Origin of the sequence: Aeromonas sp. S15(2024) (assembly GCF_041402265.1) — a bacterium.
Classification (GTDB): Bacteria; Pseudomonadota; Gammaproteobacteria; order Enterobacterales; family Aeromonadaceae; genus Aeromonas; species Aeromonas dhakensis.
This window is the reverse complement of record NZ_JBGLQY010000002.1, coordinates 514,341-571,057: the sequence shown is the minus strand read 5'-3', so window position 1 is coordinate 571,057 and position 56,717 is coordinate 514,341. Positions and strand designations below refer to the sequence as shown.

Here is a 56,717-nt window from a genome sequence, read left to right as displayed (position 1 = left end):
ATCCGGCTGGCTTGATTGATACAGACGGCGACCCTCGGGTCGCCGTCTGTTTTTTTGCGCCGCGCACGGCGGGGCATGGGCAGCGCCTGCGCTTTTGGATATAGTCATGGCTCCTGCTGGGAGAGCGCCCATGGCTGCCATCATTGAAGTCGTCGATCTCGTCAAGCACTTCCCCGGCGTCAAGGCGGTGGACGGGCTCAGCTTTGCCATTCCTGCCGGCAGCTGTTTCGGCCTGCTCGGCCCGAACGGGGCGGGCAAGACCACCACCATCGAACTGCTGGAGGGGATCCTCACTCCGGACAGCGGCCAGATCCTGTTCCACGGAGCCCCGCGCGGCCCCGACTACCGCTCCCGCATCGGCATCCAGTTCCAGCACACGGCGCTGCAGGATTTCCTGACGGTGCGCGATACCCTGCGACTGTTTGCCAGTCTCTACCCGGCTCCCTTGCCCCAGGCTCAGCTCATCGAGCTGTGTGCGCTGGGGGAATTCATCGATCGGGACAGCCGCAAGCTCTCCGGCGGTCAGCGGCAACGGCTGCTGCTGGCCTTGGCCCTGCTCGGCGACCCCGAGCTGCTGTTTCTGGACGAGCCCACCACGGGGCTCGATCCCCAGGCCCGCCACCACTTCTGGCAGCGCATCGAGGCGATCAAGGCGCAGGGCAAGACGGTGGTGCTCACCACCCACTATATGGACGAGGCCCAGCAGCTGTGCGATCAGATTGCCATCGTCGATCACGGCCACCTGCTGAGCCTGGATACCCCGGTCGCCCTGCTGGCCCAGCATTTTGACGGCGTGCTGGTGCGCCTGGCGGCTCACCCGGCCCTCGCCAGTTTCGGCTATCCCCTGCGCCCGCTGGGCGAACAGGTGGAGCTGAGCTGCCCTGACGTGGCGGACTTGCTGCCACGGCTGCTGAGCCTGGGCGTGCCGCTGACCGGCATGCAGGTGCGCTCCCCCAATCTGGAGGATCTCTTCCTGCACCTGACCGGCCACAGCCTGCGGAGCGGCGCATGAACGTGGCCCCGTGGCACACCGCAGCGGTATCTGCCTGCATGTCGCCCCAGTCTGCCAGCCCAAGGAGTACCAGATGACGGGATCCCTCAAGCGCATCGGGGCGCTCTTCTATGCCCGCAACCTGGAGTTCGTGCGGGATCGGGCCGCGCTTGTCTGGAACCTGGCCTTTCCGCTGCTGCTGGTGCTGGGGTTCACCCTCATATTCTCCGGCCCGCCCAAGCCGCTGGTGCAGATGGGCGTGGTGGGGGAGCTGCCTGCGGCCTATACCCCGCTGCGCGCCGTGCCGCTGCTCAAGATCATCCCCTATGACGAGGAGGAGAAGGGTCGGCTCAAGGTACGCCACCATCAGCTGGATCTGCTGCTCTCGCCCGGCACGGGCCGTTACTGGATCAACCCGGATGCCCCCCAGGGAGCCATGGCCGAGTATCTGCTGCGCCAGGCCGTGCCGGCGCCGCTTACGCGGGAGACCCTGAGCGGGCGCGCCATTCGCTATGGCGACTGGCTGCTGCCCGGGGTGATCGGCATGAATCTGATGTTCTCCGGCCTGTTCGGGGTGGGCTTCGTCATCGTCCGTTACCGCAAGAACGGGGTGCTCAAGCGGCTTGGGGCCACCCCACTCTCGGCCGCGGAGTTTCTCTGCGCCCAGCTGCTGTCGCGCATCCTGATCACCCTGGTGGTGAGCCTGCTGGTGTTTCTGGTGGCCTACTTTCTGCTCGGGGTGCCGCTGCTCGGCTCGGGCTGGCTGCTGCTGTTGATCGCCCTGCTGGGTGGGGCATCCATGGCCTCCCTCGGCCTGCTGGTGGCGGCCCGCATCCAGAACGAGGAGCTGGCGAGCGGGCTGCTCAACGTCATCAGCATGCCGATGATGTTCCTCTCCGGCGTCTGGTTCTCGCTGGAAGGGGCCCCCGTCTGGCTGCAGCAGCTGGCGGCCTGGCTGCCGCTTAGCCAGATCATCGCGGCGGCCCGTGCCGTCATGCTGGAAGGGGCAGGTTGGGCCGAGGTGGCGGCGCCACTGGGCTGGGTCCTGTTGTTTACGCTCTGCTGCATCACCCTGGGCAGCGCCCTGTTCAAATGGAGTTACAGATGAAGCTATCGATGAAGTCACTGCCGCTGGTTGGCGGAACCCTGCTGGTCCTGCTGCTGAGTCTGCCGGCCAGTGCCGGCGCCATGCGATGCAAGAATGCGCTGATCACCGAAGGGGACAGCACCGCCGAGATGCTGATCAAGTGCGGCGAGCCCATGCTGCGCGAGGAGCTGACCCGCAACGAGGAGAACCAGTTCGGCAACCTGGTGCAGGTGAAGTATGGGGAGCGCTGGACCTACAACTTCGGCAAGAACGAGTTCATGCGCTTCGTCACCGTGCGTAACGGGGTGATCACCGACATCGAGAACGGCCCGCGCGGCAATTGATCCTGCCGACCGGATGCTGCGCGCCGAGTGCGGTGGTGTGGCTCCGGTCTCTTTCCGGCGTTTACGCCCCCGTTCCCACCTTTCATCCCTCTCTTCCGGTTGCCCGGTATTGGTTCATTCTCCCCAATAACGGGCCCTGTTGTTGGCAAAACGCGCCCGATAAATGCGTTGTCAGCGCGTTTTTCTGCCCCAATCCGGTGCGTCCGATTTTTTGCGAAAAATAATCCTCACATTATCGGGGGCTTGGAACCGTAGGCCATTTTGCGAATAAGGGTCTATTTTTAATTCTAAGAGTGCATATCGGCCCGTTGACCTATTTTGTGCTGCTGCACCAAGGTTGGGCCGGCTTGCACCGGTTGACAGGTTTTTGAGCCGCTCGATAAGCTGTGAAAAAGCAGAGAAACGAAGGCATCTTGCCAGGTTCTGGTGCCTATTTGAATCAAACCACAGGGAAGCGTGAGATGAAGCAGATACACAAGGCAGGTATGGTGATGGTGCTGTCGCTGGTGGCAGCCAATGCATGGGCAGACGGCACCCTGGATGCCGTCAAGAAGAAGGGATTCGTGCAGTGCGGGGTGGGGGATGGCCTGCCGGGTTTCTCCAACCCGGACGCCAAGGGCACCTGGACCGGTCTGGACGTGGATGTGTGCCGAGCCGTGGCTGCAGCCGTGCTGGGGGATGCCGGCAAGGTGAAGTATGTCTCCCTCACCGCCAAGGAGCGTTTCACCGCCCTGCAGTCCGGCGAGGTGGATCTGCTGTCGCGCAATACCACCTGGACCCTGACCCGGGACGGGTCGCTGGGTCTGACCTTTGCCGGGGTGAACTACTACGATGGTCAGGGCTTTCTGATCAAGCAGTCCCTCGGGGTGAAGAGCGCCAAGGAGCTCGACGGTGCCGCCGTCTGCATCCAGTCTGGCACCACCACAGAGCTCAACCTGGCTGACTATTTCCGCGCCAATGGCGGCATGAAATATACCCCTGTGGTGTTCGACACCTCGGATCAGACCGTCAAGGGGTTCGAGGCGGGCCGCTGCGACGTGCTGACCTCGGATCAATCCCAGCTCTATGCCCTCAAGATCAAGCTCAGCAAGCCGGCGGAGGCCATGGTGCTGCCTGAGGTGATCTCCAAGGAGCCGCTGGGGCCTGCCGTGCGCCAGGGTGACGATCAGTGGTTCAAGGTGGTGCGCTGGAGCCTGAACGCCATGCTCAACGCCGAGGAGGCCGGGGTCACCAGTGCCAACGTGGACGAGATGCTCAAGTCCACCAACCCGGATATCCGTCGTCTGCTGGGGCTGGAAGAGCCCAAGGGGTCGGTGCTGGGGCTGGATGACAAGTGGGCCTACAACATCGTCAAGCAGGTCGGCAACTATGGCGAATCCTTCGATCGCAACGTCGGTGCCGGCTCCCCCCTCAAGATCGAGCGCGGCATCAATGCGCTCTGGAACAAGGGTGGCCTGATGTACGCGCCGCCCATCCGCTGAGTCGACAACCATCGGGGGGCCGAGGCCCCCCATTTCCCCTGGCTTTGTCGGAGTCATCCTCATGGCGTTACACGCATCAAACCATAGGAAGGAACAGGGCCGCTGGTGGTATGACGCCAAGGTGCGGGCATTGATCTTCCAGTGCCTGGCCATCGCGGTCGTGGTCGGCTTCCTGTTCTACATCATCCACAATGCCCTGACCAATCTGGCCACCCGTGGCATCACCACCGGCTTCGATTTTCTGGGCAACACGGCGGGCTTTGGCATTCTGCAGAGCCTGATCCCCTATGACGAGACCTATACTTTCGGCCGTACCTTTCTGGTGGGGCTGCTCAATACCCTGCTGGTCTCCGTGCTCGGCATCCTGTTTGCCACCCTGCTCGGTTTCATGCTCGGGGTGGCGCGCCTGTCGCGCAACTGGCTGGTGGCCAAGATAGCGACCGTCTACATAGAGACGTTTCGCAACATCCCGCTGCTGCTGCAGATCTTCTTCTGGTACTTCTCGGTGCTGCGCACCCTGCCATCTCCGCGCCAGAGCGTGGATCTGGGGGGGCTCGCCTTCCTCAACGTGCGGGGCTTCTATCTGCCCAAGCCCCTGTTCGAAGAGGGATTCGGCTACGTGCTCTGGGCACTGGTGCTGGCGGTGGTGCTGAGCTGGGGGCTGAGCCGCTGGGCTCGGCGCCGTCAGGCCCTGACTGGCAGGATATTCCCGTTCTGGCGCAGCGTGGCTGCCCTGGTCATTCTGCTACCGGCCGCCGCCTTCCTGCTGGCGGGCAGCCCGCTCAGCTGGAGCGTGCCGGCCCTGCAGGGGTTCAACTTCCGGGGGGGGCTGACGGTCTTGCCCGAGCTCGCGGCCCTGCTGCTGGCGCTGACCATCTACACGGCGGCCTTTATCGCGGAGATAGTGCGCTCCGGCATCCTGGCCATCAGCAAGGGGCAGACGGAGGCGGCCTCCGCCCTCGGGCTCTCACCCGCCAAGACGCTGCGGCTGGTGATCATTCCCCAGGCGATGCGGGTCATCATCCCTCCCTTGACCAGCCAGTATCTGAACCTCACCAAGAACTCCTCGCTGGCCACGGCCATCGGCTATCCGGATCTGGTGTCTGTGTTCATGGGCACCACCCTCAACCAGACCGGGCAGGCCATCGAGGTCATCGCCATGACCATGGGGGTCTATCTCGTCATCAGTATCACCACCTCGCTGCTGATGAACATCTACAACCGCAGAATGACGCTGGTTGAGCGCTAGGGAGTAGTCATGTTTGTGAACGAATTGCAGGAGGCTCTGCCGCCTCCCAGCCATCGCCGGGGCCTGGTCGCCTGGCTCAGGCAGAATCTGTTTCCCAACTGGTGGAACGGCCTGCTGACCCTGGTGCTGGCTTATCTGCTGCTGCCGCTGATCTGGTCTGCCCTGGACTGGGCGCTGTTCTCGGCCACCTGGCAGGGGAGCAGCCGCGAGGCCTGCGGCCAGGGCGGCGCCTGCTGGATCTTCATCGAGAGCCGGCTGGGGCAGTACCTCTATGGCTTCTACCCGGCCGATCAGTACTGGCGCATCAACCTGACCTTCGCCGGCCTGGCGGTGTTGCTGGCCCTGCTCATCTGGCCCAAGACCCCGCGCAAGGGGTTGCTGGCGCTGTTCACCCTGCTGGTATTCCCTGTCATCGCCTTCTTCCTCATCCATGGCGGGGCTGGGCTGGAGGTGGTGGAGACGAACCGCTGGGGCGGGCTGATGCTGACCCTGGTGCTGGCGGTGGTGGGCATAGTGGTGGCACTGCCATTCGGCATCCTGCTGGCACTGGGGCGTCGCTCCCACATGCCGGTCATCTCCAGCCTCTGTACCGTCTATATCGAGTTCTGGCGGGCGGTGCCGCTCATTACTGTGCTCTTCATGGCGTCCGTCATGCTGCCGCTGTTCATGAGTACCGAGGTGGAGCTCGACAAGCTGCTGCGGGCGCTCATCGGCATCATCCTGTTCCAGGCGGCCTATGTGGCCGAGGTGGTGAGAGGCGGGCTGCAGGCGATCCCCAAGGGGCAATACGAGGCGGGGGAGGCCCTGGGGCTCTCCTACTGGAAGGTGATGGGCCTCATCATCATGCCCCAGGCCCTCAAGATCACCATTCCTTCCCTGGTGAACACCTTTATTTCCCTGTTCAAGGACACCAGCCTGGTGCTGATCATCGGGCTGTTCGATCTGCTGGCCATCTCCAAGGTGGCCCTGGCGGATCCGGCCTGGCTGGGGTATTCCACCGAAGCTTATGTCTTTATCGCCATGATCTTCTGGATGTTCTGTTTTGGCATGTCCCGCTACTCCATCTATCTGGAGCGCAAACTCAACACGGGCCACAAGCATTAGGAGTAGTTTCGAGATGAAAACGGACGCTGTCGTCGAACTGAAAGCAGTCAACAAGTGGTACGGTGAGTTTCACGTGCTGCGCAACATCAACCTGCAGGTGGGCAGAGGGGAGAAGATCGTCATCTGCGGACCATCGGGCTCGGGCAAGTCCACCATGATCCGCTGCATCAACCGGCTGGAAGAGCACCAGAGCGGGGACATCCTGGTCAAGGGCACGGCCCTGACATCGGATCTCAAGAACATCGAGGCGGTGCGCCGGGAGGTGGGCATGGTGTTCCAGCACTTCAACCTCTTCCCCCACCTGACCGTGCTGGAGAACTGCTGCCTGGCGCCCATCTGGGTCAAGCAGCTGCCGCGCAGGGAGGCCGAAGAGATCGCCATGAACTTCCTGCGTCGGGTGCGGATCCCGGAGCAGGCCCTGAAGTATCCGGGTCAGCTCTCCGGCGGTCAGCAGCAACGGGTCGCCATCGCCCGCAGTCTCTGCATGAACCCCCAGGTGATGCTGTTTGACGAACCCACCTCGGCGCTGGATCCCGAGATGGTGCGCGAGGTGCTGGACGTCATGGTGGAGCTGGCCCACGAGGGGATGACCATGCTCTGCGTCACCCACGAGATGGGGTTTGCCAAGCAGGTGGCGGATCGGGTGATCTTCATGGACCGGGGGCAGATCATCGAGGAGAACGTGCCGGATCAGTTCTTCGACAACCCTCAGTCGGATCGGACCAAGCTGTTCCTCTCCCAGATCCTGCAACATTGAGCCGCATGGGGGGATGTCGTCCATAAAAAAGCCCGCACTCTGGTGAGCGGCGGGCAAGTAGTAAAAGCATGGACGCAGACTACAAAACAGAAAGGACTATGGAAGTTACCCCAACAGCAGGGTGGTGTGGCGCAGGCCGCGAACCTCCAGATTGATCTGCCGGGCCAGACTCAGGGTCTGACGGCAGGTCAGGCTCTCCAGATTGATCTCGCCGCCGCTGAACTCGAACCGCCCGTGGGTCTCCACCATGAAGCTGCCGTGATGGAAGCTCTTGATGTAGCGGGCAATCTGGCGGGGAGACAAGTTCTTGAACACCTTCATCACAAAACACCTGTTGCGTGGACAGGGCACACTATGGCTTCGTCAGGTGACACGGATGTGACAATTTATGGAGGTTTGTATGAATCCGGTTTGCCGTCGGCGGCCGGCCGGGACGCAATTGAAAAAAGGCTGCCATGACAAGCCGTTACCCCGATATACTGCGGTCACTTGGATGAATCAGAAGGGTCTGCGTGTGGAGTGGGTGGATGTGGTGGATGGAGAGAACCGGGTGATCGGCGTGGCCGAGCGGGCCAAGGTGCGGCGAGAGAACCTCTGCCACCGCGCCAGCTATATCCTGGTGCTCGACGGGGCTGACCGGATCCTGGTGCAGCGGCGTACCCTCAGCAAGGATTTCTGCCCCGGCATGCTGGACGCCTGCGCCGGCGGCGTGGTCACCACGGGCGAGCAGATGGAACCCTCCGCCCGCCGCGAACTGGCCGAGGAGCTGGGCATCGAAGGGGTGCCGCTGCAGGGCTTTGGCACCTTCTATGCCGAAGGGGAGGGTTACCGGGTCTGGGGTGGCCTCTACAGCTGCCACTATCAGGGGCCGCTGCGGCTGCAGGCCGAAGAGGTGAGCGAGGTGTGCTGGATGAGCCAGACAGAGATAGCTGCACGGGCCGCCGAATTCACCCCCGACTCTTTGCTCGCCATCGCCACCTGGCAGGCGCGGCGCTGAGCTGCGTTGCATGCAGAACGGGCAGCCAGTGGCTGCCCGTTCTGTTTCTGGATGGATGGAACCTCATACCAGCCTGAGTCGCCGGTTGGTGCGCCCGCAGGGGCTGGCACCGGCGAGCCAGTGGCCCTGCCACTCGGTCACCAGGCGCAGCAGCGGGTACTCCAGATCGAGCCGGGTCACCACCAGCTGGCCGACGGTGTCGCCGATGACCGGCTCGCCGCTGGCCAGGTCGATGATCTCGACCAGACAGTTCTCGTTGACGATGAACCCCTGGCCGGGCTGGCTCTCGTAGGCGATCACCCCGGCATCCTGCAGCAGCAGGCAGTTGAGCGCGCGGATGCCGTGCACCGCCTGCAGCGGCCGGGTGTCGGGGTGGGACGATTCGCACAGCAGGGCGCAGCGCAGGCTGTCGCTCGGCACCTCGGCCCGCTCTGCCGCCTCCAGCAGATCCAGCAGCACCGCCAGCGGTCCGACGAAGCCGGTCGGTTCAAAGCGCTGCAACGCCTCCAGCTGGCGGCGGGTATCGTGAGGGCCGCAGGGCACCACCGGGCTCCCCAGCTGGCGGGCGCCGTTGTCGAAGATGAAGGCGGTGGGGCCGATGTGATAGTCGTGACCGTTGAGCAGCACCTCCCCGGCCTTGAAACCGGCGGCGAACAGGGCCCGCGCAGCCCCCCACCAGTCGGCCCCGGCATATTCGGGAATGGCCAGCTGGCCGGGGCAGGCAAACACCCGCAGCGCCTGGCTGGCGGGGCGGCCGGTGAGGCCGGCAAAGGGCGGGTGGGCCTGCTGGGCGGCGAACAGCTCGCCGGCATTGAGCAGGGGCAGGCTGGCCAACTCCCCCAGATCCTGCAGGCGGCGCTGGCGGTAGGCGCTGGAGTAACCGGTACAATACTGGCCGACATGGGCAAGCAGGTGGTTGAGCTGATCCAGCTGCTGCTGCTCGCGCAGGGGGGAGGGGCGAATTTCCAGTCCATCGTAATAGTGCTGCATGAAGCCTCCTTGGTCGGCTGATCCTGCTCAAGGTTAGTTCAAATGATCCCGCTAAAGGGGGGCCTGTGTCACAGCTCGGTCGTGGGGTAGACTGGGGCTCCTTCCCTCCACTTAAGGATGAGCACAATGATTGCGACGGGTCAGACCCTGCCTGCGGGCGAATTCACCTTCATCACCCCAGAGGGGAAACAGCAGCGGGATAGCCACAGCCTGTTTGCCGGCAAGCGGGTGGTGCTGTTTGCGGTGCCCGGCGCCTTTACCCCCACCTGCTCCAACGCCCATCTGCCGGGGTACGTGGTGCTGGCCGATCGATTCAAGGCCAAAGGGGTGGATGCCATCTGCTGCCTGTCGGTCAACGACGCCTTCGTGATGAAGGCGTGGCAGGATGCCCAGAACGCCGCTGCCATCACCATGTTGGCGGACGGTGACGGCAGCTGGACCCGGGCCCTGGGGCTGGCCAAGGAGACCGGTGCCTTTGGCGGCGTGCGCGCCCAGCGTTTTGCCCTCATCGCCAATGACGGCGTGGTGGAGCGGCTCTTCGTGGAGGCGCCTGGCAAGTTCGAGGTGTCGGATGCCGAGAGCCTGCTGGCGGCGCTGTGAAAGATTAATCGCCGTTTGATTTCATCTTGAAATAGCAAGGCGGCCCGTTACACTGTTGCCGCGTTTGGATGGAGCCAGGCAAGTTGCCTGGCTCTCGTGTTTGCCGTGGATGAGATAGAAAAATATGACCCTGGCTTTTGTTGCCCTGATTGCCGGACTGGCGTTGCTGGTCTGGAGTGCCGACAAGTTCGTGGACGGTGCCGCCGCCACTGCCCGTTATGCCGGTATGCCGCCGCTGCTCATCGGCATGGTGATCATCGGTTTTGGTACCTCGGCCCCTGAAATGGTGGTCTCCGCGCTGGCGGCTTCCCAGGGCAACCCCGGGCTCGCGCTCGGCAACGCCTATGGCTCCAACATCACCAATATCGCCCTTATTCTCGGCTTGACGGCCCTGATCAGCCCCATCGCCGTGGCTTCCCAGGTGGTGCGCAAGGAGATCCCCATCCTGCTCGGCATCACCCTGCTCTCCGGCGCCCTGTTGCTGGATGGTCGCCTGGATCGCACGGACGCCGCCATCCTCGGCGTGGTGTTCCTGGCGCTGATGGGCTGGTCTATCTGGGCCGGCATGCGCGGCAAGGGGGATGCGCTGGATGCGGAGACCGAGGAGAGCATCGACAGCGAAGGCATGTCCCTCAAGCTGGCCCTGTTCTGGCTGGTGGTCGGGCTGGTGCTACTGATCGGTGCCTCCCGCCTGCTGGTGTGGGGGGCGGTGACCATAGCCCAGGGCTTTGGCATCAGCGATCTGGTGATTGGTCTCACCATCGTCGCCATCGGCACCTCGCTGCCGGAGCTGGCCTCTTCGCTTATCGCCATTCGCAAGAACGAGCATGATCTGGCCCTTGGCAACGTGCTCGGCTCCAACCTGTTCAACACCCTGGCGGTGGTCGGGATCGCGGCCGGCATTCACCCGCTGGACGTGGCACCTGAGGTGCTCTCTCGCGACTGGAGCCTGATGATGGGGTTGACCCTGTTGCTGCTGGTGATGTGCCTGGGCCGCAAGGGGCAGGGGCGCATCAACCGGCTGGAGGGGGGCGTGCTGCTCGCCTGCTTCGTCGCCTACACCGGCTGGCTGCTGACCAGCCAGTTTATCTAGTCGCTTGGGCCTAGGCAAAAAGACGAAGAGGCGGCCCAGGGGCCGTCTCTGTTGTTTATAGTCTGTCGTCACTGCAGGGCTGGGACGGCTTAAGCCTTGGCCAGCCGGCGCTCGATGGCATCCATCAGCATGCCGGTGATGTGCACGTCGAAGGCGGTTTCAATCTCGCGAATACAGGTCGGGCTGGTGACGTTAATCTCGGTCAGCCGATCGCCGATGATGTCGAGGCCGACGAAGATGAGCCCCTTCTCTTTCAGCGTCGGGCCCACCGCGCGGGCGATGGCCCAGTCCGCCTCGCTCAGGGGGCGCGCCTCGCCACGGCCGCCGGCCGCCAGGTTGCCACGGGTCTCCCCTTGGGCCGGGATGCGGGCCAGGCAGTAGGGAACCGGCTCACCGTCCACCACCAGCACCCGCTTGTCGCCATCCTTGATGGCGGGCAGATAGGTCTGCGCCATGCAGTACTGGCTGCCGTGAGCGGTGAGGGTCTCGATGATGACGCCGACGTTGGCGTCATCCTCCTTCATGCGGAAGATGGAGGCGCCGCCCATGCCGTCCAGCGGTTTGAGGATCACGTCCTTGTGCTGGGCGTGGAAGGCGCGCAGCTTGTCGGCGCGGCGGGTCACCAGCGTGGTCGGGGTGTGCTCGGCAAACCAGGCGGTGTAGAGCTTCTCGTTGGCATCGCGCAGGCTCTGGGGCTTGTTGACGATGAGGCAGCCCTCATCCTCGGCCCGCTCCAGCATGTAGGTGGCGTAGATAAATTCGGTGTCGAAGGGGGGATCCTTGCGCATCAGGATCACGTCCAGGCTGGAGAGGGGCTGATCCACCACCTCGCCGAGGCTATACCAGTCGGCATAGTCATATTTGACGGTGAGCGGACGCATGGTGCCGAAGGCGCGACCGGCCTCCATGTAGAGATCCTTCATCTCCAGATAGAACAGCTCGTAGCCGCGCTTTTGCGCCTCTTCGAGCATGGCGAAGCTGGAGTCCTTCTTGATGTTGATGGCCGAGATGGGGTCCATCACGATGCCGAGTTTAATGGTCATCCGCTGTTCCTTCTGTAGAGGAGCCCGCCTTGGCAGGCTCCGGGAGTTAGGCCAGATCGCCGAAGCGGCACTGCAGCGCAGTAATCGCGGTCAGGGCGGCGGTTTCGGTGCGCAGCACCCGCGGCCCCAGCAGCATCTCCTTGAAATCTTCCTGCACGGTACGGGCGATCTCGTCGCTCGACAAGCCCCCTTCCGGGCCGATCAGCAGCCGCACGCCATGCTCGGGGATTGGCAGGGTGTTGATGCTGTAAGGGGCGCGCGGGTGCAGGTTGAGCTTGAGCTCCTGGGTCTCTTCCGCCAGCCAGGCGTCCAGCTCCATCGGCATGCGCACCTCGGGCACGGTATTGCGGCCGCACTGCTCGCAGGCGCTGATCACCACCTTCTGCCACTGTTCGCGTTTTTTCTCCAGCCGATCGGCCGGCAGCTTGACGCCGCAGCGCTCGGAGAAGAGCGGGGTGATGCAGGTGACGCCCAGCTCCACCGATTTCTGGATGGTGAAGTCCATCTTGTCGCCGCGGCTGATCACCTGACCCAGGTGGATGGCCAGCGGTGACTCCACCGAGCGCTGCTCGCAGCTGTCGATGGTCACCTCCACCGACTTCTTGCCCACATTGGCGATGGTGGCGGGGTACTGGTTGCCGTCGCCGTTGAACAGCTCGAGCTGCTGACCCGGCTGCATGCGCAGTACCCGGCCGATGTGGTTGGCGCCGTCTTCCGACAGGGCGAGGGTCTGGCCCGCCTGCAGGGCGGCCGGTTCATAGATACGTGGAATACGCATGGCTGATAGTCAGTCTCTTGCTTGGAAACCCTTCAATATCCTACTGCACGGCGGCGAGCAAGGCTCACGAGACAGAGGGTGAAGGGTTTCATGATAAGAGGGGGCGATCCCCCTCCCAGGTCAAATGGGGTTACTGGCACTGCTTTTCAATAAAGGGGTTGGTATTGCCCTGCAGCTTGCCGATGCGGCGATTGCGCTCGCACTCCCAGCCGTCGGCCGGGTACTGCCTGTCCCAGGCTTCGAACAGTTTACGCTGTTGCGCCGCCAGACGCAGCCCATACTGCTGGCTCATGTAGAGGTAGGCGCGGGCGATCTGGCCCCGTACCGGCCCCTTGGGTGGCTGCACCCGGCGCTCCTTGAAATCCACCAGCATCCGGCACTGGCCGTACTGATCCGGGGTGCCGTTCCAGTCGGAGAAGCGGAAGTTGGCCCGATCGCCGTTCACTTCGCCAACGGCGGGGAAGAGGTTGTGCATGTCCCCCTCCATCTGGTTGAACTCGTCGCTTTTGCCGCAGTTCTTGCGGCCCCCCTGCTGCCAGCACTTGAGCTGGTGGCCGAACTCCCAGGCCGGCACCACATGTTCCCACTCGATGCGGGCGGCACGCTTGGGCTGCTTGCGCGGCTCATAGCCGCAGCTGGCCAGATCCGGGCTCATTTTCTTGCCCTGATAGTCGATGTTGCAGCCGCAGTAGATGGTGGTGACAGCGGGCTGGCTCTGGTAGAGCTTGACCAGATCCTGCTTGGCTTCGCGAAAGGTCTGGGCATGCAGGGGCGTGCTGAGCAGCGGCAAACCGGCCAGCAGGGTCAGGGCGAGGGAAGAGATGAAACGCATGGGATTCCTTGCAAACGGGATGATTGACGAACGATGGCGGGCACCCTACCACAAGGGCGCGACACCGGCTGGCTTACTGCGAGGTGACGACCCGCTCCAGCGGCTGCTTGCAGCGACGGCAGTGATAGCGGGCCTCGCCGCGTACCACCTTGTTGTGGCGGCGCACCGACAGCTGATGCTGCTGGCAGAGGCAGCGATAGGGGATGGTCGGCTGCGCCAGGACCGCCAGATCGAAGCTGTGGGTGGTGCTGGGCTCAAGGCCGAACAGCTCCCGCATCACAGATTGCCACTGGCGGCCGTGGGGCAGCACCCGCGATCTGCCACGCCCTTCGCCCCACAGGGCATAAACCAGCAGGTGGGCCACCTCGTGGGGCACCACCTCGGCCAGAAACGCCTGCTGGTTGGCCTGATAGAGGGCAGGGTTGAAGCGCAGCTCCCAGGTTTGCAGCCGTGCCGATCCCGCCGCCCGACCGCGCATGTTGCAGTGCACTTGCGGGCGGGGAAAGGAGCGGCCAAGGCGCGCTTCGGCCTGCACAAAACAGGCGTCGACGCGGGTGAGCAACTGATCGTGCAGGGCGGGATCGAGGCGGGTAGCGGTGGCGGACATCGGGTTCTCGGCAAATGGCGGACAAGCAAAAGGGGAGCCAGGCTCCCCTTTATACCACAAGCGCGACGCTTACAGGCCGGCGGCGGAACGCAGCAGTTCGGCCTTGTCGGTCTGCTCCCACGGGAACTCGTTGCGACCGAAGTGACCGTAGGCGGCAGTGGCCTGGTAGATCGGGCGCTTGAGATCCAGCATCTGGATCAGGCCGTACGGACGCAGTTCGAAGTGCTCGCGCACCAGCTTGACCAGCAGATCCTCGGCCACCTTGGCAGTGCCGAAGGTTTCGACGCTGATGGAGGTCGGCTCGGCCACGCCGATGGCGTAGGAGACCTGTACTTCGCAGCGATCGGCCAGACCGGCGGCGACGATGTTCTTGGCCACGTAGCGGGCGGCGTAGGCAGCGGAGCGGTCAACCTTGGACGGATCCTTGCCGGAGAAGGCGCCACCACCGTGACGGGCCATGCCGCCGTAGGTGTCGACGATGATCTTGCGACCGGTCAGACCGCAGTCACCCATGGGGCCGCCGATAACGAAACGGCCGGTCGGGTTGATGAAGTACTTGGTGTCCTTGTTGATCCACTCGGCCGGCAGCACCGGCTTGATGATCTCTTCGCGCACTGCTTCAACCAGGTCTTTGTGGCTGATGGATTCGGCGTGCTGGGTAGAGAGCACCACGGCATCCACACCGATGATCTTGCCGGCGTCGTCGTAGGCAAAGGTCAGCTGGCTCTTGGCATCCGGACGCAGCCACGGCAGGGTGCCGTTCTTGCGCACTTCGGCCTGACGCTTCACCAGCAGGTGAGAGTAGGTGATGGGGGCCGGCATCAGTACGTCGGTTTCGTTGGTGGCGTAGCCGAACATCAGGCCCTGGTCGCCCGCGCCCTGCTCCAGCGGATCGCTGCGGTCAACGCCCTGGTTGATGTCCGGGGACTGCTTGCCGATGGCGTTCAGCACGGCGCAGGAGTCGGCATCGAAGCCCATGTCGGAGTGGGTGTAGCCGATCTCGCGCACGGTGTCGCGCACGATCTGCTCGATGTCTACCCAGGCGGTGGTGGTTACTTCACCGGCCACCATGACCATGCCGGTCTTGACCAGGGTCTCGCAGGCAACGCGTGCCTTGGTGTCTTGTTTGAGGATGGCGTCCAGGACCGCATCGGAGATCTGATCCGCAATCTTGTCGGGATGGCCTTCGGAGACCGACTCGGAAGTAAACAGCTTTGCCATGATGGGATTCTCAGCTTGTCTGGGGTTATCGCCGCAGCAATAACCGGGTGATGATAGGATGATTGTAGAGGTATCTACATCTGGACGTCCATTTTAGTTAGCGACCCCCTCGATTGCCAGCACTATTTTGGTTTTGCCGCCCTCTGGCCGAACAAGATCCGTTCTTCACCCCATTTGGGGTAGATAGTGGTTACGACTCAATCGTTTGCCCCGTCAAGAAAAGCGATTGAGCTCCCAAAGCGGCTTTATTCGCCCAGATAATATTTGCACGCCGCGCCCCCTGCTGGGACAATGACGCGCCTTAATCTTGGCCATCAAATGAAGCAATCGCAGGAGATACAGATGCCTTCTCGTAAAGAGCTTGCCAATGCCATTCGCGCATTGAGTATGGATGCCGTTCAAAAAGCCAACTCCGGTCACCCGGGCGCCCCCATGGGAATGGCGGATATCGCCGAAGTATTGTGGCGCAGCCACCTGAAACATAACCCGAACAACCCCAAGTGGGCCGACCGCGACCGTTTCATCCTCTCCAACGGCCACGGCTCCATGCTGCTGTACTCCCTGCTGCACCTCTCCGGTTATGACCTCTCCATCGACGATCTGAAAAACTTCCGCCAGCTGCACTCTCGCACCCCGGGTCACCCGGAGTACGGTTACGCGCCGGGCGTTGAAACCACTACCGGTCCGCTGGGTCAGGGCATCACCAACGCCGTGGGCATGGCGATCGCCGAGAAGGCCATGGCCGAGCAGTTCAACCAGCCGGGTCACGACATCGTTGACCACTACACCTACGCCTTCATGGGCGACGGCTGCCTGATGGAAGGTATCTCCCACGAGGCTTGCTCCCTGGCCGGTACCCTGCAACTGGGCAAACTGATCGCGTTCTGGGATGACAACGGCATCTCCATCGACGGTCACGTGGAAGGCTGGTTCACCGACGACACCGTCAAGCGCTTCGAAGCCTACGGCTGGCACGTCATCCCGGCCGTTGACGGTCACAGCCCGGAAGCGATCAACGCTGCCATCGAAGCCGCCAAGGCCGAGACCGGCAAGCCGACCCTGATCTGCTGCCGCACCATCATCGGTTACGGTTCCCCGAACAAGTCCGGCTCCCACGACTGCCACGGCTCACCGCTGGGCAACGACGAAATCGCCGCCGCTCGTGCCTTCCTGAAGTGGGACCACGCACCGTTCGTTATCCCGGCCGACATCGCTGCCGAGTGGAACGGTCAGGAGAAGGGCGCCAAACTGGAAGCCGACTGGGCTGCCAAGTTCGCCGCCTATGAAGCCGCTCACCCGACCCTGGCTGCCGAGTTCAAGCGCCGTACCGCTGGCGAACTGCCGGCCAACTGGGCCGCCGAATCCGCCAAGATCATCGAAACCCTGCAGGCCAACCCGGCCAAGATCGCCACCCGTAAAGCGTCTCAAAACGCACTGGAAGCGTTTGGCAAGCTGCTGCCGGAATTCATGGGTGGCTCTGCCGACCTGGCACCGTCCAACCTGACCATGTGGTCCGGCTCCAAGTCCCTGACCAACGACGATGCCTCCGGCAACTACATCCACTACGGTGTACGCGAGTTCGGCATGTCCGCCATCATGAACGGTATCGCCCTGCACGGTGGTTTCATCCCCTATGGCGCCACCTTCCTGATGTTCATGGAATACGCCCGCAACGCCCTGCGCATGGCCGCCCTGATGAAGCAGCGCGCCATCTTCGTTTACACCCATGACTCCATCGGTCTGGGTGAAGATGGCCCGACTCACCAGCCGGTCGAGCAGATCGCCTCCCTGCGTCTGACCCCGAACATGAGCACTTGGCGCCCGTGTGACCAGGTTGAATCCGCCATCGCCTGGAAGCACGCCATCGAGCGTACCGACGGCCCGACCTCTCTGATCTTCTCTCGTCAGAACCTGGCCCAGATGGACCGCAGCGTCCAGCAACTGGCCGACACCGCCAAGGGTGGCTATGTGCTGAAGGATTGCGCCGGCAAGCCTGAGCTGATCCTGATCGCCACCGGTTCCGAAGTGGAGCTGGCCGTGGCCGCCTATGAGCAGCTGACTGCCAAGGGCCGTGCCGTGCGCGTGGTCTCCATGCCGGCCACCGACGTGTTCGACGCCCAGTCTGCCGAGTACAAAGAGTCCGTCCTGCCGGCCTCCGTCACCAAGCGTGTGGCCATCGAAGCCGGCATCGCCGACTACTGGTACAAGTACGTCGGTTTCGGCGGCAAGATCATCGGTATGACCACCTTCGGTGAGTCCGCACCGGCCGAGCTGCTGTTCAAGGAATTCGGCTTTACCGTGGAAAATGTGGTTGCGACCGCTGAGTCCCTGTAACAGCTCCTGTAATTCCTGAACGTTGGGCCGCGCAGGCCCAATAGCCGGAAAATAAAACGCCCTCCGTCGCAAGATGGGGGGCGTTTTTATATCATTTAGATTTCATTTGTGGTCTCATATGTACACTATATGCTTATACCAATTACATTAAAGATTCTTTCACCTTCTACGAGGGCTGGATTTCGATATCTCGGCAACCCATCCTTTGATGGTGTGGGATAAACGCGATCAATTTTTCAATGTTTTTGGTATTGCTAGCTGATGATATATAAGTATTTTTTAAAATAGAGGCATTATTAATACTTTATTATTTTATTTGTCAATTTAATATGTCATTCTTGTCTTGTCTGATGGAGTTTATCTGTGAGAGCTTACGCAATATCAGTTATTTTTATTTCAGCATTTCATGTTTATATATCCATATTAAATGATGTGTCACCATTAAACTTGATGTTTTTGATTTTTATTCTCAGTCCATTCCTTCCATTTGTATGGAAAGAAGTATCAAAAATAAGTTTTGATGGCAATAGTGTATCTCTTGAAAGAATAAGAGATAATGTAAATCTAACAATAGAAAGAGCTACACATAAGAAAAATATTAATCCCAAGTCACTTGATGAACTATTTAAAACTGTAGAGTTAAATGACTGGATGACTTTAGTGTTGGCCAGAATGTTGATGAGGCAGGGGTTGGTATGCTTGTATCCTAGTCATGGTTTGGGACCTTCTCCTAGCTTGTCCACGCTTATCTGTATGTGTAGAGATAAGTCATTTATTACAGGAAGTGAAGCTGTTGATTTAGAGAAACTAAGACATATAACGTTTTATGCGGAGTGGTGGGATGGTGATATACCAAATCATGGTGATTGGCAGTGGGCTTTGGAAAACTGCCGAAATATAATTCGTAATCTTTTTGATAAACAACCTATTATATAGCTTGACGCTTTTTACAAACCGAAGATTAACCCACTGGTTCGATTAACGAAGCATAATTGGACGTTCGGGCATCTGTGTCGATGCCATAAAAAGAATATTCCCTCGTGTTACCAAAAAAAGAGACCGGCCATCAGCCGGTCTCTTTTTATTATTCAGGGCATGTCTTATGCCTGCGGTGGGGTGCTTTCGGCGTTGGACATCACAGCATCAATCTGCACCAGGGCGCCGGCGGGCAGTTCGCGCACCGCGATCACGGCGCGGGCCGGCAGGTAGGCCGGGAAGTATTTGGTATAGATGGCATCCACCTCGGCCAGATCCGCGATATCGGCGAGCTGGATATTGACCTTGACGATATCGTCCATCACATGGCCGATGCTCTCCACAATCGCCTTGATATGGCTGAGACATTGGGCGGTCTGCTCCCGCACGCAGCCGGTCAGGATCTTGTCGGTGGCCAGATCAACCGGCAGTTGGCCGGCGATATGGTTGTAGTGAGAGAAGGCGACAGTCTGGGTGTGCAGGGGGCTGCGCGGTGCCTTGTCGGTATTGCGGGCGCGGATCACCAGATTGTGTCTGTCTTCCACCAGCTGTGGCGGGGTGCCGTCACCGTGGGAGATGACCGCATCCATCTGCACCCGGGCGCCCAGCGGCAGGGCGGCGGCCACGATCACGCTGCGAGCCGGCAGGTAGGCGACGGCACGGGCAATGGCGGAGTCCGGGAAGAAGGTGGTGTAGACCTCGTTGACAGCGTCCAGATCGGCCAGGCTGGTCAGATAGACGGTGACCTTGACGATATCGTCAAACGGCACATCGATGCTCTCCAGCACGTGCTTGATGTTGCGCAGGCACTGCTCCGCCTGCTGCTGGATACCGCCGGCGACCAGCTGGCCCGACGCGGCATCGACCGGCAGCTGGGCACCGATATTGTTGTAGTGGGAGAAGGCGACGGTATGGGTCGAGTGCGGATCCTGCGGCGCCTTGTCGCTGTTACGGGAGAGCTTCAGCAGCGGGCAGGGGGCCTGCGGGAAGGTGCCTTCGCCGTTGGAGATGAGCGCGTCCATCTGCACGGCGGCGCCGAGCGGCAGACCGGCCACCGCCAGCACGGTGCGGGTCGGCAGCAGGTGGGGGAAGAATTCGCCATAGACGGCGTTGACCGCGTCGAGATCGGCAATCTCTTTGAGAAACACCGTGATTTTGACCACGTCATCCATCACATGATCGATGCTCTCGACGATGGCCTTGATATTGGTGAGGCACTGTCTGGCCTGCGCCTTGATATCCCCTGCGACAAGTGCGCCCGTTTTCGGGTCGACCGGCAGCTGGGCGGAGATATTGTTGTAGTGGGAGAAGGCCACGCTCTGGGTGCTGGGGCTCAGATCCTGCGGTGCATTGGCGGTATTTCTGGCTGACTTGATGATGGTACCACTCATGGCGATACTCCTTTTTCAATCATTATTGGTGTAGGTACGGGTCACCCTCCCTCATCTTCTGATGGCCGCCTCGGCTCGCCAACGAGCGGGCTCTCCTCTTTATTTCGGCAATAGCCGGCCATTCCCGCCAAATAATGACGGGTGGCAAACATCGCCTCGCATATTGAGTCAAGGTCGCCTGTGCAGGCGATCGGATAACAGAGGTATGGATTGGGTTGGTTATCTCAGACGAGAGGATTCTATGAAGGGTATTCAGGGGATGCAAACCGGGATCGCATTTCTATGAGGTGGCTCAACGCTCTGAAATATAGCCAGAATGGCATTCAATGCACGATAAATGACGGGATAAATGGCTTCATATAGTGCGTTATGGTGGTGAAGGCCGAATGGCGCGGCTTCCCGCCATCATGCTCAGCGATCGGCCCTGTGAATAAAGCGTTAATGATTGGCACTATTTCGCTGTTAATGCAAAAAACTATGCATGGCTATGCATTTCATTGCGTTGAAAGGGGCTGTCATATGCATGGAAAATATGCTAGCCGGGGGCGGTTATTGTGCCCATTCGTCGGCTCCTGACATATCATTCAGCGATCTTGCATGGTTGTCGGCTTATTTGCAGGCAAAGCTCGCCGCGGGCAGCCGTTATTTGCCAGATATTGGCTGCCGTTATTTTCCAGATGGCACCCGTCAGGTTTATGCAATGAAATTGCAGCGTGGGACAAGCGCCATCAGGGGCAAATATCAGGACGGATGTTCCAGCCCAGCCGATATCGAGCGAAGGGTGCAACAAGGGGGGCAGGCTGGTTCAGCGGGTGTGAACCTTGTGCCTGGAGCCCGGACAAGATCGCGCTGCCGCTTTGCCCTGTTCTGGCGGAAAAACCCGGTATCGCCCCATGGGCGGCGTGACTGGGTCTGGTGTTTGAGAGGTTGGCCGCCTGGGTTGCTGGTGCCTTGTTCAGGCGGCGCCTTGGACCAGGTATGGCTCAGGTGGGATAGAGGGCACCCAGTATCGCGGGGCGGCTGGCACAGGCGTATGGGAGGGCAGGTTGCCCTCCTTGTTCAGGCGGCGCCTTGGGCTAGTCCTGGCTCAGGCGGGGTAGAGGGCACCCAGCACGGCGGGGCGGCTGGCGCCGGTGACAGCCGGCAGGTTACCGGGTTGGCGGTGGATAAAGCGCTGTGCCAGCCAGGCAAACGCAGCGCCCTCCATCCAGTCGGGGGCAATCCCCAGCTCGGCCGTGTTGGCGATGCGCCAGTCGGGCAGCAGGCTGGCCAGCTCCGCCAGCAGCGGGGCGTTATGGGCGCCGCCGCCGCAGACATACAGCTCGGGTTGGCTCTGTGCATCAGCCAGTGCGGGCAGCTGGCGGGCGACGCTGTGACAAGTGAGCGCCTGCAGGGTGCGCTGTACATCCGCCGGGGCATGGGCGTGGCCGGTCAGCTCGCCATCGAGCCAGTCGAGGGTGAACATCTCCCGTCCGGTGCTCTTGGGGTGGGGGGCGGCGAAGTAGGGGTGGGCCAAGAGCTGCTCCAGCAACTCGGGGATGAGCTGGCCGCTGGCCGCCCACTGGCCGCCGGCATCGTAACCGGCCCCCTGGGGGTGATGGCGGCGATACCAACCGTCGAGCAGGGTGTTGGCCGGGCCGGTATCAAAGCCATAGACGCCGTCGGCCTGGCCCGGCAGCACCGAGATATTGGCGATGCCGCCGAGGTTGAGCACCACCCGCAGGGCGCCGGGGCGTGCAAAGAAGGCCTGATGGAAGGCGGGCACCAGTGGCGCCCCCTGGCCGCCGAGGGCCATGTCCATGGTGCGAAAATCGGCCACCACGTCGATACCGGTCAGCGCCGCCAGCAGGGCCGCGTTGCCGATCTGCAGGGTAAAGCCGAGCTGGGGACGGTGGCGGATGGTCTGGCCGTGGCTGCCGATGGCGCGAATATCCCTGGGAGTCAGCCCTGCCTTGGCCAGCAGGGCGTGGGTGGCGGCGGCAAATTCGCGGGCGACCAGGTTGTCGGCCACCCCCATGCGATCGATCTCGTTGTCGCCCGGGGTGCTGAGTGCGTGCAGCTCGTGGGCGGTGGGCCAGGGGTGGCTGACGGCCGCCTCGACCCGCAGTTCATCCCCCTCGATCAGCACCAGCACGGCGTCAATGCCATCCATGCTGGTACCGGACATCAAGCCTATATAGCGTTCAGTCATCAGGCTTCCTTACTTGCAGGTCGGGAAAAAGTACTTGAGAGAGAGTGCGGCCTCGATCCCATGCCGAATTCTGGTACCGGACATCAAGCCGATATAACGCTCGCTCATGACTGCTCCTTGTGGGTCAATTGCCGCCGTTGGCCCGCTTGTTCTGGGCCAGCTGCAGCTCCGGGCTGTCCAGCTTGGCGAGCTGGGGCATGGCCTGCGCCTTGAAGTTGGCCAGCGCCCGTCCGCTCAGGGACTCCGCCTGCGGCAGGTTGAGGGTGCGCGGGTTCTTGTGCACGCCGCCCACCACAAATTCATAGTGCAGGTGCGGCCCGGTGACCCGGCCTGTGCCGCCGAGCAGGCCGATGGTCTGGCCCTGCTTCACCCGCTGCCCCTTGTTGACGGTGCGCTTGGAGAGGTGCAGGTACTTGGTCACGTAGTTGCCGGCGTGCTTGATGAAGACGTAGTTGCCGTTGAACTGGTTGTAGCCGGCGGCCACCACGCTGCCGCCACCGGCCGCCATGATGGGGGTGCCCACCGGCGCCACGTAGTCGATGCCGTTGTGGGGGCGTACCTTGCCGGTGACCGGGTGCAGCCGGCGCGGATTGAAGTTGGAGCTGATGTATTTGAAGTTGACCGGCGCACGCAGGAAGCTCTTGCGCATCGCCTTGCCATCCGGGGTGTAGTAGTTGCCATCCTCGTTCAGCACGGCGCGATAGATGGCACCCTGGTTGACGAACTCGGCGGCCAGGATGTCGCCGGAAGCAACCCGCTCGTCATCCTGGAATTTCTCCTCGTAGACCACCCGGAAGCTGTCACCCGGTTGCAGATCCTGGGCAAAGTCGATGTCCCAGCCGAAGATGGCGGCGAGATCCATGATCTGATCCTCGGTCATGCCGGCATTGACGGCGGCGCCCCAGAAGCTGGAGCGGATCTCCCCTTTGGCCACCTGTTCGCGAGTGTCGAGCTCGAGCTTGACCGCCCGGGCGACAAACCCTTCATCCTTGCGGATCACCTTGAGCGCCTGCTCCAGGCTGTGGGGATAGTAGAGGCTGTGCAGCTCGCCACCCTTGGTGAGCTTGAAGGTGAGCTCCTGGCCTGGCTTGAGCAGGCGCAGGGTGTCGGTGCCGTTCAGCTGATCGATGAGGTGCAGATCCGTGGTGCTGAGGCCAAGGCGCTGGAAGATGACCCCCATGTTGTCGCCGCTGCGCACCTTCACCTGCTTGGTGATGTAGCTCGGCTTGGGTGGGGCGACGGGCTTGGCTTCGGCCAGCAGCGCCTCCTCGTCGACCTGCTGCTCGATGGCCAGCTCGTTGCCGTTGTCATCGACCCTTGTGGCGACTGCCTGTTCGCTCGGCCAGGCCGCCAGCATCATCACCATGATGCTCAGGATCAGCACCATCTTGCGGTGCCAGTGGGGGAGAGAGTTGAAGGCGTGCCAAATGACCATGAGAAGCAGACGAAGTTGAGCCGGGAAGAATGTCGGAGTTTACCGCCTTTCCAATTGGCCCGCCATTCCAGTAATATGTCTGGCCCTGTGGAATCGTGATTGGAGAGTCAAAAAATGTCCCAGCTCGAGGTGGCGCTAGCCGAGATCAAGCGCGGAGCGGAAGAAATTCTGGTGGAAGAAGAACTGGTCGCCAAGTTGAAGGAAGGGCGCCCGCTGCGCATCAAGTTGGGGATGGACCCGACGGCTCCCGACATTCATCTGGGTCATACCGTGATCCTCAACAAGCTGAAGACCTTCCAGGATCTGGGCCATGAAGTGATCCTGCTGATCGGGGACTTCACCGCCATGGTGGGTGACCCCTCCGGCAAGAACGCCACCCGTCCGCCGCTCTCCGAAGAGGCCATCAAGCACAACGCCCTCACCTATGCAGAGCAGGCGTTCAAGATCCTCGACCCGGCCAAGACCCGCATCGAGTACAACTCCACCTGGCTGAGCGAGCTGGGCGCGACCGGCATGATCAAGCTGGCGGCCAAGCAGACCGTGGCCCGCATGATGGAGCGCGACGACTTCAAGAAGCGCTACAGCAACGGCCAGTCCATCGCCATTCACGAATTCCTCTATCCGCTGCTGCAAGGCTATGACTCGGTCGCGCTCAAGGCGGACGTCGAGCTGGGCGGTACCGATCAGAAGTTCAACCTGCTGATGGGGCGCGAGCTGCAAAAAGATGCCGGCATGGCGACCCAGTGCGTGCTGATGATGCCGCTCCTGGTGGGCCTGGACGGCGTCAAGAAGATGTCCAAGTCCGCTGCCAACTACATCGGCGTGCACGACGCCCCGGGCGAGATGTTCGGCAAGATCATGTCCATCACCGACGATCTGATGTGGAACTACTACGAACTGCTCTCCTTCCGTCCGCTGGCTGAAATCGAAGAGTTCAAGGCAGGCATTGCCGCCGGCACCCTCAACCCGCGCGACGTGAAGATCTGGCTGGCCAAAGAGATCATCGCCCGTTATCACGACGAGGCGGCGGCCGAAGCGGCCCACGAAGACTTCACCCAGCGCTTCTCCAAGAACGCCATTCCGGACGAAATGCCGGAAGTCGAGCTGGCACTGGAAGGCGAAGGGCTGGCGATTGCCAACCTGCTCAAAGACGCCGATCTGGTGGCCACCACCTCCGAAGCACTGCGGATGATCAAGCAGGGCGCGGTGAAGGTTGACGGCGAGAAGCTGGACGATGGCAAGGCACTCATCGGTGCCGGTACCGCCGTCTACCAGGTCGGCAAGCGCAAGTTTGCCCGGGTGACCGTCAAGTAAGTCGCCACCTCCGGCGCCGCCATAAGAAAGGCCTCCCTTGCGGAGGCCTTTTTGTTGGCTCATTTCTGCTGATAGGGATCAGCCCTCTGTTTTCAGGAAGTTGCGATAGAGCATGTAGAGGTGGGCCGAGCTCCAGCTGAAGTTGCTGGCCCCCTGCATGGCGCCGGTCTCAGGGTTGTAGTTCTCGCGGATGGGGCCGCTGCCCGCCAGCCCCTCGGCATTGCTAAACAGCTTGTTGACGAGCTGCTGGGCATCGTTGCGATAGCCGTAATTCTCCAGCCCCTTCACCCCGAAGTAGAACTGATCCAGCCAGACCCGGCCGCGCCAGTAGATGTCGGGGTCATAGGCCGGGTTGGTCAGCGCCGCCGTGCCGAGCGGCACCCTGGTGTTGAACTCCTGGGCATTGAGCATCACCTCGCGCACCCGCGCCGCCTTCTCCTGGTCCGCCACCTCGGCCCAGAGCGGACTCCACCCTTCCGGGCCGCGGCCGCGGGCGGTCAACAGCTTGCCGACGCAGCCGTTGGCGTCGGGCAGATCCCCCTGGGCTATCTGGCGGTCGTAATAGAAGCCGGAGGCCTCATCGAATAGGCAGCTGTTGATATAGCCAGCCAGCTGGGTCGCCCCTTCGCGATAGCGGCTCGCCTCGTCAGGCTTGCCGAGCAGCTCGGCCATGTCGGCCAGGATGCGTTTCTCCTTGGCGAGGAAGGCGTTGAGCTCCACCGACTCCTGATCGATGGAGAAGCCGATGAGGCTGCCATCGTCCTGATGGTTCTCGAAGAAGAAGACGTTCCAGTCCTGCCGCGCACGGGCCAGGTCGCCGCCATAGGTCTTGTCGGCATAGCGCTTGAGCTGATCCTGCTCGATAAAGCCGAAGCGGGCGGCGTTGTCCATGCCGGACTCCCAGCCGGCGCCGTGCTGGGCGCCGATATCCATGTCGGCGTAGCCGCCAACGCTCAATACCTGCTGGTAGAGCGCCATGCCAGCGCAGCCATACCAGCCATCACCCTCATTGGTACAGCTCGACAGATCCAGCCCGACCGGTGCTCCCGTCGGGTACTGCACCTTGAAGGTGATGTTGCCGAACTCGTCGTTGTGCTCGACGTGGCGGGTGGCGCCATATTCGATGATGCCGTTGCGGTTGTTGTCCCGCGCCCGATACCACCAGTCGTGATAGGCCTGGATCTTCGGATACATCTCGGCGATGAAGGCCTTGTCCTGGGTGGCGCTGTAGATCTCCCAGATGGCCCAGGCGGAGAGAGGCGGCTTGGTGTCGCGCTCGTTCCAGTTGCCGCCATCACCGCCCCGATCGGCGAGCTTGTTGTAGAAGACGGCGTCGATCACCATGCCGGCATCCTGCGGCCGGACCGGGTCATCGGCCTGGATCTGGTAGTCATACATGGCGCGCACGTTGTTCTTGGCTACCTCGGGGTTGAAGTGGGCCATGGCATAGGCGTGCTTCCAGCTGTCCCAGGCCCAGACCCCGTCGAACCAGCGGGCGGTGTTGGAGGGGGTCACCCCGTCGTGCAGGATTGCGCCGGCCGGTGAGCGCCAGTTGCCGTTGAGGGTCTCCATCGCCTTGACCGCGATGCGCCGCTCCGATTCCGGGATCCCCTGATTGGAGAGGCCGCGCGCCAGGTAATCCTCCCAGCGGCGGATGGAGTCGTCGAAATGGCTGGCGGGGTCGGCCAGCAGCGCCTGGCGGCTCTGCTCGAAGCGGTCGGCGTCAGCACTGCTGTGGACATAGCTCTGCAGGGTGTAGATATCCTGCTGGCCCTTGGCGGCCAGGGTGAGGCTGGCCTCGCTCACGTAGCCGAGCCCCTGCTCGTCGAGGGTGGTGCGACTGGGCAGGGTGCGATCGATGCGGTAGCTGGCGCTGCCGCTTTGCATGATGTTCCAGGTGCTGCGCAGTTTGCCGAACTGGAATGCCACGCCGCGCTCGGTCTGGCTGATGGTGCGGGTCCAGGCGGGGTACTGCTCGGCGACCGTCTTGTTGGCATCCCACTGGTTGAGCAGCTCCCCCTGCCAGTTGAGCTTGAGGGTGAGGGGGGCGTCAGTGTGGTTGATGAGGCGGGTGCGAACCAGCGCAGTGCGGGCATCGCCATAGCGCAGCTCCAGCTCCAGGGTGAAGGGTTCGAACTCGAAGCGCTGCACCAGCGCCCCTGGGATGGCGTACAGCGCCTGCTTGCTGGCGCTGGTGAGCGGGAAGGCGCGGCCGCTCTCGTCGCTCAGGGTCAACTTGTCCAATTCGCTGGCGAAGAACAGGCTGTACTCCTCGGCGATGACCATGGGGCCGGTAAAGCCGCCCCATTCGCTGTCGCTGGCGGGCAGCAGGAAGCCGTGCCAGGCGCCGAGATCGAGCAGCGGGTTGTATTTGAGGTTGGAGTAGCTGTCAAAGTCACGGAACTGGAGCGGGGTACCGCTGCGGTCGATCACGTTCTGATACTGGTTCGCCAGGGTGGCGCTGGGGGCGGCCGGGCTGCTGGAGTCATTGCCGTTGCAGGCAGTGAGGCCGAACAGGGCGACGCTCAGGGTGACGGATAGTAAACTTTTACGAAACATCTCTCGCTCCAATGACAGTTTTTGTAGGTTAAGGAAGGTGTTTTTTAGTGCTTGTTTTAGTGAAACCGTTTGCGAGAGCCATTATAGGGCGATTTTGAGGGGATTATTGGCGCTGTGTCACAGTGCCGGAGGGGCAGGTGTGAGCCGGATCACCCGGTTACACGAGGTTACATAGCTTGATATTTTAGTAACTATTTACTTGTCTGGCGGCAGCCAGCGAGAGGGAGGAGGGGCAGGTGCGTAGGTATTGATAGGGGGTCAGGCCGAACTCCTGCTTGAAGCGGGCGGCAAAGCGGCTGGGGGAGTCGTAGCCACAGGCGAGGGCCGTCTCCAGCGGTGCCAGCCCCTGCTGCAGCAGGGTGAGGGCGTGGCTCATGCGCACCTGGGTCAGCAGCTGGCGAAAGCTGCGCCCCTCGGCGGCCAGCTTGCGCGCCATGGAGGCGCGGCTCATGGCGAAGTGCGGTGCCACCCCCTCCAGGGTGTGGTCGGCGCCCGGCTCCACCCCGAGGTAGCGGGCCAGCCGCTCGCCGAGGGTCATGGTGTGGGCGGGAAACAGCAGGTCGAGCCCGCCGGCGGCCTGCAGCTCGGCATAGAAGCCCTGCAGCAGCTGGGCCTGGGTGGCCTCATTGAGCCGCCGATCCGCCATGGAGCAGACCAGCTCGAAACAGAAGGCCAGCGCCGGGCTGACCGCCAGGCGCGGCTCCCTGAGCGGGCCGGTCTGGGCGGCGCTGAGCCATTCGACGGGGGGCGGGGTCAGCAGGGTCAGCGCGCGGGAGCGAAACTTGCCCTGCTCCGGCTGGTTGACGAAGGTGAGCTGGTGGCCGGCCGGGATCAGCAGCCAGCTCGCCTGATCGAACGCCAGACGCTTCTCCTGCCACCACAACTGCTTGTGACCCTGTTCCACCCAGATGATGGTGGGGGCGTAGATGAGCACCCGGTGCAGCGGCTGCTGGCGGATCCCGAGATAGTGGTGCAATTGCAGCAGCGGCGTGCTCATCCGGCGGATTCCTAGGGGGTGACGAAGGTGGCGGTCAGGGTGGCCTTGCCAAGGGCCATGCTGTTGAGCATGTAGCCTACCATGGCGGGCGGAGTGTCTGCCTTCACCTCCAGGGTCTGGGGCAGGGCCCAGGCGGTGAACTGGTAGCGGTGCATGCCGTGGCCGGCGGGCGGGCAGGGGCCGCCGTAACCCTGGCTGCCGAAGTCGGTCTTAAGCTCCAGCCCCTGCTTGAGCTTGCCGGAGGCGTTGCTCGGCAGCTCGCTCTGACTGGCCGGCAGGTTTACCACCAGCCAGTGCCACCAGCCGCTGCCGGTGGGGGCGTCGGGGTCATAGGCGGTGATGGCGACACTCTTGGTGCCGGCAGGCAGGTCCTGCCAGCTCAGCTGGGGCGAGCGGTTCTCCCCCTTGCAGCCAAAGCCGTTGAAGCTGAAGGCCTTGTCCATCAGCTGGCCTTCGTGGATGTCGCTGCTCTTCAGGGTCATGGCACTGGCGGGCAGGGCCGCCACGCACAGCAGGGAGAGCAGGGTGGTACGCTTGGCAATCTTCATGGTGAGGCTCCTCGGTGGATGATGGGATCAGTCTAGCGAAGAGGGGGAGGGGGTGAGTAACCTAACGGCTCAAAGTGGCCATCTTGCCGCCATGATGTGAGTCGTTGTGTTGATTTCTGGTGAGCGCTGAGAAAGTGCGGTGGTGCCCTCGGGCATAAAAAAACCGGCATCATGGATGCCGGTTTTTTACTGTGCTGACAGCTGATCGCGCGACTTAGCGCAGGATCATCTCGTCACGGCCCGGGCCGACGGAAACCATCGGCACCGGTACGCCCAGCAGCTCTTCGATGCGCAGTACGTACTGCTGAGCTGCTTTGGGCAGCTCGGCGAAGGTGCGGCAGCCGGTGATGTCTTCGCTCCAGCTTTCCATCACTTCGTAAACCGGCTTCAGACCGGCAGTTTGCGGCCAGATCGGGTTCTCGGTGTGGGCACCTTCGTAGGCGACGCAGATCTTCAGATCCGGCAGGCCGGTCAGGCAGTCCAGCTTGGTCAGCGCCACTTCGTTGGCAGCCTGCAGCTCGACACCGTTCTTGGTGGCGACGGCGTCGAAGTAGCCGACGTCACGGGGACGACCGGTGGTGGCGCCGAATTCGTTGGCGATCTTGCGGAACTCGTCCTGGTTCTCCATGGCGGTCAGCAGGGTGCCGGTACCGACAGAGGTGCTGAACGCCTTGGCGACGGCGATGACGCGCTCGGGACGCAGACCCGGCAGGCCGCCACCGATGCCGGCATAGGCGCCGGAAACGTGGGAGGAGGTCACCCAGGGGTATTCGCCGTAGATCAGGTCACGGCCGGCGCCCAGCTGGGCTTCGAACAGCAGGGTCTTGCCTTCGGCCTGCAGCGCTTTGAGCGGCATGCTGACGTTGCAGACGGAGTCGATCCAGGGAGCGGACACTTCCAGCAGCCAGTCGGCCATCTCCTGGGCGGTCTGGTTGAATTCGAAGGTCGGGTAGAGGGCCTTGAGCTGCGGCAGTTTCCAGTCGAGGAAGAATTGAATGCGCTCGACCAGTACTTCCGGCTGCTTCAGCCAGCCCACCAGGATCGCTTTCTTCATGACGCGATCGCCGTAGGCGGGGGCGATGCCCTGACGGGTGGAACCGTAGGCGCCGTCGCCCAGGCGCTGCTCTTCCAGGGTATCTTCCATGGCGTGCAGCGGCAGGCAGAGGGTGGCGCGATCAGAGATGGCCAGCTTGGGAGTGACGCCGGAGGCTTTCACTTCGTCCAGCTCGACGGTCAGTTTCTCGGGGCTGATCACCATGCCCGGGCCCAGCACGACCAGGCAATCCGGGTTGAACACACCGCTCGGAACCTGGTGCAGCTTGAAGGTGCCAAGGTCGTTGACGACGGTATGGCCGGCGTTGTTGCCGCCCTGGAAGCGAATGCTGGCGCCGGCTTGGCCTGCCAGATAATCCACGATGCGGCCTTTGCCTTCATCACCCCAGTTGGCACCTACGACTACGATAGACGACATGACTCTTTCTCCTAAGACGTTAGGCGATCATCCTAGGAGGCCGGGGCGGATTAGAAAAATTAATTATCTTTATAATTCCGATAAGAGAGTCATATAATTGCGGCGAATTTATCGGCAAACCGCCCCGCTGCCGTGCCGACGTCCCCCTCAGGGGCCCGTGCGGCCGTGGCGGCACACGAGGACCCCCATGCTGGACATCCACTGGCTGCATACCTTCGTCACCCTGGCCCGGCTGCAGCACTTCGGCCAGACCGCCACCGAACTGCACATGACCCAGCCCAATGTGAGCCTGCACCTCAAGAATCTGGAGCAGGCCACCCGGGTCAAGCTCATCGAGCGCAGCCCGTTTCGGCTGACCCAGGCGGGCGAGCGGCTGCTGCAAAGTGCCGAGCGCGCCATCGCCGAGCTGCAGCTCTGCCAGTCCGATCTCAACGCCCTCAACCAGCTGAGCCAAGGGACGCTGGCCATCGCTGCCAGCGACATCATCTCGCGCCTGTTGCTCATTCAGCCCTTTCAGCGCTTCAAGCAGGAGTTCCCCGGCATCGACCTCACCCTGTTCAACACCACTTCGGATCAGGCGGCGGAGCTGGTCAAGGCGGGCAAGGCGGATCTGGGCTTCGTGATGGCGCAAAAGCGCAGCGAGCCGCTGTTCTATACCGAGTTGCAGCAGGTGACCTGGTGCGCACTGGGCCACGGTCTCGCCCGCTGGCAGGCGCGGGCGCAGGCGGGGGAGAGCGATCCCCTCGACGAGCCGACCCTGATCCTGCTGGGCCACGACACCCGTACCCGGGCGCTTATCGACCCCTCCCTGCCGCTGCTCGGTCTGCCCAGCTGTCGCATCATGGAAGTAGGCAGCGTGGACGCCCAGCTAGACTGGGCCGAGGCGGGCTTCGGGGTGGCCATAGTGCCGGACTTTTCCATTCACCCGCGGCTCAAGCTGACCGCCCCGGTGACCCGGCTCACCGATTTCCCCGGCACCAGCTTGGGGTATGTGGTGCGCCAGAACCAGGTGCTGTCGCGCGCCATCAAGCAACTGCTGCACTGGGTGGAGCAGGAGATCCAGCGCCCGGCACCGTTGCCGGACGCCAGGGCTTGAGCCTACCCAATATCGAAACAAAAAGAGGCCACCCTTGGGTGGCCTCTTTCGTTGTGGCTGTTTGGCGCTCTTACTGGGCAGGCGTGCCCTCTGCGCTCGGTGCGGCCTGTGCCGGTGCTGTCGATGCCGGTTCGGCGGGGGCCGGCGAGGCGGGTTGTGCCCCGCTCACCACGGCAGAGGGGCTTGGCGCGGCCGTGCCGGTCAGCGTGCCGCCCTGTTCCACGGCGGCACCTTCGAGCACGCTACTCGCGCCCGGCTCGGTGGCTGCGGCTGCCGAGGAGGTCGGCAGCAGGGCGCCAGGAGTCTGCCCGGACGAGGTGGCGGGCGTACCTTCCGGGGAGGGGGCGCCCGTCGCGCCGGCAGCTTGCTTCGCGTCCTCACCGGCGGGGTGCGCCACTTCGGTGGGCTGCGCCGCTGAAGTCGCCTGGGCCTCCGAGGTCGCCGGAGCCGGGCTCAGGCTCTCGGGCAGCAGGGTGGGTGGAGCATCCGCCATGCCGGCGTGGCGCGGCACTTCCGCCTCACCCAGCATCCCCTCCAGGGTGAGCTGGGTCAGTGCCGGGTGGAGGCGGGTGAACTGCTTGAGCCGGCCGCTCAGCACGTCGCGCACGGTGCGCACCTCGCTATCCGGCAGGCTGGCCAGTGCCACCAGCTCGGCGGTGACGGCGAAGGTGTTGATCCCGCTGGTCTGGCCCGGATAGAGGTTGGCGCCGATGCGGCCGCGCTGATAGTAGGGGTGCTGCTTGAGCAGCCTGTCTATCTGTTCCCCCTCGATGGGGATGAGGCGCGCCTTGCAGCGGCCGGTGAGATCGCCGATGGCCTGATTGGGGTGGCCCGCCACCACGAAGGCGGCGTCCAGGGTACCGTCACAGAGCCCCTCCAGCCGGTTGTTGGCCGCGGCTGGGATGAGGGGGGCAAAGCTCTTGGCCTGCCAGCCCATGGCCTCGAGCAGCGCCTGGCTGGTGACCCGCTCCCCGGAGCCCGGGTTGCCGAGATCGACCCGCTTGCCTTCGATGTCGGCCAGGGTGTTGATGTTGCTGTTGGCGCTGGCAAGCAGGGTCAGCGACTCCTGATGGAGGCGGTATAGGCTGCGCAGCTGATCGGCGGGGGGCTGGCCCTGGAAGGGGCCCGTGCCGTGAGCGGCGTGATGCAGTACGTCCGACTGCACCAGTGCCAGCTGGATGTTACCCTGCGCCAGCGCCTTCAGGTTGGCGAGGGAACCCGAGGTACTCTGCACCGAGCAGTGCAGGCCGTGGCTGCCGCTCTCTTCATTGAGCAGCCGGCAGATGGCGCCGCCGGTCGGATAGTAGACGCCGTTCAGCGGCCCCGTACCGATGGTGAGATAGGTGGCGGCCTGCAGGGGCAGGGCCAGGGTCGCTGCCAGCCAGGGCAGGGCTCGGCGCAGCCGGATGGGCAGAAGGTGCAAGACGCGTTGGAACATAGTGAACCGGATCATTGGCTGATAAAAAGGATGGGTCAGTCCCATCCCGGTTGGCATCGGGCCGTTGCCCGCAAGAGGGCGGCCGGTGCCGTGTTGGGTGGCCCCTGGCGCCCCGGGATGGCCGGGGTGGGGTGTCGCCAAAATATACCCTATTGCGTGCGGATACGGATCGGGTCGGACAGATTATATTGCGGGGTCGGCCGGCGCCGCCCCGCAGGGGCTCAGCGGCGAGCCAGGATGGCCTTCTCCATGCGGGCCAATGCCTCGACGAGGCGGGCCCGGGTGCAGCCGAAGTTGAGCCGCACGAACTGGCCGTCGCCAAACTGGGCACCCGGGGAGAGCCCCACCCCGGCCTGCTCGAAGAAGGCGATGGGATCGTCCAGCCCCAACGCGCTCACGTCGATCCAGGCGAGGTAGGTGGCCTGATGGCGCGCCAGCTTGATGCCGGGCCAGCGGGCGACCGCCTGCTCGATCAGCGCCAGGTTGGCGGCCAGGTAGTCGAGCTGCTCGCTGAGCCACTGTTCGCCCCCTTCATAGGCCGCCTCGGCGGCCACGAAGCCCAGCAGGTTGACGTCGGCACTGATGCCGCGCATCGCCTGCTGCAGCTTGAGGCGCAGACGGGCATTGGGCACCACCGCGAAGGCGCAGCAGAGCCCGGCGATGTTGAAGGTCTTGCTCGGGGCCATCATCACCGCCGAACGCTCGGCCGCCGCCGGGCTGATGGCGCCGTAGGGGATGTGACGGGCGTCCTTGTCCAGCAGCAGGTCGCAGTGAATTTCATCGGAGCAGATCACCAGGTTGTGGCGCTCGGCGATGGCGTCGATGGCCAGCAGCTCCTCGCGGGTGAAGACGGTGCCGCCCGGGTTTTGCGGGTTGCACAGCAGCAGCAGATCCGCCGCCGGCGCCTGGCGTTCCAGCTCCTCGATATCCAGCACCCAGCGGCCGGCCTCTTCCACCATGGGCACGGTGAGCAGCGGCCGGTCGTTGAAGCCCGGCGCCTGCAGGAAGGGGTAGTAGACCGGCTTGGGGGTGATGATGCCACGCCCGTGCTGGCTCCAGGCCTTGCAGGCCAGGTTAAGACCGGGCACCACGCCGGGCAGAAAGACGAGCCACTCGGGCTGGATGGTCCAGCCATAGCGGCTGGCCAGCCGCGTGATGATGAGTTCGATTAGCCGGGGAGAGGGGCGGGAGTAGCCGAAGATGCCGTGGGCGACCCGCGCAGTGAGGGCCTCGACGACGGCAGGGGGGGAGACGAAGTCGGTGTCGGCGACCCACATGGGCAGCACGTCCTGTCCCTTGTACTTGTCCCATTTCAGGCTCATGGTGCCGCTGCGATCTATTTCCCGGTCAAAATCAAACATGTGAAATCCTTATGCTGGCCAGTGGGCTTTCACTGTACGGGGTCGGCGACGGGGCCGCAAGCCTTGAGGTGGCTCTTGATAATGACATAAAATAAGCGGCGCCATTTCATGCACTTGCCGAATTTTGGCCAGTTTTCTTCCCTCCAATCAGTGGTAATTCTATGCGCTTGTTGACTGCTGCCCGCAACAGGACGGATCCCGTCTCTCTCTCTTTTCTGGCCGTGACCTTCATGACCGGGGTGGCGGTGGCGCTGCAGGTGCCCACCCTGAGCCTGTTCCTGGCCGAGGAGGTGCAGGTGCGCCCCTTCCTGGTGGGGCTCTTCTATACCGTCAACGCGGTGATCGGCATCCTCATCAGCCAGTGGCTCGGCCACCGCTCCGACAACAAGGGGGATCGCAAGCGGCTGATCCTGCGCTGCTGCTTCGCCGGCGTGGTGCTCTCCCTGCTGTTTGCCTGGAACCGGCAATACTGGCTGCTGGTGAGTCTGGGGGTGCTGCTGGCGAGCCTGGCCGCTACCGCCAGCCCCCAGCTGTTCGCGCTGGCGCGTGAATACGCCGACAGCCGCAACAAGCGGGCCGACATGTTCAGCTCGGTGCTGCGGGCCCAGTTCTCGCTGGCCTGGGTGATAGGGCCCCCCATCGCCTTCGCGCTGGCCATCGGCTACGGCTTCGAGGTGATGTACCTCGCCTCCGCAGTGGCCTATCTGCTCTGCGCCTTCGTGGTGTGGCGCTGGCTGCCCTCGCTGCCGCTGCCGGTGATGGACAGCGAGGTGGAACGGGTCAGCAGCTGGCGGGATCCGTCGGTGCGCGCGCTCTTTATCGCCTCCACCCTGATGTGGACCTGCAACAGCATGTACCTCATCAACATGCCGCTCTACATCACTCGCGAGCTGGGGCTGGAGGAGAAGCTGGCCGGGGTACTGATGGGCACGGCGGCGGCTCTCGAGATCCCCTTCATGCTGCTGGCGGGTCACTACACCCAGCGTTTTGGCAAGCGCCCCATGATGCTGCTGGCGGTGTTGGCCGGGGTGGGCTTCTACGTGGGGCTGGTGACCCTGTCAAGCCAGCATGCCCTCATTGCGCTGCAACTGCTCAACGCCATCTTCATCGGCATCGTCGCCGGTATCGGCATGTCCTACTTCCAGGATCTGATGCCGGGCCGCGCCGGGGTGGCGACCACCCTGTTCGCCAACAGCATCCGCACCGGCTCCATCATGGCGGGGGCGATAGCGGGGACTGTGGCGGAGATCTGGAGCTTTCACGGGGTCTTCATGGTGGCCATGGGGCTGGCGCTGCTGGCACTGGCTGCCTGCTGGCGGGTGCCGAACGTCTGAAGCCAAAGGGGTGGGCTTGCCCCGCCTCACTGCCTGATGGCGGCGGGTTAGCGGTCGCTGTCGTCCTGATATTCGTTGCGCAGGCAGCGCAGCAGCAGCTCGGTGGCCGGGCCCAGGGCGTCGGCCGACGGGGTCAGCAGATAGGTATAGAGGTGGCGCTCGTTGCCACCTGCCAGCTCCAGCGCCACCAGCTCGCCGCTCGCCAGCTCCTCCTGCACCAGGTGGCGGGGCAGCCAGGCATAGCCGAGGCCGAGCCTGAGCATGGCGATCACCTCGTGGTAGTGGGTCGCCTTCCAGCCGGTGTCGTCCGCATCGTTCCAGTCCACCGAGCGGTGAATGGGGGGGTGCAGGCTGATCTGGTTGTGGCCGGCCAGCGCCTCGGCGGCGATGGCGCCGCCCTGAGTGGCGAGCGGGTGATCGGCCGCGCAGAGCGGCAGCAGACACACCTCGTCCAGCGGCAGACCGGTGCGATCATGGGGCAGGTGCTCCGAGAGCATCAGATCCCCCACCTGCAGGGCGTTGAAGTGGCAGTGGATTCGCTCGTGCAGATTGACCCGGCAGCCCCGGCTGCGGGGGTAGAAGTGGGCCAGCGCCCGATAGAGCCGCTCGCGCGGCTGCATCACCGATACATAGAGGTTGATCTGCGGCTCCCACTGCCGCTCCAGGTTGTTGGCCAGGTTCTCCAGCTCTTCCACCTGCTGGCTGAGCTGACGGGCACGCTTGAGGAAGATCTCCCCCGCTGGCGTCAGCACCGCCTTGCGCCCTCTCACCTCCAGCAGGGCCACCCCCAGACTCTGCTGCAGCTTGGCTACCGCATGATTGAGGGAGGACTGGCTCTTGTTCAGCGCCTCGGCGGCCTGGGCGTAGCCGCCACAATCCACCACGGCCTGAAAGATCCGCCATTGCTCAAACGTGCTCTTGGGACGAAACATATCTCAACCTGATAAGGGACTGGATGGAACGGGCCTTGCCATATTCGCAATAGGGTGCCGACGGCACCCTATTGAATTTAACCCCATGCCGCGCAGGGTTGGGGTTATTTTGTTGATTTATTTGGGCTGGGCCACAAAGGTCTGGCCGGTTTTGCCCTTGCTGTCCACTCCCATCAGATAGAGATAGAGCGGCATCAGGTCGGCCGGAGTCTTGAGGGTCTGCGGATCTTCGGCCGGGAAGGCGCTGGCCCGCATCTTGGTGCGGGTGCCACCCGGGTTGAGGGTGTTGACCCGCACCGCGGTGTTTTCCAGTTCGTCCGCCAGCACTTCCATCATGCCTTCGATGGCGAACTTGGAGATGGCATAGGTGCCCCAGTAGGCGCGGCCCTTGCGGCCCACGCTGGAGGAGGTATAGACGATGGAGGCATCGCCGTGCTCCTTGGCAGTCTGGCGAATGAGCGGCAGCAGCGCCTGGGTCAGCAGGAATTCGGATTTGACGTTGACCTGCATCACCTCGTCCCACTCCTGCTCCTGGATGTGTTCGAACGGTGACAGGGTGCCGAGCAGGCCGGCGTTGAACAGCACGCCGTCGAGGCGGCCGAACTGCTGGGCGAAGGTCTCGGCCATGCCAAGGTAGTGGCTCTTGGTCGCCCCCTTCAGATCCACCGGCACGATGGCGGGCAGCGGGTGGCCGGCCGCTTCGATCTGGTCGTATACCGCCTCCAGCTTGGCGCTGGTGCGTCCGAGCAGGATCACGGTGGCGCCGTGGGCCGCATAGGTGAGCGCCGCTTCGCGGCCGATGCCGTCACCGGCACCCGTGACCAGAATGACCTTGTCCTTGAGCAGATCCTGGGGGGCCTGATAATCGAACATGACAACTCCTGTTAACAATTCGTGGCTGATGCGCCCGGCAATAGAGGGGCAAGTGTACTGATCCCGCACGGCGTTTGACCAGTATGAGATGGCAAAAATGTGAATAAATCAGAGGGGTTGTGATTGTCGATTGGCATTTATGACGGGTTGACGCAGAGTTTTTGCGCGCACCGGGCAAACTCCCTAGAATGTGAAAAAATCGTCCCCCCGGGGGCACACCAGTGGAGCATCAAGTGGCATTTTTGACCGAATACGGCCTGTTCCTGGCCAAGACCATTACCCTACTGCTCGCCATCGGCGCCGTCATCCTGATGGTGGTAAGCAGCCGTCAGCCCAAATCCCGCAAGGGGGAGCTGGTGGTCACCGATCTCTCCAGCGAGCTGGAGCAGGGGCGTCACCAGTTGCAGGCTGCATTGGCCGGCAAGACGGAGCGCAAGCAGCTGGAGAAGGCGCGCAAGGCCGAGCACAAGGCGCGAGCCAAGAGCGAAGATGCCCGCAGCCGGCTGTTCGTCATCGATTTTCACGGCAGCCTGGATGCCAGGGAGGTGGCCTCCCTGCGTGAAGAGGTGAGCGCCGTGATAGGGGTGGCCCAGCCGGGCGACGAGGTGCTGCTGCGGCTCGAATCCGGTGGCGGTGTGGTGCACGGTTACGGTCTGGCGGCCTCCCAGCTGCAGCGGCTGCGGGATCGTGACATCAAGCTGACCGTGGCCATCGACAAGGTGGCGGCAAGCGGCGGCTACATGATGGCCTGCGTGGCCGATCAGATCCTGGCGGCGCCGTTCGCCATCGTCGGCTCCATCGGGGTGATCGCCCAGTTGCCGAACTTCAACAAGCTGCTGAAAAAGCACGACATCGAATTCGAGATGCACACCGCCGGCCAGTACAAGCGCACCATCACCATGTTCGGCGAGAACGACGACCTGGGGCGCGAGAAGTTTCGCGAGGAGCTGGGCGCTATCCACGAGCGCTTCAAGGCATTCGTGGCCGAGCACAGACCCAACCTCGACATCGACAAGGTCACCACAGGCGAGCACTGGCTGGCGAGCCAGGCCAAGCAGCTCGGGCTGGTGGACAGCCTCTGCACCAGCGACGACTATCTGCTGGCCCAGGCCAGCCAGCACAAGGTGGTCGGCATTCGCTACAGCAAGCCCAAGAGCCTGACCCAGAAGCTCGGCCAGCAGGCTGCCGTGGCGCTGGAGTCCGGTCTGGGTCGCCTGTGGCAGCAGGGACCCTGGCGCTGAGGCACAGTGCAAGGGCGGAAAAAAAGAGCCGGGCACTTGCCCGGCTCTCTTTTTTATAGCGTAGGAGCGCCTTAGCGCTGGAACGGGTAGACGGAGCCCAGTTTCAGGATCTGGGTCAGCTCGTCCAGCGCGGTGCGGGACTCCATGACCAGGGCCGGGTCGCGCAGGTCGTCCAGCGCCAGGCTGTCGCGGTAGTGTTTCTCCACCCAGGCGTCCAGGCGGGCAAACTGGCCGTCGTTGATGAGGCAGGCCGGGTTGACTGCGGCGAGCTCGGTGTCGTTCATGGCGACCCGCAGCCGCAGACAGGCGGGGCCGCCGCCGTTTCTCATGCTCTGCTTCACGTCCATGTAGTGGACGTCCTTGATGGGGGTGCCCAGGGTTACCAGCTTGGCCAGATAGGCTGACACCGCCGGGTTGTCGCGGCACTCGGTGGGGGCGATGATGGCCATCTCGCCGGACGGCAAGGTCAGGATCTGGGTGTTGAACAGATAGGACTTCACCGCATCCTGCACCGACACCTCGGCAGTGGGCACCTCGATAAAGTGCAGCTCGCCGTCACCGAACTTGGTGCGCACCTCGGCCAGCGCCGAGGCGGTGTTGAGGAACGCCTGCTGGTGGAAGAACAGCACGTTCTGGTTGCCCACCGCGATCACGTCGTTGTGGAACACCCCCTGATCGATCACGTCCGGGTTCTGCTGGATGAAGACGGCGCTCTCGTCCCCCAGGCCGTGCAGGCGAGCGATGGCCTGGCTCGCTTCCAGGGTCTGGCGGGCCGGGTAGCGTTTGGGGGCGGGCTGGGAGACGTCGAAGGCGCTGCGGCCATAGACGAACAGCTCGACCCCGGACTCGCCATAGGCGCGGCACAGCCGGGTGTGGTTGGCGGCCCCCTCGTCACCGAAGTGGTCGTTCTCCGGCAGGTGCTGATGGTGATAGAAGTGGCGGTCGTTGTTGAACACGGCGCGCAGGATGCGGCCGGTCACCTCGGGCTCGAGGGAGCGGTGAAACTTGTTGGTCAGGTTGGCGGGGGTGAAGTGGATGCGGCCATCCTGGGTATCGGCACTGGGGGAGACGGTGGCGGCGTTGGCGGTCCACATGCTGGAGGCCGAGTAGCAGGCGGCCAGTACGGCGGGCGCCTGTTTGGCGGCCTGGGCCAGCACGCTTGCATCGTTGCCGGTGAAGCCGAGGCGACGCAGGGTGGCGAGATCCGGCCGTTCCTGCGGGGCCAGTACCCCCTGCACCATGCCGAGGTCGGTCAAGGCCTTCATCTTGCGCAGACCCTGCTTGGCGGCCTCCTTCGGATTAGACGCTTCCTTGGCATTGTTCTGGGAGGCGACGTTGCCATAGGACAAGCCGGCATAGTTGTGGGTCGGGCCGACCAGGCCGTCGAAGTTGACCTCGAAGTGCTTCATTGAGTACATCCTTTCGATTTTTATATGGGTAGCGGTTCCTTCCGCGCACAATGCTGCGGGATGCAGCCATTATAAGGAGATTTTGTCTTTTGTAACAAGCTGATAACGAAACTGGTTTGTTATGTTACAAGAGCGGTTGGTTATGTCGTTTCCAATATAAAAAGAGGGTGGATATAGCATAAAAATAAAAAAGCGGTTGCTTCCCGCGGCTCGGCTTCGCATTAATAAATAAAGAAGCAAGGTGGTTCGGGCTGCTGGGCAAATTTGCTCACAAGATTGCTTTTTCCCGTCAAATCTCTTATACAGCCCCACAAAACCGCACACCAACCCCGTCGGGTGCAATGAGGATAATAGTTACAGCATGGGCAAATCACTGGTCATAGTGGAGTCTCCGGCCAAGGCCAAGACCATCAACAAATATTTGGGCAAGGACTACGTGGTGAAATCCAGCGTTGGTCACGTGCGCGATCTGCCGACCAGCGGCAGCGCCAGCAACGAGCCCAAAAAACCTGTCATTCGCGGCATCAAGCTGAGCGAATCAGAAAAGGCTGCCAAGGAGCGCAATGCCCTGTTCTCACGGATGGGGATCAATCCGACCGCAGGCTGGCAGGCCAACTACCAGATTTTGCCCGGCAAGGAAAAAGTGGTCAGCGAGTTACAGAGTCTGGCCGAGAAGGCTGACACCATCTATCTCGCAACCGACTTGGATAGAGAGGGGGAAGCGATCGCCTGGCACTTGCGCGAGATCATCGGTGGCGACGACAGCCGCTACAAGCGCGTGGTGTTCAACGAGATCACCAAGACCGCCATCCAGGAGGCGTTCGCCCAGCCGTCTGAGCTGAACATTCACCGCGTCAATGCCCAGCAGGCCCGTCGTTTCCTCGACCGGGTGGTGGGCTACATGGTCTCCCCGCTGCTCTGGAAGAAGCTGGCCCGCGGCCTCTCCGCCGGCCGGGTACAGTCCGTCGCGGTGCGCCTCATCGTCGACAAAGAGCGTGAAATCAAGGCGTTCGTGCCGGTGGAGTTCTGGGATCTCAACGCCGACCTGCTGACCGGTGATAACGCCGATCTGCGGATGGAGGTGGTCAGTCGCAACGGCGCCGACTTCAAGCCGGTGACCCAGGCCGAGACCTTCGCCGCCGTGGCCGCCCTGGAAGGGGTCGACTACAAGGTGGTGAACCGGGAAGACAAGCCGACCGGCTCCAAACCATCCGCTCCCTTCATCACCTCCACCCTGCAGCAAGCGGCCTCCACCCGACTGAGCTTCGGGGTCAAGAAGACCATGATGATGGCCCAGCGCCTCTATGAAGCGGGTTACATCACCTATATGCGTACCGACTCAACCAACCTCAGCAAAGAGGCGGTCGAGGCGGTGCGGGAATACATCGGCGAGCAGTATGGCGCGGCCTACCTGCCGGCCGAACCGAACCTGTACGGTGCCAAGGCCAATGCCCAGGAGGCCCACGAGGCGATCCGCCCCTCCAGCGTGCTGGTGACGGCCGAGATGCTGGAAGGGATGGAGCCGGACGCCATGCGGCTCTATGACCTCATCTGGCGTCAGTTTGTCGCCTGTCAGATGACCCCGGCCCAGTACGACTCCTCCACCCTGACCGTCAAGGCGGGCGAGTTCGAGCTCAAGGCGCGCGGTCGCACCCTGCGCTTCGCCGGTTGGACCAAGGCGCTGCCGCCCATGGGCCGCAAGGGTGAAGACAGCCAGCTGCCGGCGGTGACCGTCGGTGAGGTGCTGAAACTGGTCAAGCTGGATCCTCGCCAGCACTTCACCAAGCCGCCCGCGCGCTTCACCGAAGCGGCGCTGGTGCGCGAGCTGGAGAAGCGCGGCATCGGCCGTCCGTCTACCTACGCCTCCATCATCTCCACCATCGTCGACCGTGGTTATGTGCGGGTCGAGAGCCGCCGTTTCTTCGCCGAGAAGATGGGTGAGATCGTCACCGACCGGCTGGTGGAGAACTTCGTCGAGCTGATGAACTACGAGTTCACCGCCAAGATGGAAGACAAGCTCGATGGCATCGCCGAGGGGAGCCTGGAGTGGAAGAAGGTGCTGGACGCCTTCTACGCCGAGTTCACCCAGGAGCTGGAAAAAGCGGATCTGCCGGTGGAAGAGGGGGGCATGCGTGCCAACCAGATGGTGCTGACCGACATCGACTGCCCGGATTGCGGCCGCAAGATGGGCATCCGTACCGCCACCACCGGGGTCTTCCTCGGCTGCTCCGGTTACGCATTGCCGCCCAAAGAGCGCTGCAAGAAGACCATCAACCTGGTCTCCGCCGACGAGTTCGTCTCTGCCACCGATGGTGACGAGGCCGAGACCGAGGCGTTGCGCGCCAAGCACCGCTGCGGCGTGTGCGGCACCGCCATGGATGCCTACATCATCGACGATAGCCGCAAGCTGCACGTCTGCGGCCGCAACCCGGATTGCGATGGCTACGAGATCGAGAAAGGCCAGTTCAAGCTCAAGGGCTACGAAGGGCCGAGCATCGAGTGTGATCGCTGTGGATCCGAGATGCAGCTCAAGAACGGCCGCTTCGGCAAGTACATGGGTTGCACCAACGACACCTGCAAGAACACCCGCAAGATCCTGAAAAACGGTGATATCGCGCCGCCGAAGGAAGACCCGGTGCCGCTGCCGGAGCTCAAGTGCACCCAGTCCGACGCCCACTTCGTGCTGCGTGACGGGGCCGCCGGTCTGTTCCTGGCTGCCAGTAACTTCCCCAAGTCGCGCGAGACTCGTGCGCCGCTGGTGGAAGAGCTCAAGCGCTTCAAGGAGCGCCTGTCGCCCAAGCACCAGTACCTGGCCGATGCCCCGGCGTCAGATCCTGACGGTAACGCCTCCATCGTGCGCTTCAGTCGCAAGACCAAGGAGCAGTACGTGATGACCGAGGTCAATGGCAAGGCGACCGGCTGGACGGCGCACTACGACAATGGCAAGTGGCAGGAGAGCCTGGCCAAGTCGAAGAAGGCGTGATTGCGCGCAGTTCACACTCTGATGAAAGAGGCCCCTCACAGGGGCCTTTTTGTGTTCGGATGGCGGTATACTGAAACCGCTGCAAGGATGGCAGCGCTGGACACGGAGGTTGTGATGGAGATTAACGAGATCCGGCCGGGAATGACCTGTCTGACCCGGGAAGGAACCGCCTATGTGCTGGAAGTAGACAAGCAGAGTCTGCTGGTGCTGCTGCAGCGGGAGTACGAAACCATCCCGGTGCAGGTGCGCAGTGACGAGATCCTGGCCCCCATCACCCGGTGAGGCGGGCCGCCATCGTCAAAAGGGCAGGAGAAACAGCAGCTCGGCGAGGTCGGGCTGCCACTGCCACTCCTTCATCCTGACCCGCCCGCCAATCACGGGCACCCCCTCTTCCTGCAGCAATCCCGCCTGTCTGTCAAAGCCTGCCGACCCCTTGGGCAGCGATATGGTGCCCGCCGCGCCCAGCACCCTGTGCCAGGGCAGTACCTTGTCGGTCTCTCTCAGCACCTTGCCCACCAGCCTGGCCCGGCCTGGCAGCCCCGCCAGATCCGCCACCTGGCCGTAGCTCACCACGCGACCGGCCGGGATCAGGGCGAGGATCGCCTCGATGCGGGCAACCTTGTTCAGCGGGGCTGGGGTCGATTCCGTTCTCATGAAGTTGACTCGTCAAAAACAACAGAAGCGCCATTGTGGCGCTTCTGTCGGGTGACTGGCAAATGTGTCAGCCGAAGGTCTGGCTGAGCCCCTTGAGCTGCCTGGCCCGCTCCAGCAGCTCCTGACTGGAGTCGTCGACCTCCTGCATCTTCTGGCTGTTGGCGTGGGAGTACTCGGAGATCTGGTGGATGCTGCGGCTGATATCCTCCACCACCGTCTGCTGCTGCTCGGCGGCGGCGGCGATCTGGGTGGAGAACTCGGTCACCAGCTCGATCTCCTGCAGCACGGTATGCAGGCTGCTGGAGCCCTGGCGAGTCATCTCGGCGCACTCGCGGGTCTGCTGCAGGTTCTCCTGCATCATCCCCTTCCAGCGACCCAGGGTGTGCTGGATCTGCTGGATGCTGCCCTGGATCTGCTCGGTCGCCTTGTGGGTGCGGGTCGACAGGGTGCGCACCTCGTCGGCCACCACCGCAAAACCGCGCCCCTGTTCGCCAGCCCGGGCCGCCTCGATGGCGGCGTTGAGCGCCAGCAGGTTGGTCTGGTCGGCGATACCCTGGATCTCTCCCATCACGCTGCCGATCCGCTCCGACTCGCTGGCGAGCTCCACCGCCGAGTTGAAGGCGAGCTCCGCCTGTCTGGCGAGCTGTTCGATGCGCTGCTCGGTCTGGGCCAGCTGCTTGTCCGTGTGCTGGCAGCGGCTGCGGGCCTCGCTCACCTGACCGTTGGAGTCCTGGATGTTGCGGGCAATCTCGTGGGCCGTGCTGGCCATCTGGGTCATGGCGGCGGCCATCTGCTGGGTCTGGGCATCCTGCTCGTTGATGTCAAGGCAGGCCTGATGGGAGGCCTGTTTCAGGTTGCTGGCCAGAGCCTGCAGCGGGTTGGTCGCATCGTTGACCCGGCCCAGCACGGTGCGGATGCGGGCCTGCAGCATCTTGATGTGAAAATCGGCAATGGCGCCGGGGCCGTCCCCTGAGTAGACCAGCCGGGTCAGGCTGTCGTATTCGCGGCCCAGCTGCTGCAGATAGAGTGGCAGGGCGATGATCTCGCGCCAGTAGGCACCGCCGATGAGCAGCAGGGGCAGCAGCATCAGCAGGGCGGTCATGGCTCCCTGGCTGGCGAAGGCCCAGCCCATCAGGCCGAGCAGCAGCAGGGCGATGGCCGGTGCGCGCACCCGGGCGAGGGAGGGGAGGCGGCTGCCGGTACCGCGCTCGGCCTTGAGCAGGGCCTGGTAGGCCTGGCCGGCGATGCGCTTGAGCTGGGGATCCGGCTTGCAGCGCACCGACTGGTAGCCGCTGATCCGGTTGCCCTCGTAGATGGGGGTCACATAGGCATCGACCCAGTAGTAGCGGCCATCCTTGCAGCGGTTCTTCACCATGCCGCGCCAGGGCTTGCCCTCCTTGAGGCGGGCCCAGAGATCGGCGAAGGCCGCCTTGGGCATGTCTGGGTGGCGCACCAGGTTGTGGTTGTGGCCGACCAGCTCGTCGACCGAGTAGCCGGCGATGCGGCAGAAGGCGGGGTTGGCGTAGGTGATCACCCCGCGCAGATCCGTGGTGGAGACCAGTTGTTCGTCGGCAGGAAACTCCACTTCGCTGTCCAGGGTATGGACGTCTCTGCGGGCCATAGGAATACGCTCCGATGTTCTTGTTGATAACTTTGTCGTTGTTATTGTGGCAGATCTGGAGATGGCCGCAGGCTCGCGCCAGCAGGCGGCAGACCGGCTTCATAGGGGGCTGAATTTTGCCAACAATGGCGGATGAATGGTAGGGGCAAGTTGATGTTTTGTTGGTTAATCGTAAAAAAAGGCGGCCATCAGGCCGCCAAGGAAAAAAGATAACACTACCTCTGTGGTACCCGGTAACGCACCTGGAGCTGGTCGAGGATCTGCAGCTGGCCCGGCAGACGGGCGGCGAAGTGCTCCCACCCCTTGCGGGCGGGAGCACTCCAGGCCACCTCGGCGGTCGCCAGCATGCGCGGGAACAACATATAGTCGAGACGATCGCGAGAGGTGATCAGTTCCGACCACAAGGGGCTCAGCACCCCCAGGATGTTATCGTTGGCATGGAAATCGGCTGGGGCCGGGTCACACGCGTAGACCTGCGCCAGATTGAGGGTGCCCGCCCAGTAGAGGCCGGGTTCCTGGATGTCCTGACTCCAGGCAAGGTCCAGATAGAGGTGCTGGGCCGGCGCCATCACCACCGGATAGCCCGCAGCGGCCGCGTCGAGCCCGGCCTGGAAGCTGGTCCAGGCGAAGATGGTGGCGTCCCGGCTCACCTTGTCGCCGTGCAGGATCTCCTCCCAGCCCAGCATCCGCTTGCCCTTGCCGGCCAGGTACTGCTGGCAATGGCGCAGCAGGTGGCCCTGCAGCTCGCGGCAATCCTGATAGCCCTGCTGCTTCATCAGCTGCTGGCAGGCGGGGCTGTCGGTCCAGACCCCGCTGGGCACCTCGTCCCCCCCCATGTGCACCAGTGGCCCCGGGAACAGCTCGCACACCTCGTCCATCACGGCTTCCAGGAATTGATAGGTGCCGGGCAGCGCCGGGTTGAGCACGTTGTCGTCAAAATATTGCACCGACAGGTAGCGGGAGCGGTCGGCCTCCTCCACCAGCAGCTCGGGCAGCGCCTTGATGGCGGCGTGGCAGTGACCGGGGATGTCAATTTCCGGAATGATAGTGATGCCGAGCCCGGCAGCATAGGCCACCAGCTCGCGCACCTCGCTCTGGGTGTAGTAACCGCCGTAGGGCTCCGGGCCGCCGCTCAGCTGGGGCCCGACGGCCAGGCCGTGGCCGCGCCAGGCGGCCAGCTCGGTCAGCTGGGGGAAGGCCTTGATCTCGAGGCGCCACCCCTCGTCATCGGTCAGGTGCCAGTGGAAGCGATTGAACTTGTAGAGGCTCATCAGCCTGAGCAGGCGCTTGAGGGTGGCGAGGGAGTGAAAGTGGCGGGCACAGTCCAGAAAGATGCCGCGAAAGCCAAAGCGCGGCGCGTCGCTGAGCTCGATGCAGGGCAGGCTCTCGCCGTGCTGCAGATACCACTGGGCCAGGCTGATGAGGCCATGACGCCAGCCCGCCTCGCCGCCGGCGGCAATCACTATCTCCTCCGGGGTGATGGTGAGCCGGTAGGCCTCCGGGCCCAGGCCGCTTTCAACCAGCCGGATCTCGGCGTCGTGATCCTGCGCCAGCGCGAGCCCGGTCAGTTCGTTGAAGTGGGCCAGCAGCGGGCCGAGCAGGGGACTCGGGCCGCTGACGTGGGCGCGCTCCGCCAGCCGGAAGTTGCCCTCCAGCAGCAACAAGCGATCCGGCTGGGGCACTATGCCGGCGAGGGGCTCCACCTCGGGCAGATCCGGCGCCGCAGTGGCGGATTGCACCAGACCCAGCTCCTCGCCGGTCAGCACCACCGGCATCAGCTGGGGGCCGCTGCTGGCCCGGGGAAGGCTCAGGAAGAAGCCGCGCGGCATGTCGGAGAGGCGCTTGATGGGGGTGCTGCGACAGCAGAAGCGCAGCTCGCTGGCCCCCGTTTGCGGGATCAAGACCTTGTAGCTGCCGCTCTGGCGCTCCAGCTCCCCTCCCTCTACCGAGCCGGGGTCGATGTGACGGGCCAGGCAGAAGTGGAGCTTCCAGGGGGCATCCGGCAGCTGGCTCAGGCTGAAACGAAACCAGACGTCGTCACCATCGCGTCGGTCGACCTGGGTGTGGATCAGGGGTGCGGACATGAAAACTCCTTCGGTTGCACGAGCAGTGGGCCGGCCGCCCTGGTGAAGGCGGCTGGCGATGGTTGAGGGGAGGGCGTGCCGGTGCTGGCCCGGTACGCCCGGTTCAGGAGTGCAGGCATGGCAGCGCCTCCGTTTTGGCAAACAGGATGGCCCCCTCCAGTGCGTCGGCACCGGGGCTGACCAGCTGCAGGTGCGCCAGACGGGGGGCGAGGCGCATGCCGATGCCGCCGAGCAGGGCAATCCGGTCGGCTCCCAGCTGGCGCATCCCTTCCAGCAGGGTGGCCAGCTGCTGGCAGGTCTCCTCCAGCAGCTGGCAGGCGAGCTCGTCGCCGTCGCTGGCGGCATCGAACACCCAGGGGGCGAAGCGGCCGTAGTCGGCGGGGATGGCGCGGGCGGCCCAGCGCACCACCTCGGCCTGATCCCGCTTGAAGTGATCGAGCAAGCGGATGGCCAGGGTGCTGGGGGGCAGGATGCCGTCGTGGCAGAGCAGGGATTGCTGGATGGCGCGCAGCCCCAGCCAGGCGCCGCTGCCGAGATCCGAGATGGGAAAACCGCGGCCGGAGCAGGTGTGCAGCTGGCCGTGGCGATAGATGAGCCCGGCCGAGCCGGTGCCGGCGATGAGGATGGCACCCTCTTCACCGCCAAAGGCGCCCAGGCAGGCGCCGAAGGCGTCGGAGGTGAGTCGCACGCTCGCAAAGGGGAAGGGCATGGTCAGCATGGCGTGATAGCAGTCGGCCAGCTCGGCGGAGGCGAGCGCCAGCCCGACCCCCATCCGTTGCTGGGCATCCACAGTCAGCCCTGCCTCGATACGGGCCTGCTCGATGGCGGCCAGCACGTTGCCGTGGGCGAGCGCGATGCCGAGCTCCAGATTGGAGCCGGCGGCGCGCCCCTCGCCGAGCAGCTTGCCGGCCCGATCCCGAATGCGGGCGCGGGTGTGGGTGCCGCCGCCATCGACCCCGACCCAGTACTCAATCATGTCGACCTCCATTTCCGTGCGCATTCTGCCAAGTGATGGCCAGAGCAAACCAGGCGGCGTGGGGTATCCACTGCTCGCCCCAGCGCCAGTTCTGATCCAGCCGATCCTTGTACGCCTCTGGAATGAATGCGACCTCCGCCTCGTCATCGAAGCCGGCGGTGATGCCGTTGCAGATCCCCCCCAGCGCGTTGGGATAACCGGCGGTGTAGGTGGGGTTGTTGCTGCCATGGCCCGCCAGCATGCAGGCGTTGAAGGGGTTTTTCCCCAGGATCCAGTCGAGCTGGTGCTGGCCGAAGGTGTGCAGCAAGCGGCTCTGGTGGGGCAGCTGGGCCGCGGCGGCAAACGCCATGGCCGCCAGCGAGGCGAGGCGAGCGTTCTCCCCCTGCCACCAGTAACCCGACTCGTTGTGATGGGGCATAAAGAAGCTGACGCGGGGCGCCTCGCCAACCCCTTTCACATACTGGCGGGCGAGGGCAAACGGGTTGCCGGGGCGGGCGCAGAGCGCCAGCTCGGCGGCCAGCGCCTGCTCGATCACCCGCTGCACCGCGCTCTTGCGCTCCCAGTCCGGCTCGATTTCCACGTATTCCAGCAGGGCCAGCACCGGCAGGCCCGCCTCGGCGGCGTGGTAGTAGGGGCGCGAGCCATCCTCGTTGGCCGCCCAATAGTGGCCGAGCTCCGGGTGAGGGTGCTGGCGGGCGCAGAGCTTGCCGGCCCGCACTCTGGCCTCTGCCAGCCACTCTGGGCCCAGGGTGCGGGTCAGCTCGACCGCCGCCAGCAGGGCGCAGTAGTCGTCGATGATGTTTTCGACCCCGTCATCCAGATAGGCCAGGTTGTGCTCACGCAGGTGCAGGTAGCCGCGTCTGGCCGCCTCGGCGTAGCGGCTGGCATCAAAGTCGCCGCTGATGCTTTCGCGGGCGGCGCGGGCCAGGGCGGCGATGGCCATGCCGCCCCCTTGACGGAAACCGGCCTGCCAGTTGGCGGACTTGAGCCCCTGCTGGGTGGCGTAGGCGCACAGCTCGCGCTGCTCGGGATCCTTGCTCCACTTGTCGAACAGGGTCATGTAGAAGAAGCCCGACTCATCCTGCATCCGGCAGAGAAAATCGGCGCCGTGCAGCGCCTCGTCATTGAGCCGCTTGCAGAGGTTGACCCCGTCGATGTCGCGGCGCGGGGCCAAGAGCTCCCGGCACTTGAGCAGGGCCCAGACCACCATGGGGGTCTGCTGGGGGTTGAGGTAGTTGGCGTAGGAGAGGTGGCTCAGGTATTTGCTCATGTCGCCGCTGGCATCGAACCAGCCGCCGTGCACGTCCCGGCGCAGGTCGGTGCCAAACAGACGGGCGCTGCGGTCGGCCCGATCGAAGGCGCCGCTGGCGCGCTGTCCCTTGAAGTAGTGGATGACGTCGGAGAGGCAGCGGCTGGCCAGCAGATCGGGGCCGATGACAAAGCGGGTAGAGCGGACAATGCCTTGGGCGGTGATCGCCTCCAGCCGATAGTGGCCGGGCTCTTGGAATGCCGAGAAGTCGGCGCGCCAGTAAGCGCGGCCCTGCCAGCCTGGGACGCTGCCGGCCGCTTGCAACGGGGTTTCAAACAGGATCTGGCCATCACCCTGGCGTTGCAGCCTGACATAGCCGCCGAGGTCATGGGCGGGGGTGGCTTGCAGCAGGGCGATCTTCTCCCCATCGCACGGGTAACCCACCTGATTGATCAAGAGTTCCATCGAGGTATTACTCCTGTGGTTCACCGACAGGCGGTGAGGCACATTACGGGGCCATGGCCGCCCCGTATCGAGGCATGGCCGGACAGCGCTGTCCGGCCGGTTCAAGGCTCACCCTCACTCGTAGAGGTAGCAGCGTACGAAGTGGTTGTCGGCGAGCTTGCTGACGGGGGGCAGGGTCTCCTTGCAGCGCGGCATCACCTGATTGCAGCGCCCGGCGAAGGGGCAACCGCAGGATTCCGGCGTCCAGAGCGGGATCTCCCCCTTGCGGCCGCCCTCCAGTTCGGCGTGGATGCTCTTCTCGGGGTCGGGCACCGCCGAGATGAGCAGCTGGGTGTAGGGGTGCTGGGGGTGGTGCAGGATCTCGTCCACCTCGCCCCACTCCACCATGTGCCCGACGTACATCACCGCCAGATCTTCGGCCACGTAGCGGGCGGTGGCGATGTCGTGGGTGATGTAGAGCATGGAGACGCCGAGTTCGTCCTTCATCTGCTCCATCAGGTTGAGGATGCCGATGCGAATGGAGACGTCGAGCATGGAGGTGGGCTCGTCCGCCAGCACCACTTCCGCCTCCACCGCCAGGTTGCGGGCGATGTTGACCCGCTGGCGCTGGCCGCCGGAGAGCTGGTGCGGGTACTTGGCCGCAGTCGCCTTGGCAGGGGTGAGCCCCACCTTCTCCAGCAGGCCATAGACCATGTCGGGGAGGTCACGCTTGTCGATCACCTTGCTGTGCAGCAGCAGGGGGCGGGCGATGTGGTGGTAAATGGTGTGGGTCGGGTTCAGCGAACCGAACGGATCTTGCCACACCATCTGCACGCTCTGACGGTAGTCGAGCAGGGCAGTGCCCTTGTTGAACTCCTCCAGGTCGCGGCCGCGATAGAGGATGCGACCACCGGAGAGCTTGTACATCTTGGCGATGATCTTGGCGATGGTGCTCTTGCCGGAGCCGGACTCCCCCACCACCGCCAGGGCGCGGCCCCGGTGCAGGTTGAAGGTGATGTCGGACAGCGCCCGCATCTTGCCGCTCTTGATGGCGTTGGAGTTGACGGGGAAGTCCTTGTAGAGGTGCTGGACTTCGATGATGGGGGCGTCGGTTTTGGCGATTTGCATGACAGACATCCTTAACAGCCAGCGGCCTTGTCCAGATAGATCAGGGGATCTTGTTGCTCATCCTGCGCCTCATAGAGGTGACAGGCGGTTTGTTGGCCGGGGCGGATCTCGGCCAGCCGGGTGTACTCCTGACGGCAGCGCTCGTGCACCCTGGCGCAGCGGGCCTGAAAGCGGCAGCCGACCGGTACTTCCAGCAGGTTGAGCGGCGTGCCCGGGATCCCCTCCAGCACCTTCTTCGGCCCGTGCAGGGGCGGGAAGGAGTTGCCGAGCCCCCTGGTATAGGGGTGCAGCGGCGCGGTCAGGATCGCCTTGGCCGGCGCCACCTCCACCAGTTCACCGGCGTACATGATGCCGATGCGATCGCAGAACTCGACCATCAGCGAGAGGTCGTGGGTGATGAAGAGGATGGAGAAGTTGAACTTCTCTTTGAGTGCATAGACCTTCTGCAGGATCTCCCGCTGCACCACCACGTCGAGTGCCGTGGTCGGCTCGTCCATGATCAGGAGCTCGGGATTGAGCGCCATGGCGATGGCGATCACCAGTCGTTGGCGCATGCCGCCGGAGAACTGGTGCGGGTAGTCCTTGAGCCGGCTCGGGTGGATGTCGACGATGGCGAGCAGCTCCTGGGCGCGCTTGATCGCCTCATAGCGGGTGAGCCCCGGGTTGTGGGCCAGCAGCACATCGCAGAACTGCTCCTCCATGCGCAGCACGGGGTTCAGCGCGTTCATGGCGGACTGGAACACCACCGACACCTGCTGCCAGCGGTAGCTGCGCAGCCGCTCATCGCCGTAGTGGAGGATGTTCTCCCCCTTGAACAGGATCTCGCCGCCGCTGATGTAGGCGGGCGGCTTGTGCAGCCGCGCCACCGAGAAGGCGAAGGTGGACTTGCCGCAGCCCGACTCGCCGGCCAGGCCGAACACTTCACCGGGGGCGATGTCGAAGCTGACCGAGTTGACGGCGCGCACGTCGCCGTTCTCGGTGATGTAGTCGACGCAGAGGTTGCGTACCGACAGCAGGGGTTGTTGCGATCTCATGCTGTCTTCTCCTGTACGGCCGGCACCGGCGTGGTGACGGGGGCGGCGAGTTTCTTCCAGCGATTGAGCCCCTTGTGGGAGCGCAGCTGCGGGTTGGCGATTTCGTCGATGGCAAAGTTGAGCAGGGCCAGGCCGGCACCGAGCGTTGCGATGGCGAAGCAGGGGGCCAGGATCTCCCACCAGGCGCCGACCAGGATGGCGCTGGAGGTCTGGGCGTTGTAGAGCATGATGCCCCAGCTCACCACAGTGGGGTCGCCGAGGCCCAGGAACTCCAGGGTCGCCTCGGTGACGATGGCGTAGATGATGGAGCCGATGAAGCTCACGCCGATGATGGAGATGAGGTTCGGCAATATCTCCACCAGGATGATGCGCCAGGCCGGCTCCCCCAGCACCTCGGCGGCGATGACGAACTCTTTCTCGCGCAGGGCCAGGGTCTGGGCGCGGATGACCCGCGCGCCATAGGCCCAGGAGGTAAAGCCTATGATGAGGGCGATGACCGCCGGTGACGCCTCCCCGATGAAGCTGGCCAGCACCAGCAATAGAGGGAGGTTGGGGATCACCAGCACCACGTTCATCAGGAAGGTGAGGCACTCGTCCACCAGGCCGCCGAAGTAGCCGGCGGTGATGCCGATGGCGACGGCGAGGGCGCACACCAGCAGGCCCGCGCTGAAGCCCACCATCAGGGAGATGCGGGCGCCGTTGGTGAACTGGGCCCAGATGTCGTGGCCCATGCGGGTGGTGCCCATCACGAACTCGGTGCTGGGGGGCTGGTGGGGACGGGCCACCCGCTTGGTCGGTTCGTTGCCGGCCAGAATGGGGGCGAACAGGGCCATCAGCACGAAGCTGACCACGATGAAGAGGCCGCAGGCGGCCTTCTTGTTGCCCAGCAGGATTTTCAGAATAGTCGGCATGCGCATCTTATTTGCCTCCGGTACGCAGACGGGGATCCAGGAAGACGTAGAGCACGTCGGCCAGGAAGTTGAAGCTGAGCATGGTGATGGTCATGATGAGCAGCTGCCCCTGAATGAGCGGGTAGTCGCGGGCCAGAATGCCCTGATAGAGGGTCAGGCCCAGGCCGGGATAGTTGAAGATCACCTCGGTGATGAGGGATCCGCCGATGACGAAACCGAGCGCCATGGAGAGGGCGGTGACGCTCGGCAGGATGGCGTTGCGGGCGCCGTAGTTGAAGATCACCCGGTTGCTGGAGAGCCCCTTGGCCTTGGCCATAGTGATGTAGTCCTCGCCCAGCAGGTTGATCATGTTGTTGCGCATGGTGATGAGGAAGCCCCCAACCTGCACCATGGCCAGGGTGCCCACCGGCATGATGGCGTGGGTCAGGATGCTCTTGATGTGCTCCCAGCCCCAGTCGGGGGTGATCTCCGGGCTGTAGGCGTAGCCGATGGGCAGCCACTCCAGACTCACCCCGAACAGGAAGAGCGCCAGCAGCGAGATGACCACCGGCGGAATGGCCTGCATCACCAGGGTGAGCGGGGAGAGGATGCTGTCGAGGCGACCGCCCCGGTGCCAGGCGGCGAAGATGCCGACGATGGAACCGATGGAGAAGCTCAGGATGGTGGAGGTGCCCACCAGAAACAGGGTCCAGCCGATGGCGCGGCCGAGTACGTCGGCGACCGGTTGGGGGTAGTAGCGCACCGAGGTGCCGAGATCCCAGGTGAAGACGCTCTTCACATAGGTGAGAAACTGGGTGCCGATGGGGCCGTCCACGAAACCGAAGGTGGCCTTGAGGGCCTCCAGCGCGGCGGGTTCCATCATGGCGCCGGCCCGGGCAAACATGACGGAGACGGGGTCCCCCGGCATGGCTCTGGGCAGCAGGAAGTTGATGGTGGCGGCCACCAGAAAGGCGACCAGATAGAAGGAGAAGCGTCTCAGTATGAATCCCATGATGATACCTTTTACTGCTGGTCCGCCCCGCGCCGGGCATAGTTACCCCAACCCCGGCAGAGCCGGGAAAAGGGGGATGGGCGGGGAAGAGGGCCCCCCGCAGGGGGCCGGGATTGATTAGCTGTTCGGCTTGAGTGACAACACGTGCAGCAGACGCTCCGGGGTGTCCGGGTGAACCTGCGGCTTGGCGACCGGGTTGTCGGCACTGAACCAGCCGTGGAAACGCTTGGTGCTGTATTCGTACCAGGTCGGGTTGTTGAATACCGGGATGATGGTCTGGTTGGCACCGACCCTGTCCTGGATCTCGAACATGATCTCCTTCTGCTTGGCGGCATCGGCGGTCTGGGTAAAGTCGTCGATCAGCTTGTCCAGCGCCGGATCCTTGTAGCGGGGCGCCGCGAAGCGGTTGCCGCGCTCACCCATGTTGCGGGAGTGGAAGGCGGTCTCGAAGTACTTGTGCGGGTTGGCACCGGCAAAGTAACCCTGCAGGGCGACGTCGAAGTCACCGGTGATCAGGTTTTCGGTCCAGACGGTGGCTTCCGGGGTGGCGGTCTTGGCGTTCAGGCCCAGTGCCTGCAGCCCTTCCACGCCGATCTGGGCGGTGTTGACCCAGTCGGTCCAGCCGTTCGGTACCAGCACCTTGAACTCGATCTTCTGGCAGGTGGGGGTGTCGAGGAACTTGTCGCCGTCACAATCCTTGTAGCCGGCCTGTTTCAGCAGGGCCTTGGCCCCTTCCAGATCGAACTTGTTGTACTTGCCGTACTTCTTGTCCACTTCCGGGTTGTTCCAGGAGTCGAATGCCTTGCCCAGACCTGACGGGTACTCGTTGACGGTCGGGTAGCCGTAGCCCGCGATGTCCACCATGGACTGGCGGTCCATGGCCATGGAGAAGGCGCGGCGGAAGTTGACGTCGTTGAAGGCTTCGTGGTTGCCCGGTTTCTTGGCCTGGAAGTTGACGTTGAACGCCACCGTGCCGGAGGCCGGGAACCAGTACTTGTTGTTCTTCGGATCGTTGCCGACGTAGAGGCGCTCGATGTCCGGCACGAAGGAGCCGAACCAGTCCACATCACCCTTCATCACAGCGGCCAGCACCTGGTCGTTGGTGGCCATCTGCGGCATGCGCAGGCAGTCGATGGAGAGGTTGGCGTTGTCCCAGTAGTGCGGGTTGCGGCACTGGGTGTAGAGCTGGGCGGAGAAGTTGTCCACTTCGGTGAAGGGACCGGTGCCGACCGGCTTGTCGTTGGTGAAGGCGACCGGGTCTTTCACCGATTTCCACTGATGCTCCGGCACGATGGGCACCAGCACCAGGTCGTTCACCACGTTGGTGTTGACGTCGGTCAGGTCGAACTTGATCTTGTTGGGAGCCAGCTTCTCGACGCTCTTGATCTGGGTCCAGATTGAGCGCTCGTCCAGCGCCTTGTTGGCCTTGACCAGGTTGAAGGAGAAGAGGACGTCATCGGCGGTAAAGGGCTGACCGTCCGACCACTTCACCCCGTCACGCAGATCGAAGGTGACGGACTTGAGGTCCTTGCTGAACTCGAAGTGGGTGGCCAGACGATAGACGGGCTTGCCGCCCTGCATATCGTTGAAGATCACCAGAGGTTCATAGATGAAGTGACGGGTGGTGTGCAGCAGGCCCGCCTGCAGGAAGGGGTTGAAGTTCTTGACCCACGCGGTTTCCTGTTGTGCGACCAGGGTCAGTACCGTCTTGTTGTCCGCCGCCATGGCGTTGCCGGCAGCGCCGGCAAGCATCATGGTGCCCAGCATTACAGCAGTTGAGATTTTGGATACTTTGGCAAGCATATTATTTCCTTTCTTATTTATATTCCTTGTTTGGATTTGAGCACCGACATCGCATGCTGGGGAGGTCGGCCCTCAATGTTGGTCAGGTTTTTCACCCTTGTAGTTGTGTCATCCAACGTCCCTAGCAAAGCAGAGTTAACAGGAAAACAACAACTGTTCAGATCGTCGATATCGTAAAAATCGGCGCCATCACGTCAATTTCGTCAAAATGGCTTTTAACTCGATTTAAATCATGAGGTTATGTTAATTGCTCTGACGTAATAAGTCCCCGTCAATCTGCCCCTCATGACAATTGTGTGAATTGGATCGGCTCTCGTTTTGACGTGGTGAGCGGGCTTAATTTTGCACAAAAAAAAACCGCCCCGCCAAGTGTGAGCCAGGGCCCAGATTGGAGATGGGGAGGGGATGCGCTAGCTCTTGCGGGTGGCGAGCTGGCGCAGGGTCTGGGCGCTGTGGTGCAGCTGCTGGCGCTGGGCCTCGTTGAGCGGGCCGTGGCTGAGCACGTATTCGGCAGTGGCGACCACCGTCTTCCAGCGCGGCGCCTTGGGCAGGGTGTCCAGGCTCAGGTACTTGTCGAGGGTGCGGGTCTGCGGGCTGGAGCGGTCCATGTAGACCCGCCACAGCTTGCTCTTCTCGGCCAGCACTATCTTGCCCTTGCCGGTGCTCTGCTGCCAGGCATCCAGGGTGAGCCGCATGGTGTCCACCAGGGCGCGGCGCAATGGCTCGTCATCCTGCTGGCGGATGAGATCGTCGGCGAGCGAGCGGA

Annotated in this window: 49 protein-coding genes (2 of these 49 cut by a window edge); 19 read left to right on the top strand and 30 right to left on the bottom strand. The window is 63.2% G+C overall.

The window, feature by feature from the left end; genetic code table 11:
- From ACB033_RS06660 to ACB033_RS06625, 8 genes are all read left to right on the top strand, one after another.
- A protein-coding gene (locus tag ACB033_RS06660) for an FKBP-type peptidyl-prolyl cis-trans isomerase (protein WP_005298548.1) crosses the window boundary here: on the top strand, position 1 shows a 1-nt sliver of it. 611 nt of this gene lie to the left of the window's left edge; a 1-nt sliver of its 612-nt coding sequence is all that appears in the window; its start codon lies off the left edge, out of view; its stop codon straddles the left edge of the window (only 1 of its three bases is visible, at position 1).
- A 129-nt stretch (positions 2-130) separates the two neighbouring features.
- Entirely contained in the window at positions 131-1,012 is an 882-nt protein-coding gene (locus ACB033_RS06655; protein ID WP_139725406.1) for an ABC transporter ATP-binding protein, read from the top strand.
- Positions 1,013-1,085: 73 nt separating this feature from the next.
- On the top strand, positions 1,086-2,099 hold the full coding sequence (locus ACB033_RS06650) for an ABC transporter permease (protein WP_139725407.1): 1,014 nt from the start codon (positions 1,086-1,088) through the stop codon (positions 2,097-2,099).
- Positions 2,096-2,422, top strand: coding sequence for a DUF2845 domain-containing protein (locus ACB033_RS06645; protein WP_162519873.1), 327 nt, complete (start codon positions 2,096-2,098; stop codon positions 2,420-2,422). Before ACB033_RS06650 ends, ACB033_RS06645 begins: the two co-directional genes overlap by 4 nt.
- Positions 2,423-2,883: 461 nt before the next feature.
- Entirely contained in the window at positions 2,884-3,903 is a 1,020-nt protein-coding gene (locus ACB033_RS06640; RefSeq protein WP_005298555.1) for an amino acid ABC transporter substrate-binding protein, read from the top strand.
- Positions 3,904-3,964: 61 nt separating this feature from the next.
- Positions 3,965-5,152 (top strand): amino acid ABC transporter permease, encoded by a 1,188-nt coding sequence (locus ACB033_RS06635; protein WP_005298558.1) that lies wholly within the window; start codon positions 3,965-3,967, stop codon positions 5,150-5,152.
- Between the two features lie 9 nt (positions 5,153-5,161).
- Complete coding sequence (locus ACB033_RS06630) at positions 5,162-6,256, top strand: amino acid ABC transporter permease (protein WP_042006542.1); 1,095 nt, start codon at positions 5,162-5,164, stop codon at positions 6,254-6,256.
- A gap of 13 nt (positions 6,257-6,269) precedes the next feature.
- Positions 6,270-7,013, top strand: coding sequence for an amino acid ABC transporter ATP-binding protein (locus ACB033_RS06625; protein ID WP_005298561.1), 744 nt, complete (start codon positions 6,270-6,272; stop codon positions 7,011-7,013).
- A 105-nt stretch (positions 7,014-7,118) separates the two neighbouring features.
- Here ACB033_RS06625 and ACB033_RS06620 read toward each other — a convergent pair whose 3' ends face one another.
- A complete protein-coding gene (locus ACB033_RS06620; protein ID WP_005298562.1) occupies positions 7,119-7,334 on the bottom strand; it encodes a DUF1107 domain-containing protein in 216 nt (71 codons plus the stop codon).
- Between the two features lie 172 nt (positions 7,335-7,506).
- On the opposite strand from ACB033_RS06620, the gene yfcD reads away from it, so the two are divergent.
- A complete protein-coding gene (yfcD, locus tag ACB033_RS06615; RefSeq protein ID WP_099358639.1) occupies positions 7,507-8,010 on the top strand; it encodes an NUDIX hydrolase YfcD in 504 nt (167 codons plus the stop codon).
- 63 nt (positions 8,011-8,073) lie between these two features.
- Here yfcD and ACB033_RS06610 read toward each other — a convergent pair whose 3' ends face one another.
- Complete coding sequence (locus tag ACB033_RS06610; RefSeq protein WP_139725408.1) at positions 8,074-9,000, bottom strand: phenylacetate--CoA ligase family protein; 927 nt, start codon at positions 8,998-9,000, stop codon at positions 8,074-8,076.
- Positions 9,001-9,126: 126 nt separating this feature from the next.
- Here ACB033_RS06610 and ACB033_RS06605 point away from each other — a divergent pair, with 126 nt between their 5' ends.
- Both ACB033_RS06605 and ACB033_RS06600 read left to right on the top strand, forming a co-directional pair.
- Positions 9,127-9,600, top strand: coding sequence for a peroxiredoxin (locus ACB033_RS06605; protein WP_021463332.1), 474 nt, complete (start codon positions 9,127-9,129; stop codon positions 9,598-9,600).
- 124 nt (positions 9,601-9,724) lie between these two features.
- Positions 9,725-10,693: a calcium/sodium antiporter gene (locus ACB033_RS06600; RefSeq protein ID WP_005298570.1), complete on the top strand. Its 969-nt coding sequence runs from the start codon at positions 9,725-9,727 to the stop codon at positions 10,691-10,693.
- A gap of 89 nt (positions 10,694-10,782) precedes the next feature.
- Here the strand turns inward: ACB033_RS06600 and gshB are convergent, their stop codons facing one another.
- The 5 genes from gshB to metK all read right to left on the bottom strand — a co-directional run bounded on the left by gshB (position 10,783) and on the right by metK (position 15,174).
- Positions 10,783-11,736 carry a glutathione synthase gene (gene gshB, locus ACB033_RS06595; RefSeq protein ID WP_139725409.1) on the bottom strand — a complete coding sequence of 318 codons (954 nt, stop codon included), beginning with the start codon at positions 11,734-11,736 and terminating at the stop codon, positions 10,783-10,785.
- 46 nt (positions 11,737-11,782) lie between these two features.
- Positions 11,783-12,514, bottom strand: a complete 732-nt coding sequence (gene rsmE / locus ACB033_RS06590; RefSeq protein WP_139725410.1) for a 16S rRNA (uracil(1498)-N(3))-methyltransferase — start codon at positions 12,512-12,514, stop codon at positions 11,783-11,785.
- A 130-nt stretch (positions 12,515-12,644) separates the two neighbouring features.
- A complete protein-coding gene (locus ACB033_RS06585; RefSeq protein WP_139725411.1) occupies positions 12,645-13,346 on the bottom strand; it encodes an endonuclease in 702 nt (233 codons plus the stop codon).
- A gap of 73 nt (positions 13,347-13,419) precedes the next feature.
- Positions 13,420-13,953, bottom strand: a complete 534-nt coding sequence (locus tag ACB033_RS06580; RefSeq protein WP_139725412.1) for a SprT family zinc-dependent metalloprotease — start codon at positions 13,951-13,953, stop codon at positions 13,420-13,422.
- Positions 13,954-14,022: 69 nt separating this feature from the next.
- Entirely contained in the window at positions 14,023-15,174 is a 1,152-nt protein-coding gene (metK, locus tag ACB033_RS06575) for a methionine adenosyltransferase (protein WP_005303314.1), read from the bottom strand.
- 342 nt (positions 15,175-15,516) lie between these two features.
- Between metK and tkt the strand changes: the two genes are divergently transcribed.
- Positions 15,517-17,508: a transketolase gene (tkt, locus tag ACB033_RS06570; RefSeq protein ID WP_139725413.1), complete on the top strand. Its 1,992-nt coding sequence runs from the start codon at positions 15,517-15,519 to the stop codon at positions 17,506-17,508.
- Positions 17,509-17,871: 363 nt separating this feature from the next.
- Positions 17,872-18,444 (top strand): hypothetical protein, encoded by a 573-nt coding sequence (locus ACB033_RS06565; RefSeq protein ID WP_139725414.1) that lies wholly within the window; start codon positions 17,872-17,874, stop codon positions 18,442-18,444.
- Between the two features lie 164 nt (positions 18,445-18,608).
- Here the strand turns inward: ACB033_RS06565 and ACB033_RS06560 are convergent, their stop codons facing one another.
- The 3 genes from ACB033_RS06560 to ACB033_RS06550 form a co-directional block, all read right to left on the bottom strand.
- A complete protein-coding gene (locus ACB033_RS06560; protein WP_139725415.1) occupies positions 18,609-19,874 on the bottom strand; it encodes a RidA family protein in 1,266 nt (421 codons plus the stop codon).
- 1,087 nt (positions 19,875-20,961) lie between these two features.
- Positions 20,962-22,065, bottom strand: coding sequence for an anhydro-N-acetylmuramic acid kinase (locus tag ACB033_RS06555; RefSeq protein ID WP_268000582.1), 1,104 nt, complete (start codon positions 22,063-22,065; stop codon positions 20,962-20,964).
- 124 nt (positions 22,066-22,189) lie between these two features.
- Complete coding sequence (locus ACB033_RS06550; protein ID WP_126881336.1) at positions 22,190-23,500, bottom strand: peptidoglycan DD-metalloendopeptidase family protein; 1,311 nt, start codon at positions 23,498-23,500, stop codon at positions 22,190-22,192.
- Between the two features lie 114 nt (positions 23,501-23,614).
- Here ACB033_RS06550 and tyrS point away from each other — a divergent pair, with 114 nt between their 5' ends.
- Positions 23,615-24,814: a tyrosine--tRNA ligase gene (gene tyrS, locus ACB033_RS06545; protein WP_005303305.1), complete on the top strand. Its 1,200-nt coding sequence runs from the start codon at positions 23,615-23,617 to the stop codon at positions 24,812-24,814.
- A gap of 78 nt (positions 24,815-24,892) precedes the next feature.
- Here the strand turns inward: tyrS and ygjK are convergent, their stop codons facing one another.
- The 4 genes from ygjK to ACB033_RS06525 form a co-directional block, all read right to left on the bottom strand.
- On the bottom strand, positions 24,893-27,373 hold the full coding sequence (ygjK, locus tag ACB033_RS06540) for an alpha-glucosidase (protein ID WP_139725499.1): 2,481 nt from the start codon (positions 27,371-27,373) through the stop codon (positions 24,893-24,895).
- Positions 27,374-27,557: 184 nt separating this feature from the next.
- Complete coding sequence (locus tag ACB033_RS06535) at positions 27,558-28,370, bottom strand: helix-turn-helix transcriptional regulator (RefSeq protein ID WP_139725498.1); 813 nt, start codon at positions 28,368-28,370, stop codon at positions 27,558-27,560.
- 11 nt (positions 28,371-28,381) lie between these two features.
- Positions 28,382-28,918: a YbhB/YbcL family Raf kinase inhibitor-like protein gene (locus ACB033_RS06530; protein WP_139725497.1), complete on the bottom strand. Its 537-nt coding sequence runs from the start codon at positions 28,916-28,918 to the stop codon at positions 28,382-28,384.
- 214 nt (positions 28,919-29,132) lie between these two features.
- Complete coding sequence (locus tag ACB033_RS06525) at positions 29,133-30,389, bottom strand: adenylosuccinate synthetase (RefSeq protein WP_005303296.1); 1,257 nt, start codon at positions 30,387-30,389, stop codon at positions 29,133-29,135.
- Positions 30,390-30,576: 187 nt separating this feature from the next.
- Here ACB033_RS06525 and ACB033_RS06520 point away from each other — a divergent pair, with 187 nt between their 5' ends.
- Positions 30,577-31,485 carry a LysR family transcriptional regulator gene (locus ACB033_RS06520; RefSeq protein WP_010633251.1) on the top strand — a complete coding sequence of 303 codons (909 nt, stop codon included), beginning with the start codon at positions 30,577-30,579 and terminating at the stop codon, positions 31,483-31,485.
- 70 nt (positions 31,486-31,555) lie between these two features.
- On the opposite strand, the gene ACB033_RS06515 is transcribed toward ACB033_RS06520, so the two are convergent.
- Both ACB033_RS06515 and ACB033_RS06510 read right to left on the bottom strand, forming a co-directional pair.
- Positions 31,556-32,923: a TAXI family TRAP transporter solute-binding subunit gene (locus ACB033_RS06515; RefSeq protein ID WP_139725496.1), complete on the bottom strand. Its 1,368-nt coding sequence runs from the start codon at positions 32,921-32,923 to the stop codon at positions 31,556-31,558.
- A gap of 221 nt (positions 32,924-33,144) precedes the next feature.
- A complete protein-coding gene (locus ACB033_RS06510; RefSeq protein WP_010633253.1) occupies positions 33,145-34,284 on the bottom strand; it encodes a MalY/PatB family protein in 1,140 nt (379 codons plus the stop codon).
- Positions 34,285-34,445: 161 nt separating this feature from the next.
- On the opposite strand from ACB033_RS06510, the gene ACB033_RS06505 reads away from it, so the two are divergent.
- A complete protein-coding gene (locus ACB033_RS06505) occupies positions 34,446-35,618 on the top strand; it encodes an MFS transporter (RefSeq protein WP_005303290.1) in 1,173 nt (390 codons plus the stop codon).
- A gap of 47 nt (positions 35,619-35,665) precedes the next feature.
- Here ACB033_RS06505 and ACB033_RS06500 read toward each other — a convergent pair whose 3' ends face one another.
- Both ACB033_RS06500 and ACB033_RS06495 read right to left on the bottom strand, forming a co-directional pair.
- Positions 35,666-36,550: a LysR family transcriptional regulator gene (locus ACB033_RS06500; RefSeq protein WP_025201333.1), complete on the bottom strand. Its 885-nt coding sequence runs from the start codon at positions 36,548-36,550 to the stop codon at positions 35,666-35,668.
- A 117-nt stretch (positions 36,551-36,667) separates the two neighbouring features.
- Positions 36,668-37,423: a YciK family oxidoreductase gene (locus ACB033_RS06495; RefSeq protein WP_017778446.1), complete on the bottom strand. Its 756-nt coding sequence runs from the start codon at positions 37,421-37,423 to the stop codon at positions 36,668-36,670.
- Between the two features lie 233 nt (positions 37,424-37,656).
- On the opposite strand from ACB033_RS06495, the gene sohB reads away from it, so the two are divergent.
- Positions 37,657-38,664 carry a protease SohB gene (gene sohB / locus ACB033_RS06490; protein WP_139725495.1) on the top strand — a complete coding sequence of 336 codons (1,008 nt, stop codon included), beginning with the start codon at positions 37,657-37,659 and terminating at the stop codon, positions 38,662-38,664.
- A 71-nt stretch (positions 38,665-38,735) separates the two neighbouring features.
- Here sohB and astB read toward each other — a convergent pair whose 3' ends face one another.
- Positions 38,736-40,073 (bottom strand): N-succinylarginine dihydrolase, encoded by a 1,338-nt coding sequence (gene astB, locus ACB033_RS06485; protein WP_139725494.1) that lies wholly within the window; start codon positions 40,071-40,073, stop codon positions 38,736-38,738.
- A 361-nt stretch (positions 40,074-40,434) separates the two neighbouring features.
- Between astB and topA the strand changes: the two genes are divergently transcribed.
- A complete protein-coding gene (gene topA / locus ACB033_RS06480; protein WP_005303279.1) occupies positions 40,435-43,056 on the top strand; it encodes a type I DNA topoisomerase in 2,622 nt (873 codons plus the stop codon).
- 114 nt (positions 43,057-43,170) lie between these two features.
- Positions 43,171-43,338, top strand: coding sequence for a hypothetical protein (locus ACB033_RS06475; protein ID WP_005303277.1), 168 nt, complete (start codon positions 43,171-43,173; stop codon positions 43,336-43,338).
- A 15-nt stretch (positions 43,339-43,353) separates the two neighbouring features.
- Here the strand turns inward: ACB033_RS06475 and ACB033_RS06470 are convergent, their stop codons facing one another.
- From ACB033_RS06470 to ACB033_RS06420, 11 genes are all read right to left on the bottom strand, one after another.
- Positions 43,354-43,710: an MGMT family protein gene (locus ACB033_RS06470; protein WP_005303274.1), complete on the bottom strand. Its 357-nt coding sequence runs from the start codon at positions 43,708-43,710 to the stop codon at positions 43,354-43,356.
- 67 nt (positions 43,711-43,777) lie between these two features.
- Entirely contained in the window at positions 43,778-45,331 is a 1,554-nt protein-coding gene (locus ACB033_RS06465) for a PAS domain-containing methyl-accepting chemotaxis protein (RefSeq protein WP_139725492.1), read from the bottom strand.
- Positions 45,332-45,546: 215 nt separating this feature from the next.
- Positions 45,547-47,415, bottom strand: a complete 1,869-nt coding sequence (locus tag ACB033_RS06460; RefSeq protein ID WP_139725491.1) for a beta-N-acetylhexosaminidase — start codon at positions 47,413-47,415, stop codon at positions 45,547-45,549.
- 103 nt (positions 47,416-47,518) lie between these two features.
- A complete protein-coding gene (locus tag ACB033_RS06455; protein WP_139725490.1) occupies positions 47,519-48,391 on the bottom strand; it encodes a BadF/BadG/BcrA/BcrD ATPase family protein in 873 nt (290 codons plus the stop codon).
- Entirely contained in the window at positions 48,384-50,105 is a 1,722-nt protein-coding gene (locus tag ACB033_RS06450; protein ID WP_371140415.1) for a glycoside hydrolase family 9 protein, read from the bottom strand. The genes ACB033_RS06455 and ACB033_RS06450 overlap by 8 nt, the downstream gene beginning before the upstream one ends.
- A gap of 114 nt (positions 50,106-50,219) precedes the next feature.
- Entirely contained in the window at positions 50,220-51,212 is a 993-nt protein-coding gene (locus ACB033_RS06445; RefSeq protein WP_005303263.1) for an ABC transporter ATP-binding protein, read from the bottom strand.
- Positions 51,213-51,223: 11 nt separating this feature from the next.
- The gene (locus ACB033_RS06440) at positions 51,224-52,246 is read right to left on the bottom strand and encodes an ABC transporter ATP-binding protein (RefSeq protein ID WP_139726304.1); all 1,023 of its coding nucleotides are present in this window, start codon (positions 52,244-52,246) and stop codon (positions 51,224-51,226) included.
- Positions 52,243-53,163, bottom strand: coding sequence for an ABC transporter permease (locus tag ACB033_RS06435; protein ID WP_017778439.1), 921 nt, complete (start codon positions 53,161-53,163; stop codon positions 52,243-52,245). Before ACB033_RS06435 ends, ACB033_RS06440 begins: the two co-directional genes overlap by 4 nt.
- 1 nt (position 53,164) lies before the next feature.
- Positions 53,165-54,148 carry an ABC transporter permease gene (locus tag ACB033_RS06430; RefSeq protein WP_005303257.1) on the bottom strand — a complete coding sequence of 328 codons (984 nt, stop codon included), beginning with the start codon at positions 54,146-54,148 and terminating at the stop codon, positions 53,165-53,167.
- Between the two features lie 117 nt (positions 54,149-54,265).
- The gene (locus ACB033_RS06425) at positions 54,266-55,951 is read right to left on the bottom strand and encodes an ABC transporter substrate-binding protein (protein ID WP_005303255.1); all 1,686 of its coding nucleotides are present in this window, start codon (positions 55,949-55,951) and stop codon (positions 54,266-54,268) included.
- Positions 55,952-56,361: 410 nt separating this feature from the next.
- Positions 56,362-56,717, bottom strand: the end of a protein-coding gene (locus ACB033_RS06420) for an ATP-binding protein (RefSeq protein ID WP_162519977.1). 3,082 nt of this gene lie beyond the right edge of the window; the window shows 356 of its 3,438 coding nt (coding positions 3,083-3,438); its start codon lies beyond the right edge, outside the window; it ends in the stop codon at positions 56,362-56,364.

Excerpts from the sequence above, each read along its gene's own strand:
- ACB033_RS06655 (WP_139725406.1), top strand. The coding sequence starts at position 131 with ATGGCTGCCATCATTGAAGTCGTCGATCTCGTCAAGCACTTCCCCGGC.
- ACB033_RS06650 (WP_139725407.1), top strand. The coding sequence starts at position 1,086 with ATGACGGGATCCCTCAAGCGCATCGGGGCGCTCTTCTATGCCCGCAAC.
- ACB033_RS06645 (WP_162519873.1), top strand. The coding sequence starts at position 2,096 with ATGAAGCTATCGATGAAGTCACTGCCGCTGGTTGGCGGAACCCTGCTG.
- ACB033_RS06640 (WP_005298555.1), top strand. The coding sequence starts at position 2,884 with ATGAAGCAGATACACAAGGCAGGTATGGTGATGGTGCTGTCGCTGGTG.
- ACB033_RS06635 (WP_005298558.1), top strand. The coding sequence starts at position 3,965 with ATGGCGTTACACGCATCAAACCATAGGAAGGAACAGGGCCGCTGGTGG.
- ACB033_RS06630 (WP_042006542.1), top strand. The coding sequence starts at position 5,162 with ATGTTTGTGAACGAATTGCAGGAGGCTCTGCCGCCTCCCAGCCATCGC.
- ACB033_RS06625 (WP_005298561.1), top strand. The coding sequence starts at position 6,270 with ATGAAAACGGACGCTGTCGTCGAACTGAAAGCAGTCAACAAGTGGTAC.
- ACB033_RS06620 (WP_005298562.1), bottom strand. The coding sequence starts at position 7,334 with ATGAAGGTGTTCAAGAACTTGTCTCCCCGCCAGATTGCCCGCTACATC.
- yfcD (WP_099358639.1), top strand. The coding sequence starts at position 7,507 with ATGAATCAGAAGGGTCTGCGTGTGGAGTGGGTGGATGTGGTGGATGGA.
- ACB033_RS06610 (WP_139725408.1), bottom strand. The coding sequence starts at position 9,000 with ATGCAGCACTATTACGATGGACTGGAAATTCGCCCCTCCCCCCTGCGC.
- ACB033_RS06605 (WP_021463332.1), top strand. The coding sequence starts at position 9,127 with ATGATTGCGACGGGTCAGACCCTGCCTGCGGGCGAATTCACCTTCATC.
- ACB033_RS06600 (WP_005298570.1), top strand. The coding sequence starts at position 9,725 with ATGACCCTGGCTTTTGTTGCCCTGATTGCCGGACTGGCGTTGCTGGTC.
- gshB (WP_139725409.1), bottom strand. The coding sequence starts at position 11,736 with ATGACCATTAAACTCGGCATCGTGATGGACCCCATCTCGGCCATCAAC.
- rsmE (WP_139725410.1), bottom strand. The coding sequence starts at position 12,514 with ATGCGTATTCCACGTATCTATGAACCGGCCGCCCTGCAGGCGGGCCAG.
- ACB033_RS06585 (WP_139725411.1), bottom strand. The coding sequence starts at position 13,346 with ATGCGTTTCATCTCTTCCCTCGCCCTGACCCTGCTGGCCGGTTTGCCG.
- ACB033_RS06580 (WP_139725412.1), bottom strand. The coding sequence starts at position 13,953 with ATGTCCGCCACCGCTACCCGCCTCGATCCCGCCCTGCACGATCAGTTG.
- metK (WP_005303314.1), bottom strand. The coding sequence starts at position 15,174 with ATGGCAAAGCTGTTTACTTCCGAGTCGGTCTCCGAAGGCCATCCCGAC.
- tkt (WP_139725413.1), top strand. The coding sequence starts at position 15,517 with ATGCCTTCTCGTAAAGAGCTTGCCAATGCCATTCGCGCATTGAGTATG.
- ACB033_RS06560 (WP_139725415.1), bottom strand. The coding sequence starts at position 19,874 with ATGAGTGGTACCATCATCAAGTCAGCCAGAAATACCGCCAATGCACCG.
- ACB033_RS06555 (WP_268000582.1), bottom strand. The coding sequence starts at position 22,065 with ATGACTGAACGCTATATAGGCTTGATGTCCGGTACCAGCATGGATGGC.
- ACB033_RS06550 (WP_126881336.1), bottom strand. The coding sequence starts at position 23,500 with ATGGTCATTTGGCACGCCTTCAACTCTCTCCCCCACTGGCACCGCAAG.
- tyrS (WP_005303305.1), top strand. The coding sequence starts at position 23,615 with ATGTCCCAGCTCGAGGTGGCGCTAGCCGAGATCAAGCGCGGAGCGGAA.
- ygjK (WP_139725499.1), bottom strand. The coding sequence starts at position 27,373 with ATGTTTCGTAAAAGTTTACTATCCGTCACCCTGAGCGTCGCCCTGTTC.
- ACB033_RS06535 (WP_139725498.1), bottom strand. The coding sequence starts at position 28,370 with ATGAGCACGCCGCTGCTGCAATTGCACCACTATCTCGGGATCCGCCAG.
- ACB033_RS06530 (WP_139725497.1), bottom strand. The coding sequence starts at position 28,918 with ATGAAGATTGCCAAGCGTACCACCCTGCTCTCCCTGCTGTGCGTGGCG.
- ACB033_RS06525 (WP_005303296.1), bottom strand. The coding sequence starts at position 30,389 with ATGTCGTCTATCGTAGTCGTAGGTGCCAACTGGGGTGATGAAGGCAAA.
- ACB033_RS06520 (WP_010633251.1), top strand. The coding sequence starts at position 30,577 with ATGCTGGACATCCACTGGCTGCATACCTTCGTCACCCTGGCCCGGCTG.
- ACB033_RS06515 (WP_139725496.1), bottom strand. The coding sequence starts at position 32,923 with ATGTTCCAACGCGTCTTGCACCTTCTGCCCATCCGGCTGCGCCGAGCC.
- ACB033_RS06510 (WP_010633253.1), bottom strand. The coding sequence starts at position 34,284 with ATGTTTGATTTTGACCGGGAAATAGATCGCAGCGGCACCATGAGCCTG.
- ACB033_RS06505 (WP_005303290.1), top strand. The coding sequence starts at position 34,446 with ATGCGCTTGTTGACTGCTGCCCGCAACAGGACGGATCCCGTCTCTCTC.
- ACB033_RS06500 (WP_025201333.1), bottom strand. The coding sequence starts at position 36,550 with ATGTTTCGTCCCAAGAGCACGTTTGAGCAATGGCGGATCTTTCAGGCC.
- ACB033_RS06495 (WP_017778446.1), bottom strand. The coding sequence starts at position 37,423 with ATGTTCGATTATCAGGCCCCCCAGGATCTGCTCAAGGACAAGGTCATT.
- astB (WP_139725494.1), bottom strand. The coding sequence starts at position 40,073 with ATGAAGCACTTCGAGGTCAACTTCGACGGCCTGGTCGGCCCGACCCAC.
- topA (WP_005303279.1), top strand. The coding sequence starts at position 40,435 with ATGGGCAAATCACTGGTCATAGTGGAGTCTCCGGCCAAGGCCAAGACC.
- ACB033_RS06475 (WP_005303277.1), top strand. The coding sequence starts at position 43,171 with ATGGAGATTAACGAGATCCGGCCGGGAATGACCTGTCTGACCCGGGAA.
- ACB033_RS06470 (WP_005303274.1), bottom strand. The coding sequence starts at position 43,710 with ATGAGAACGGAATCGACCCCAGCCCCGCTGAACAAGGTTGCCCGCATC.
- ACB033_RS06465 (WP_139725492.1), bottom strand. The coding sequence starts at position 45,331 with ATGGCCCGCAGAGACGTCCATACCCTGGACAGCGAAGTGGAGTTTCCT.
- ACB033_RS06460 (WP_139725491.1), bottom strand. The coding sequence starts at position 47,415 with ATGTCCGCACCCCTGATCCACACCCAGGTCGACCGACGCGATGGTGAC.
- ACB033_RS06455 (WP_139725490.1), bottom strand. The coding sequence starts at position 48,391 with ATGATTGAGTACTGGGTCGGGGTCGATGGCGGCGGCACCCACACCCGC.
- ACB033_RS06450 (WP_371140415.1), bottom strand. The coding sequence starts at position 50,105 with ATGGAACTCTTGATCAATCAGGTGGGTTACCCGTGCGATGGGGAGAAG.
- ACB033_RS06445 (WP_005303263.1), bottom strand. The coding sequence starts at position 51,212 with ATGCAAATCGCCAAAACCGACGCCCCCATCATCGAAGTCCAGCACCTC.
- ACB033_RS06440 (WP_139726304.1), bottom strand. The coding sequence starts at position 52,246 with ATGAGATCGCAACAACCCCTGCTGTCGGTACGCAACCTCTGCGTCGAC.
- ACB033_RS06435 (WP_017778439.1), bottom strand. The coding sequence starts at position 53,163 with ATGCGCATGCCGACTATTCTGAAAATCCTGCTGGGCAACAAGAAGGCC.
- ACB033_RS06430 (WP_005303257.1), bottom strand. The coding sequence starts at position 54,148 with ATGGGATTCATACTGAGACGCTTCTCCTTCTATCTGGTCGCCTTTCTG.
- ACB033_RS06425 (WP_005303255.1), bottom strand. The coding sequence starts at position 55,951 with ATGCTTGCCAAAGTATCCAAAATCTCAACTGCTGTAATGCTGGGCACC.